This window comes from Paeniglutamicibacter gangotriensis Lz1y, assembly GCF_000348945.1.
In the GTDB taxonomy this organism is placed as follows: Bacteria; Actinomycetota; Actinomycetes; order Actinomycetales; family Micrococcaceae; genus Paeniglutamicibacter; species Paeniglutamicibacter gangotriensis.
The window spans coordinates 285,536-343,206 of sequence record NZ_AOCK01000001.1; the positions used below are offsets into that span (position 1 = coordinate 285,536).

Genomic DNA, 57,671 nt, shown 5'->3' on the forward strand with positions numbered 1-57,671 from the left:
GATTAACGCCCCCATGACCGCGTCATCGACTCCTGCAGGTTTTACGATCGCGAAGGGATCGGCCACGGCCTCCACCTCAGCTGCGCGCCGGGGTGTTTTTGTCGTCCAGGTGCGGGGTTGCGGCGAGCGCTGCCTCGCTGACCTGGACCAGGTTCGTCTCGGCCGCGTGGAGCTCGGCGTCGGGATCGGATGCTGCTGCAGCCGCGGCGTCGGTCTGCTCACGCTCGTGGCGGGTCTGGGTGCCAAGTTCCAAGTTCGGCATGAACACCACGGCCAGGATGGTCAGCAGGCTCAGTGGGGCGGCGACCATGAAGATGTGGGCCACGGCGTCCCCGTAGGAGGACTCGATGATGGTGCGCACCGAATCCGGCAGGCCGTGCACGGCGGGAATGTTCCCCGCTGCCAGTGACGCTGCCAGGTCCTTGCCCTGTTCGCCTAGTGCGGCAATCGCGGCACCCAGCTCCGCGGACCTCGAGCCCAGGATGTCGGCGATCTTGGTGGCCATCAGCGCACCGAGGACCGAGACGCCGATGGTGCCGCCCAGTGAGCGGAAGAAGGCGATGCCGGAGGAGGCCACACCGATTTCGGCCGGGGTCACCGCGTTCTGCACGATCAGTACCAGGTTCTGCATGACCATGCCCAGGCCTGCACCCAGCAGGAACATGTAGGTGGAGACGAGTACGAAGTTGGTGTCGTAGTGGATGGTGCCCAGCAGGTAGAGCCCGGTGAGCTGCAGCACCGAGCCGGTGACCATGATGGCCTTCCACTTGCCGAACTTGGAGATCAATGCGCCGGCGATGGTGGAGATGATCAGCAGACCGGCCATCATCGGGATGGTCATGAGTCCGGACTGGGTGGCGTTGGCGCCGCGGGCCAGCTGCATGTACTGGGCTAGGAACACCGAGGTGCCGAACATCGAGACGCCCACGGAGATCGAGGCGATCACCGAGAGGGTGAAGGTGCGGTTCTTGAACATGCTCAGCGGGATGATCGGTTCGGAGACCTTGAATTCCACGATCACGAAGCCGATCAGGGCGACGATGGCGCCACCGACCATCCAGGCGGAGGTGGCAGAGATCCATTGGAAGTCGTTGCCGGCCAAGGAAACCCAGATCAGCAGCGCCGAGACGCCTGCAGAGAGCAGCACGATGCCCGCGTAGTCAATGGAGACCTTGCGCTTGGACAGTGCCGGCAGGTGCAGGGTCTTCTGGATCAGGAAGATCGCCAGGGCCGCAAAGGGTAGGGCGATGAAGAAGTTCCAGCGCCAGTTGATGGCGTCGGTGATGAATCCGCCGATCAGCGGTCCGCCCACGGTGCCCAGCGCCATCACGGCGCCGAAGAGCCCCATGTACTTGCCACGCTCGCGCGGGGAGATGATGTCGGCCATGACGATCTGGGTCAGGGCGGTGAGCCCGCCGGCGCCCAGGCCCTGGAACACGCGCATGGTGATGAGCATGCTGGTGTCCTGCGAGAAGCCGGCGATGGCCGAGGCGATCACGAAGATGAGCAGCGAGAGCTGCAGCAGCAGCTTGCGGTTGGCCAGATCGGCCAGCTTGCCCCAGATCGGGGTGGAGACGGTGGTGGCCAGCAGGGTCGCGGTGACCACCCAGGTGTACGAGGTCTGGTCGCCGTTCAGGTCCGAGACGATGACCGGAAGCGAGGTGGATACGACGGTGCCGGCGAGGATCGAGACGAACATGCCCATGAGCAGGCCGGTCAGCGATTGCATCACCTGGCGGTGGGTCATGCCCGTGGAAGACAGGCCCGGTTCCGTCTTGGCGGCGGTGGGGGTTTGGGACAAAGCGGGGCTCCAAAACAAGCGGGAAGATGGTTGACTGATATCAACTATATGGAATTGGTTGTGGTAGCGCAACCAATTTCCGTGTGATGTGTAGCGCGGGCAGACGTGCCACGATGCCTCGAATGGCCGGAGGGCACCTGTCGATGGGCGGGCCTGCCACGAGAATGAAGCAGATGCCGGAGGGTAGTGCTGCGACCGGCACTGCCGGGTTGGGCGGGCTTCCTCCATGCCGAGCTGGCCGCGGATCCCTGGCGGTGGCGTTGAGTGACGTTCGGCCGAAGAACCGGAGATCGAGCGGTACCGGCACGGTGTCCGGAACTCACCCGTCGGTGGGCTTCCGCTGAATGGTTGCCGGGCCCAGCGGGTCAGTCTCCCCAGCGCGTGACGACATCCCATATCTGGAAGGCGCCACCGGATGGTTGCCACAGTGCCCACGAAATATAGTCCCCTGTGCACACTGCCGCTCCGGTGAACCGCTTGTTGCTCACGACCTTGAGCGTGGAGTCCTGCGTGTTGTAGATGTAGCGCTCGCCGGTCGGAACCCCGTCGTAGGACAAGGTCCAGGTCGACCTGGACCCGCAGGTTGCGCTGCCGGCGACAGCGGCGTTGTTGGGGATGGGGAAAGAGGCTACGGAGCCGGACGCGCTGTCCACGACGTAATGGTCACCCCCATAGGAAAAGCCGAACACGGTCCCCTCGGAGTCGAATGCCTCGATCTCCAGGCCGGCCGGCGCCGCCGGGGCCACGTGCAAGAGCTCGACGGGTTCTCCCCCGGGAACCAGCACTGAGATGCCCCTTGCCAAAGAGGTGCCGTCCTCGTTCACGGAGGTGTCCAGGAATGCCACGGTTCCGCCGAAATTCGCCGGCGCATTGGCCGCCTGGTGTTCGACGCGCAGGCTTCCGTGCTCCGCCAGATCCGCCGAAACCACCTGGCCCGCCGCAGCGCCCGACTTGGGATCCTCGATCGGGGTCTGCCAGAACGCGCGGGAGGCGGAAATAACGGGGATCGGCGCCCCGAGCGCCATGGGAGTGTCGTCCGATGCTCCAGCATCGGACGAGGTGGCAAGGACCGAGGCTTTCCCGGTGTCCCGCGGGGCGTTATATATCGTCCACCCTCCCGTAAGTGAGGTGCCGTCTTCGATCTCGGCCCAGACCACGTCGCCCTCGGACACTGCCCCGCCGGTGATGTGGGAGTTGGCACCCAACTGGTGTTTGCCCGGAGTGCGGGTGAGCTCGGTGAATCCGCGATCCACGTACGTACCCACGCTTTCGTGTGATGCCAGGGTGCGGGTTTCCCGTGAGATATCCGCCAATTTCCCAAGCGCCCCGAAGAGAGAACCGTCCGGCCCGAGTGCAAAGGCGGCGAAGGCCTTTCCGTCGCTGGCCAGGTGTGAGGTGTCGTAGAGCTGCTTGAAGTCGACATCTCGGCGCGCCGGGGACGCGTCCTCGAGTGCCCGGCCAATGGCAGTGAAATTGCTGCCGTCGGGCCACTTGAGTCCCGGGACATTGACGGCCTGGGCGTCAGTAGGTGTGGCGGTGGCGGAGTGCGGCGCCACTTTGGGATCATCCACGGTTTCGGTGAGCGTGGTGCAGCCGGAAAGCAGCACCACCAAAGCCACACAGGCGGCAACGGCCGTCGGCCCGTTTCTCTGGATCATCGTCGAACACTCTCCTGGCGGCTGGGATCCTGCTCGTCCATCATTGATCCTTGCCGCTGGCAGGGCGTGGATGGGGTTGGCGCGCCGTGTGCGGACTCGGGAAAAAGCTCCTGAGTAGTGCGCTTGAGATCCAGTCAGCTGCTCTGCGGAGATGGGAGGCCCCGTCCCGGAGGTGGAGATGACTTCCTGCTGTTTGACAGCGATTTGTGAGGGGTGGCATAGTCAAGGCATGAGCCTGTCAGACAGCCGGTCAGCCGGACCGCAGCCCATCGTGAGAGTCAGTGCGGCCGAGGCGGTTTTTTCCGCTATTCGTGACGCCATTGAAACGGGGGAACTGCCGGTGGGCGGCAAGCTCAGCCCCGAAACGGTGCTCGCCACGCAATACGCTGTCAGCCGTTCGGTCATCCGCGAGGCCTTGCGCTCCTGCGCGGCCCTGGGGCTCACCGAAACGCACACCGGTAAAGGCACCTTCGTGATTGCCACGCATACCGCCCGAGACCGGGTCCTCGGCACCTTCTCAGCCCGCAGCCTCATGGAAGCCCGCCCGCACATCGAGATCCCCGCGGCGCAATTTGCCGCCACCCGCGCCACCACCGAGCAGCTGAACCAGCTGCGCGGCATCATCGACGCCATGGAAGTCGAAGACGACCCGGAAATGTGGGTCACGCTCGATGCCGGTTTCCACGCACTGATCGCCACGGCCAGCGGCAACGGCGTCTTCGAACGCGTCGTCAACGACATCCGCGAGGCCATGGTCAACCAGTCCGAGACCATCAACCTGATCACCGGCCGCCAGCACCCCTCGCACACCGAACACCGCGAGATCCTCGCGGCCATCGAAGCCGGTGACGGCCCCGCGGCAGGCCACGCCATGGCCGCCCACCTGGCGGCCGTCGATGAAGCACTGACCCAGATCCTTGGAGCCGAGACCGCATGAACCACCCCGCATTTCCCGCCCACGCCCCACTGGCCGTGCAGACCCGCGGCGAGCTGGTCGAAAGCGTCCACTACGGTTCGCTGATCGCCCTGGCCGCCAACGGTGACAAGATGCTCACCCGCGGAGAGCCCGGCGCGGCCATCTACCCGCGCTCGGCCCTGAAGCCGCTCTTCGCCGTGGCCATGCTCCGCGCCGGCCTCGACCTACCAGCAGACCAGCTCGCACTGGCCGCGGCCAGCCACTCCGGTGCGGCCGTGCACCAAGACCTCGCCGCTAAGATCCTCGCCGACGCCGGGCTGGAACCCACCGCGCTGCGAAACTCCACCGACCTGCCCTACGGGCCTGCCGAGCGGAGCGCCTGGATCCACGCCGGCCACGGACCGAGCCAGCTGGCACAGAACTGTTCCGGCAAGCACGCCGCGATGCTGGCCACCTGCGTGATCAATGGTTGGGACACCGAGTCCTACCTGCACCGCGACCACCCGCTGCCCACGCTTATCCGTAAGGTTGTCGCCGAACTCACCGCGGAACAGCCCACCGCCACCAGCACGGACGGATGCGGCACCGAGGTCTTTGCGCTCTCCCTGACAGGCATGGCCCGATCCTTCGCCACACTGACCACCGCCGCCGAAGGCACCGCCGAGGCCCGAGTCGCCGCGGCAATGCGCGCCCACCCGGTGCTGGTCGCCGGAACCGGGCGTGACGTCACGGCGCTGATGGAAGCGGTCCCCGGCCTGCTGGCCAAGGACGGGTTCGAAGGCATCCAACTCATCGCCCTGGCCGACGGTGCTTCTGTGGCACTGAAGATCTCCGATGGGGGAGACCGGGCACGGATGCCCGCGGCGGTCTCGGCACTGCTGGACCTGGGTGTCGACCCCGCAGCCTTGGAGCCCTTCAACAACCTGCCGGTACTCGGCGGCGGCCAACCGGTGGGAATCCTGCACGGATTCCCGGCGGCCTGAGCTCCGCCGCCAGTACCCAGCCCCTCGCGCGAAGCGCCTTCCCGCACGGCACCGCCGTGCCCAAAAGCACCTCTTCAACGCCCCCGCGCCACACCCCCTTGACCCACGCACCGCCCGAGCACAGGAGATCCACCCCGCCATGAACGAAGCCACAGCAACCCTGCCAGAGGTAGCGCCGGCCGCCGTGTGCAACGAGCACGATTTGATCGGCGACAGGGATATTCCCGTGGAGGCATATTGGGGCGTACACACCTTGCGCGCCGTGGAAAACTTCCCAATCACCGGCCAGCCGCTGTCCACCCATACGCACCTGGTCGTGGCCCTGGCCATGGTCAAGCAGGCCGCCGCACGGGCCAACCTGGACCTGGGACTGCTTGATGCCCCGCGAGCCAACGCCATCATCGCTGCCTGCACCGAAATCATTGCCGGCAAGCTGCATGACCAGTTTGTTGTCGACGTGATCCAGGGCGGGGCCGGCACCTCCTCGAATATGAACGCCAACGAGGTCATCGCCAACCGGGCGCTGGAAATCATGGGTCACGCCAAGGGCGAATATGGGTTCCTGCATCCCAACGACCACGTGAACCTGAGCCAGTCCACCAACGACGTGTACCCCACCGCTGTCCGCGTGGCCACGATCTTCGCTGCCACCTCGCTGGTATCGGCCATGGAACACCTCGGTGCAGCCTTCGCCGCCAAGGCCGTCGAGTTCCGTACCGTGGTGAAGATGGGCAGGACGCAGATGCAGGACGCCGTGCCGATGACCCTGGGCCAGGAGTTCAACGCCTATGCCGTCACCCTTGGCGAGGACCGGGCCCGATTGGCCGAGGCCACGCTGCTGGTCCACGAGATCAACCTTGGGGCCACGGCCATCGGCACCGAGCTGAACGCACCGGCGGGTTACTCCGCGCTGGCCTGCTCACACCTGGCGAGAATCTCCGGGCTGAAGCTGGAAACCGCCTTCGACTTGATCGAGGCCACCGCCGACGTGGGCGCCTTTGTGCACCTCTCCGGGGTCCTTAAGCGCGTCGCCATCAAGCTCTCCAAAATCTGCAACGACCTGCGCCTGCTCTCCTCGGGACCGCGCGCCGGCCTGGGCGAGATCAACCTGCCAGCGGTGCAATCGGGTTCCTCGATCATGCCCGGCAAGGTCAATCCGGTGATTCCCGAGGTCGTGAACCAGGTCGCCTACGAGGTCATCGGCAACGACGTGACCATCACGATGGCAGCCGAATCCGGGCAGCTGCAGCTCAACGCGTTCGAACCGATCATCGTGCACAGCCTGACCAAGTCGATGCGTCACCTCGAGGCCGCCTGCATCACGCTGGCGGACAAATGCATCGTGGGCATCACCGCCCACGAGGACAAGCTGCGCGCCCAGGTGGAGAACTCCATCGGTCTGGTCACCGCGCTGACCGTTCAGCTGGGCTACGCGGCCTCGACGAAGATCGCCATGGAAGCGCTGGCCACCGGACGTGGCGTGGCCGAGCTGGTTCTGGAGCACGGACTGCTTTCCGCCTCGCAGCTGCGCGAACTGCTGCGCCCCGAGCGCTTGGCCAATCTCAGGGAGTAAGCGCCCCCGCGTTCCCGAGACATGCAGCCCCGGGAACGCGGATTTGTGTCCCGCTCGGCGCGGGATCCGGGGCCTCCCAGCCCGCTCTATCCACCCCTCACCCCACGTACCCACGAATACTTCCCCCGAGAGGCCCCTGCGCATGAATCGTGAGACCCCACGCCCGGAAGTGCTCCCCGCCCCGACACCACCCTGTCCGACGGACGCCCCAAATCCTCGCTGACCGCCGAGGACGCAGGGATGCACAAGGGACTGAAATCCCGGCAGATCCAGATGATCGCGATCGGCGGAGCCATCGGCACCGGGCTGTTCATGCGCGCCCTGGGCGAACTGGTCATCCACCGCCCCTCTTCGGGATCGTTCGTCTCCTACGCACGAGAATTCTTCGGGGAGAAGTCGGCCTTCGTGACCGGGTGGCTGTACTGGCTGAACTGGGCCATGACCGCGATCGTGGATATCACCGCGATCGCGCTGTATATGAACTTCTTCGCCAAATACGTCCCCTAGATCGGCTCGGTCCCGCAGTGGGTCTGGGCACTTGCCGCGTTGCTGCTGGTGCTGGGCCTGAACCTGGTCTCGGTGAAGGTCTTTGGCGAACTCGAGTTCTGGTTCGCGCTGATCAAGGTCGTCGCGCTGGTCGCGTTCTTGGCCGTGGGCGTCTACTTCGTGATCTTCGGGTCCCCGATCCCCGGGCACGAGGTCGGTTTCTCGCTGATTGCCGACAACGGCGGGTTCTGCCCCAACGGCCTGCTGCCGGTGGTCGTGGTGATGCAGGGCGTGGTCTTCGCCTACGCGTCGATCGAGCTGGTCGGCACCGCCGCGGGTGAAACGCAGAGCCCGGAGAAGGTCATGCCCAAGGCCATCAACACCGTGATCATCCGCATCGCCGTGTTCTACGTGGGTTCATTGGTGCTGCTTTCGCTGCTGCTGCCATACTCCGCCTACAAGGCCGGTGAATCCCCGGTCGTGACGTTTTTCGGGTCCATCGGGGTCTCCGGCATGGACTCGATCATGAACCTGGTGGTGCTCATCGCCGCGATGTCCTCGCTGAATGCCGGACTGTATTCCACCGGACGGATCCTGCGCTCGATGGCATTGGCCGGTTCGGCCCCGCGCTTCGCCGCAAGGCTGAACAAGCAGGCAGTGCCCTACGGAGGCATCGCGTTGACCACCGTGGTCGAGGGTCTGGGCGTGGTGCTCAATGCGCTGGTCCCTGCCGCGGCGTTCGAGATCGTGCTGAACCTGGCGGCGCTGGGCATCGTGGCTTCCTGGGGCGTGATTGTGCTCTGCCAGCTGGCCCTGTACCGCTTGGCCAAGCGCGGGGAATTGCAGCGTCGGGCATTCAGGATGATCGGCGCGCCCTACACCGGCTACCTGACCCTGGCCTTCCTGGTCGCGGTCATCGTGCTGATGGCCTTCGATTCACCGGTGGGGACCTGGACCATGGCATCGATCATCGTCATCATCCCGGCCCTGGTGATCGGCTGGTACGCATCCCGCGCACGCATCAATGACATCGCCGCGGCCCGCGACGCGGCAGATGCCCGCCACGAGCTCTCACTCGTCGCCTCCGCACCTGAAGCGTAAGCCGGAGAACTCATCGGTATTCGCTCGCAGCACCACGTTGAGCGCCCCCCGCAAGCACGTTTTGCGTGGGGCGCGGTCGTTTCTTCGCGATGCCGGCGGCGCCCGACGGATTCGTCCGTGGATCCCGGTGGCCGTAGCGGATACTTTCCCTCGAGGCTCTGCTACCCTCGCAGCATGAGGCACCCATCGAACGCTGCCGTGCCGCATCCGAAGCGACTCGAAGACCATATTGAAGCTAGGGATCCCGGGCGCGTGCAGGGCCCCGGAGGACCCCGGCGACCAGCTGAGGTGAACACTTTGCAGGGCATCGGGCCTGAAGCCACCGCCAGAGCACGCGAACTGGCCGCATCCATCCAGCTGGGCTCCTGGCACTACAGCCTGCGGCTGGAGCGGACCGAAGACCGCAACTCGGTGATGAACAACGTGGTGGGCTTGGTCATTGGGTTGATTGTCGCAACCGCCAGCATCGCTTTTATGCTTCGTGCACACCCCGAAGCCTGGGGGATCGTCTTGGTCGGCCTGGTGTTGAGCGGGGTGGGACTGGGCTTCGTGGCGGTCTGCGGCTACCGGCTGATGTTCAAGGACCGCGAAGGCATTCGCGGAATCCTGCTGGGCCATGTGTTCGACGCAGGGCTCATTTTTGAACGCACCCGGGGCCAGTGCCACGTCGTGCGGCTGGGGGATGGCATGCTGCGCCATGTCTCCTGGGACGATGGTGCCGATGACCGGCAACGGGCCCAACTATGGATCACACTGCCCGACGGGCAGCTGCGTGGGATTGAAACATGGAACAAGGATGAATGCCTGCAGCTCTCGGCGTTGGCCACCCACGTGGGGCTGGGCGCCGAGCCGGAAACTATTGCGCCGCTCCACCCCGGGCAGGTCCCCGAACTGCTCTGACTCCGAAGGGGCGGACCGGGCAAGAGGTGCCTAGATGCCCAACGATTCGCGCAGCCGGGCCACATGTCCGTCCGCCGCCACGTTGTATTCGGCATGCGAGATGACACCGTCACCGTTGATCACCACGGTGCTGCGCAGCGTTCCGGAAAATGTCTTGCCGTTGAACTCCTTGTCCCCGTATGAGCCGTATGCCTTGGCCACGGCGAAGTCGGGGTCCGAAAGCAACGGGAAGTTCAGTTCTTCGGCCTCGGTGAATGAGGTGAGCGCTTCACCCTGGTCCGGGGAGATGCCCAGCACCTCGTAGCCGGCGGCGCGCATCGAGTTCAGGTTGTCGCGGAAGTCGCAGGCTTCGGTGGTGCAGCCGGGAGTGGCGGCCTTTGGGTAGAAATACACCACGACGTTCTTGCCCGCGTAGTCGCTCAGTGAGACCTGTTTGCCCGCTGCGTCGGCGAGGGAGAATTGTGGTGCGTGCTGCCCAACGGCCAGCGGTGTTGATGTTTCAGACACGAGCGACTCCATTCATTTTCATATCCCGATAATTAATTTTCATATTATCGCCCTTCGGTCGGCCCAACAAGGGTTCGGGCAGAGCAAAAAACTTCCAAAACACACTCCTGTCGAGTGGGGAAAGCCTGGTGCCCCCATCGAATGGTGTGGAATTCGGCAAAAAATCACTCTGGGGGAGGATCCAACCGTCGGAGATCGCGGGTAGAGTTTCGAATGCCCGGCTGAAAAGTGCCGCGTTGCAGCCTTGTGGGAGCCATCGGATCACGGTGGAAACGCGGGGCCGGAAAACCATGAGGACACCCGCCAGATGCTCTTAAAGCTCATACTTCGACATTCGAAACCCTATAAGTGGTGGATTGTTGCCGTGCTGTTCTTTCAGCTCGCCACCACCATCGCCACCCTGTACCTGCCCAGTCTCAACGCACGCATTATTGACACCGGCGTGGTCAAGGGCGACACCGACTACATCTGGCGCACCGGTGGCGTCATGCTGGGCGTTGCCTTCGTGCAGGTCATTACTGCCATTGCCGCCGTGTACTTCGGTGCCAAAACCGCCATGGCCATCGGCCGGGACCTGCGCCATGCGGTCTTCGAATCCGTCACAGGGTTTTCCGCGCAAGACGTGAACAAGTTCGGCGCCGCCACCTTGATCACCCGCGGCACCAACGACGTGCAGCAGGTGCAGATGCTGGTGCTGATGGGTCTGAACTTCATGGTTTCGGCCCCCATCATGTGCATCGGCGGCATCATCATGGCGCTGCGCGAGGACGTCGGACTGTCCTGGCTGGTCTGGGTCTCGGTACCCGTGCTGCTGGTGGTGGTCGGCACCCTGGTCATCTTCCTGATGCCGCTCTTCCGCCAGATGCAGGACCGCATCGATGGAATCAACGGGGTGTTGCGCGAGCAAATCACCGGCATCCGCGTGGTGCGTGCCTTCGTGCGCGAACCGCATGAAACCGAACGCTTCGAGGAAGCCAACGCCAAGCTCACCCGCGTGGGTGTGAAGGTCGGCAACCTCTTTGTGCTGATGTTCCCGCTGATCGGCATGATCCTGCACATCGCCACCGCCTCCGTGCTCTGGTTCGGCGGACACCGCGTGGAAACCGGATCGATGCAGATCGGCGCGCTGACAGCATTCCTGCAGTACCTGCTGCAAATCCTCATGGCCGTCATGATGGGCACCTTCATGGCCATGATGATCCCGCGCGCCATCGTCTGCGCCGAGCGCATCGACGAGGTCACCACGATGGTCCCCTCCCTGTCGGACCAGAGCGAACACGTCGCCGAAATGGCCGAGCCCGGAACCGTCGAGTTCCGCAAGGTCACCTTCGGTTACCCAGGTGCCGAGGCCCCGGTGCTCAATAACATCTCCTTCACCGCCAAGCGCGGGGAAACCACCGCCATCATCGGGTCCACCGGCTCGGGCAAGTCCACGCTGCTGAATCTGATTCCGCGGCTCTACGACGCGAGCCAGGGCCAGGTGCTGGTCGGCGGGGCTCCTGTCACCGATTTGACCCGCGCCCAGCTGTCCACCGCCGTGGCCACCGTGCCGCAGCGCCCCTACCTGTTCTCCGGCACCGTCGCCTCCAACCTGCGCTTCGGCGCCGACGCGGCCACCGAAGAAGAACTCTGGGATGCCCTGCGCACCGCCCAGTCCGAGTCCTTCGTCGCCGCGCGCGAGGACGGGCTCGACTCGAAGATCTCCCAAGGCGGTACCAATGTCTCGGGCGGGCAGCGCCAGCGCCTGTGCATCGCCCGGGCCCTCGCCGCCAAACCGGCGATCTACCTCTTCGACGACTCCTTCTCCGCCCTGGACGTGGCCACCGACGCTCGGTTGCGTGCCGCCTTGAAGGAACCGACCCAGGACGCGGCGGTCATCATCGTCGCCCAACGCGTTTCCACGATCATCGCAGCGGACCAGATCCTGGTCCTTGACCACGGGGAGATCGTGGCCCGCGGAACACACGAGGAGCTCCTGGAGTCCTCGGAAACCTATCAAGAAATCGTGACCAGCCAGCTGGCAGTGGAGGAGGTGGCCTAAATGGCGAAACGTACCAAGGAATCATCCACGGCAGTCGTGGACAATCCCGACGGGATCGAGGAAGTCGACGAGTTCGATACCGCCGGCGCCTCCGACGTGTTCGGCGATGCGGCACCCGTGCGCAAGGCCAAACACTTCTGGCCCTCGGCCAAGCGCCTGGTGGGCTTGCTCGCCCCCGAAAAACTCGGCATGTCCATCGTCCTGCTCTTCGTCGCGGCAGGCGTCGTGCTGGCCGTCATCGCCCCCAAGATCCTGGGCAAGGCCATGGACGTGATCTTCGCCGGGGCCATCGGCGGGAACATGCCGGCCAACGTGCCGGTGGATCAGGTCATCGCGCAGCTGCGCGACTCCGGGCAGAACGACCTGGCCGAGATGTTCTCGAAGATGGACCTGGTCCCGGGGGTCGGCATCGACTTCGAGCTGCTGAGCCGCTACATCCTGATCGTGCTGGCCATGTACTTCGTCTCCTCGTTGTTCATGTGGGTGCAGGGCTGGGTGCTGAACCGGCTGGTGATGAAGGTCGTCTACGGGTTGCGCCGCGACGTGGAAACCAAGCTCAACCGGCTGCCGCTGAACTACTTCGACACCCGCCAGCGCGGGGATTTGCTCTCGCGAGTCACCAACGACGTGGATAACATCCAGAACGCGCTGCAGCAGGCGATCAGCCAGCTGGTCCAATCCCTGCTCACCGTGGTGGGCATCGTGATCATGATGTTCATCGTCTCTTGGCAGATGGCGCTGATCGCGCTGATCGCCCTGCCGCTGTCCGCCGTGGCCGCCGGGGTCATCGGCTCCCGCGCCCAGGGCCTGTTCACCGCCCAGTGGAAAAACACCGGTGCGCTCAACGGGCAGATCGAGGAGTCCTTCTCCGGACATGACCTGATGAAGGTCTTCGGGCGCGAAGAGGACATGCTCGAGCACTTCCGCACGAAGAACGAGGAGCTCTACAAGGCCTCCTTCGGTGCCCAGTTTGTCTCCGGGATGATCTTCCCGGTGATGAACTTCGTCTCCTACCTGGCCTACGTCGGCATCGCGGTGGTGGGCGGCCTGCGGGTGGCCTCGGGGCAGATGTCCCTGGGCGATGCGACCGCATTTATCCAGTACTCCCGCGAATTCACGCAGCCGTTGGGGCAGATGGCCGGGATGGCCAATATGCTCCAATCCGGTGTCGCCTCCGCCGAGCGCACCTTCGAGCTGCTGGATGCCGAGGAACAGGATCCGGATCATCCCACCGATAAGCTGCCGGCCCGCACCGACGGCCACGTCGAATTCCGCGACGTCTCCTTCTCCTACTCGGAGGACAAGCCGCTGATTGAGTCGCTGTCCTTCGAGGCGCACCCCGGGCATACCGTGGCCATCGTGGGACCCACCGGCGCGGGCAAAACCACGCTGGTGAACCTGGTCATGCGCTTCTACGAGCTGGACTCCGGGTCCATCACCCTGGACGGGGTCGACGTGACAGCAATTTCGCGTGCGGATCTGCGCTCCAAGGTCGGCATGGTGCTGCAGGACGCCTGGCTCTTTGGCGGCTCCATTATGGAGAACATCCGCTACGGCCGGCTGGATGCCACCGACGATCAAGTCTACGAAGCGGCCAAGGCCACCTTCGTGGACCGGTTCGTCCGGGCCCTGCCCGATGGCTACGAGACGGTCATCGATGAGGAAGGCACCAACGTGTCTGCAGGTGAGAAGCAGCTGATCACCATCGCCCGCGCCTTTGTGGCCAACCCGTCGCTGCTGATCCTCGATGAGGCGACCAGCTCCGTGGATACCCGCACCGAGCTGTTGGTGCAGCACGCCATGGCGGCGCTGCGCAGCGATCGGACCAGCTTCGTGATTGCACACCGCCTGTCCACCATCCGCGACGCCGACACCATCTTGGTGATGGAAGAGGGAAAGATCGTGGAGCAGGGCAACCACAAGGTGCTGTTGGCCGCCCGAGGAGCCTACTACCGGCTGTACCAGTCGCAGTTCGCCGGCCCGGCCGAGGATGTCGATGCCGACCCCGCCACCGGGGGAGCCCCGGTGCTGACGGGCCTCGAGCCCAGTGAGACGGCTCCGGAGGATATCAAGGGTTAGGCCCGAAGCATAGCTACCAAGCAGCTGCACGCAAGGGTGCGGGACCGATGGTCAATTCATTGCATCGGTCCCGCACCCTTGTCGTATTGGGCCCGGGGCGCTGGATCAAGAGCCAGCGGTGGTGCGGCGGGCACCATGGTTTCCTCGGATCTGGCAGTAAGAGTTCACCCTCCTGCCAGATCCGAGGAAAGTGATAGTAAGGAGCGGCCTTGCTATCACTTCGAAACCCGTCAAGGATTACCTGGGAACGTCCGGACCCCGACCGTTTAGCGAGTGCGCGCTCATGCGCAACCAGATATACCAGCGCCGGAACGTTCATGTCTTGGATGGCCTTGGCAGCGTGCGTGTGGCAAGCCGCCCTGACACCGAAGACGCGCGGCATCCCTGTTTTCACACTGGTGGCATCAAAATCGCCGCCTATTCCTATGCGCTAGGCTTGCGCAAGTGACAGTTCGAACCGGCTCCGCCCCGCAGCAAACCCCGCCCCAAACCACGACCGCGACGGCCGGTCGGCAGGACAATAGCAACGGCTCCTCGATGGGGTTCCGGGCCGACATCCAAGGTCTGCGAGCGATCGCGGTGCTGATGGTGATCATCCACCACCTGCGCCCCGGCGCGCTGAGCGGCGGATTCATCGGCGTCGACATGTTCTTCGTGATTTCCGGGTATCTGATCACCGCGCACCTGTTCCGCGAAATGCGCGCCACCGGCACCATCAAACTTGCCACCTTCTGGGCCAGGCGCATCCGGCGGCTGCTGCCGCTGGCCTTCACGGTGCTGCTGGCCGGTGCCGGAGCGGTGTACTTCTTGATCCCCGCCACCGAACACGGCACCATGTTCAAACACATCGCCGCGGCAGGCCTGTACGTGGAGAACTGGGCGCTGGTTGCCGACGCCACCGACTATTCCGCCGCAGGACAAATGGCCACCGTGGTACAGCATTACTGGTCACTGTCCGTGGAGGAACAGTTCTACCTCGCCTGGCCGCTGCTGCTGGTGGGCGCCGGGTTCCTGGCCGGGAAGCTGGTGCCCCGCTTCGGGAAACGCACCAGCATCGGGCGGCACACCTTCGCCGGGATCGGCACCCGCAGGCTCTTCCTGGTCGTCATCGGCGCCATCATGCTCCTGTCCTTTGCCTACGGACTCTGGGTCACCGCCGCCAGCCCGCAAGCTGCCTACTTCGATACCGCAGGCCGCGCCTGGCAGTTTGCCGCCGGCGGCGTGGTCGCGTTGCTCTGCGTCAACCGCGGTATCGGCGGTGCGCCAGGGTTCCTGCTGGGCTGGAGCGGCATCGGACTGCTGATCGCAGGTGCGGTGCTGATCCCCACCGAGACCCGCTTCCCCGGCACCATGGGCCTGGTCCCGGTGCTCGGGACCGCAGCGGTACTGGCGGCGGCCGGCACTTACCGGCCCGGGCTGCGCTTCTTCTCCCACTCCACCTGGCTGTCCATCTGGCCGATGCACAAGGTCGGGGACCTGAGTTACGGCGCCTACCTGTGGCATTGGCCGCTGATCATCGTCGCCCCGTTTGTGCTGCACGCCGAACCCAAGTGGTACCACGAGGCCGGCATCCTGGCGCTGACCTTGGCCCTGGCCTGGGCCTCCCAGCTGCTCATCGAGGACCCACTGCGCTTCGGAGCGTGGCTGAAACCGGTGCGCAACGCGTTCATCTTCGCCCTGGCCGGGATGCTGGTGCTGGCTTCGGTGTCCTGGGCAGGCACCGCCGCCTCGGCGCAAAGCGCCAACCTGCCCCGGATGGATGCGGGTTCCACGTGCTACGGCGCCGGTTCCCTGGAGCACCCGCAAGACTGCCAGCCGGTGGCCTCTCACTTCGCGCCCTGGCCCTCGGCCGTCGCGGTCTCCCAGCAGGTGCGTGCTGCCTTGTACCCGGGCTGCGAAACCGACACGCTGCAGGTGGGCGAGTCCAGCTGCAAGCTGGGAAACAGCACAAACCCCACGCTGCGTGTGGCAGTGGTGGGGGACTCGCACGCCTCGGCCTGGCTGCCGGCGTTGGTAAAAATCGCCACGCAGCGCGACTGGGAAATCACCACCCACATCCGCTCGGGCTGCTCGCCGTCGGTCGCGAAGCTCAAGGGCTCGGATCAGCTCAGTGCCGCCGCCGAACGCCTGTGCACCGAATCGGTGCGGGCGCTGGGCCCAAAGCTCGCAGCCGATCCCGAGCTTGACGCGGTCATCGTCGCGGCGCAGGGCAACAAACGTTCCTGGGTCTCCTCCCCGGGCTACGAGTTCAGCGACCCTGCCACCGAGGGCTTCACCAGCCTGTGGCAGCAGTGGAGCGATGCCGGCAAGAGGGTCGCGGTGATCGATGAGGTGCCGCGGCTGGGCAACAAGAACATCCCCACCTGCGTCGCGTCGAACCCCGAAGACCCGCTGGCCTGCGCGGTGAGCCGCAAGCAGGGCCTGTCGATCAGGCACAACCTGGGTAAGGCACTTCAAAGTGACAGTGCTCCGGCCGGCATCGTGCGGGCGGATCTGACCGATTCGATCTGCTCGGAGGAAACCTGCTTCGCCGTCATCGGCTCGCTGATCACCTACTACGACCAGTCGCACCTCTCCCATGACTTCTCCGCCTCGCTGGCTCCGATGCTGGCCCAGCAACTGGGCCGGGACCCGGCCTTCGCCGCCGGTGACTGAGCGCAACAACCCCGCCACGGTGCGCTGCGTGGAGTCAAGCCGGGGACAGGTGAGAAAGCCAACGCGCGCGCTCACGCGGAACCATCGGCATCGACGCATAAGCTATTGCCCATGCCTGCACCCGTGAAAGCTCCCCGCCTGCCCGTTTTCAAGGAGCCGGTCACCACCGGATCGGGGGACCTGACGGGTCTGGAAGCCGACGGCCGTGCCGAGCGCCTGCTTTTTGTCTCCGACGACGCGGCCGGGGTGGACTTAGAGGACGCGGTCTTCACCGAATGCCACTTCCGTGCGGTGTCTCTGCAGGGGGCACCGATGACGCGGGTGACGTTCGGCGATTGCCTCATCGAAGAGGTCAACGCCCCGGTGCTCGAGGCCCCTGACTCCGGCTGGTGGAACACCGCGGTCATCGGCGGACGCATCGGCTCCGCGGAACTCTACGGTGCCACCTTCCGTTCGGTGCGCTTCGAGAGGGCCAAGCTCGGCTACCTGAACCTGCGCCGGGCGAAGATCAAGGACGTGGAATTTCGTGACGTGCACATCGAGGAACTTGATGTCGGGGGAGCGAACCTGGAACGGGTCACCTTCATCGACTGCACCATCGACACCCTGGCGCTGAACGGGGCCAAGCTTAAGGACGTCGACCTGCGCGGGGCCCGGTTGCGCACCCTCTCGGGGATCTCGGCACTCAAGGGCGCCACGGTGAGCTTCGAGCAGCTCCTGGACCTGGCCCCGATCCTGGCCAACGAACTGGGCCTGCGCGTCGAATAGCACCCGCGGCGTCCGGCGGTACACCGGGCAGCGTTGAGATCGATAAGGTGGAAACCATGCAGCAACCGCACCACCCTTACCCCTGGGCCCCAGCACCTCGCCGCCGGCAACCGGTCTTCGACCCCGGTCCGATGAAGCGCGGGGACGTGGTGGTGCTGGGCATCTACGTGGTGCTATTCATCTTCGGCGCCGCCGGGGCGCTGACCCTGCTGCCCGGGTTCGTCGAGGCGTTCAAGGATGCCGAGTCCGCGCAGTTCGGGGTGAACCTGATCATGTACGTGGTGGTCTTCACCGGCGCGATGATCATGGGCTTCGAGGCGCTGCGCACCTCCTTCGCCACCTTCACCTACTATCCATGGGTCAAATATCTGATGATCCCCGGTGGCTGGCTGGGCTCGCTGATCATCAGCGCGATCGTGCTGGTTTCCTTGGGGGACCCGGTCAAGAGCGAGAATCAGCTGGCCATCGAGGGGATGACCCAGTCGGTACCGTTTCTGACGATGTTTGTGGTCACCGCGATCATGGGCCCGTTCGTGGAGGAATATATCTTCCGCCACCTGCTCATCGGCAAGCTCAGCCGCCGGCTCAATGTGTGGCTCTGCGTGGCGATCTCGGTGGTGCTGTTCACCGGGCTGCACTTTGTGGGGGCAGGCTCCTTCGACGTGACCAGTGCGGTCCCCTATACGATGCTGGGCATCGTGATGTCGGTGGCCTATGTACTCACCGGAAAATCGCTGGCCTACTCCTATGTGTTCCACGTGTTCAACAACGCCGTGGCGCTGAGCCTCAGCTACACGGTGCTGCCGCTGATCCAGCAATAGCAGCGGCAGGGCTCCCGGCGCCACGTCCCGCACCGAGCCCCAGTCGGCGATACCCTATCTACATCACGAAGGAAGCACGAGCACCAGTGAGTACCGATCCCGGCCCGGGGAACCCGTGGCACGGACATCTCCGCGGCAGCACCGGCTACCGCCGGATGATCCTGGCGCTCTTTGCCGCAGGGGTGGCTACCTTCTCCCAGCTCTACTCGGTCCAAGGTGTGCTGCCGGAACTGGCCCGCGACCTGGCGGTCACCGAGGCCGATGCGGCGCTGGCGGTCTCCGCGGCGACCCTGGGCCTGGCGACCTCGGTGCTGTTCTGGTCATTGATGGCCGATCGGATGGGGCGCCTGCGCACGATGACGATCGCCGTGCTGGCAGCGGTGGTGCTGGGCCTGGTGGTCCCGTTCTCCCCGGGATTCGAATGGTTGTTGGTGTTGCGCTTCATCGAGGGCCTGGCCTTGGGTGGGATCCCGGCCGTCGCGCTGGCCTACCTCTCCGAGGAGATCTCCGCGCTGCATTCGGCCGTGGCAGCAGGCACCTACATTTCCGGGACCACGCTGGGCGGGCTGGCCGGGCGGTTGGTCGCCGGGCCGCTGAGCGAGTTTGTTTCCTGGCGGGTGGGCACCTTGGTGGTTTCGGTGCTGGCCGCGATTGCCGCGGGTGTGTTCATCGCCCTGGCTCCGAAGCCGCGCGGTTTCACCCCGGTGCCCTGGCGCAGTCCGCACCGCATCCCCCTGTGGAAAAAGCTGTGGATGAACCTGCGCAAGGGTCCGTTGCTGGTGCTGTACGCGCAGGGTTTTTTGCTTATGGGCGGCTTCGTGGCGGTCTACAACTACCTGGGGTTCCGGCTTGAAGGTCCCCCGTTCCTGATCCCGGCCTCGCTGGCGTCGCTGGTGTTCATCGCCTACCTCTCCGGGACCTGGTCCTCCCGAACATCCGGGGCGATGGTGGCGCGCTTCGGCCGGCTTCCGGTGCTGTTGAGTTCCACCGGGTTGATGGCCGCGGGACTAGTGGTGACATTGGCCGATTTCCTGCCGGCGGTGATTGTTGGGCTGCTGGTGTTCACCGCCGGGTTCTTTGCCGCGCATTCGGTGGCCAGCGGCTGGATCCCGTTGCTGGGTGTCGGCGGCCGGGCGCAGGCTGCCAGCCTGTACAACCTGGCCTACTATTCTGGGTCTTCGCTCTTTGGTTGGGTCATCGGTCTAGCGTTTAATGCCGCGGATTGGCCCGGTCTGGTGCTGGCCGTGGCCGCGCTGCTGGTGGTAGCCGCCGCGCTGGCACTGGCGGGGCTGCGCCAGCGCCGCCCCGCTGGTGATGGATCAGAGTAGCTCCAGGAGCTGCTTTTTATAGGCCTCGAAGGCCGCGACGCCGGTGGCGGTGATGCCCACATAGGTCGCGGGGCTCCTGCCTTCGATGAGTTTCTGTACCGTGATGTACCCGGCGTCTTCGAGCTTGCGCAGGTGCGTGGAGAGGTTCCCTGCGGTCATGCCCAGGATTTCGCGCAACTTCGGGAAGGCAATGGATTCGTGCAACCCCAGGGTATTCAGGGCCGACATGGCCCGCAGCCTGGCGTCGGCGTGGATCACCGGATCAAGCTCTGCCATGGCTACTTCACCGTCCCGGAGGATTCGCGGCGGCGCAGCACGAGCATCGTGATGCCTGCAGCCACGAAGAGGATCGGGCCGCCGATGGCGAAGATCGAAATGAAGGCCGAGGCCCCGGCGATGAGTCCCGCGGCGTTGAGCACGGTGAAACAGACACCCAGCAGGAACATCGAGCGGTCGCCGAAGATCGCCGCACCGGCCATGTACATGATGCCCACCACCAGGATGGCCACGGAGTTGATCAGCCAGCCGGTGACCAGCAGGTGCTCATCGGCCAGCAGCCGGGAGATGACGATGGAGAACAGTGCGACGATCAGGAAGCCGCCCATCCAGCTCATCCCGTAGGCCATGCCGGCGAACGTGGAGTCCCCGCGGATCTGGGAGCTGGAGCGGATGCCGGCCACCGCGGTGTAGGTGATGGCGGCGAGCAGGATCACTGCACCAATGACCAGTGCGGTGCCGTAGGCCAGTGGCAGCCAGCCGAAGGCCGCGCCATGCAGCAGGCCGTAGCCCAGCAGGTAGGCGGCGGCCCAGACGAAGTAGATCACCGCGGTGTTTGGTTCGATGGAGGCGCGGGTGGTGGCCGCGGCCTGGTTCAGCGAGGCCAGGGCAGCTCGGGGGTCGAGTGCCGGTTCTTCGGTGGGTGACTGGTTAGTGTTCCTGGCGGCCGTCCTTCGGTGGATGGTGGCGGTGTGCCGTGTGACAAACCGTGATGCATCTGCAAACAAGTTTGTAACGCAAACCAGTTTGTGTCAAGAGTGTTGGAGAAAAAATCTCCGACACCCGGCGCTACCGGGGCCCCGGTAGTCTGGAGAGGTGAAAGAAACCGCCAAAAACCAGGTCACGGCCCCCGATTCCGCGCGCGGGTTGGGACGCACCATCCTGGCGTTGGCAATTCCCGCCCTCGGCGCGCTCATTGCAGAGCCGCTCTTCCTGCTGGCCGATATGGCCATCATCGGCCACCTAGGCATCAACGAGCTGGCCGGGGCCGGCCTGGGCACCACGGTTCTGCAGACCGCCGTGGGACTGATGGTCTTCCTGGCCTACTCCACCACCCCCGCGGTGGCCCGGGCCATCGGGGCCGGGAACATGGGCCGGGCCATGGCCGCGGGGCGTGACGGGATCTGGCTCGCCGTCGGGCTGGGCATCATTCTGGCGCTGGGCGGCTACTTCGGCGCCGGGGCGCTGGCCGGTGCCATGGGGGCCACCGGGGAGGTCCGTGAGTTCGCGGTGGACTACATTCAATATTCGACCTTCGGCATCCCCGCGATGCTGCTGGTGCTCGCCGCCACCGGGGTGCTGCGCGGCATGCAGGACACCAAAACCCCGCTGTACGTAGCCGGAATCGGCTTCGCCGCGAATATTGCCCTGAACTTCATCCTGGTCTACCCACTGGGGATGTCCGTTGCCGGCGCGGCACTGGGCACCTCGATCGCGCAATGGGGGATGGCGGCGGTGTACCTGTGGATGCTGGTGCCACGGATCCGGGCCGCCGGGCAGTCCCTGGCTCCGCACCCTCGCGGCGTGCTGAGCACCGGGCAGGTTGGCTCCTGGCTGATGCTGCGCACCTTGTCCCTGCGCCTGGCCCTGCTGGCCACGGTCTGGGTCGCCACCGGGCAGGGCGCCCTGACGCTGGCCGCCCACCAGTTGGTGTTCACCATCTTCACGTTCATGGCCTTTGCGCTCGACGCCCTGGCCATCGCCGCGCAGGCGCTGATCGGCAAGGAGCTGGGCGCGGGGAACGCCGGCCAGGTTAACCGGCTCACCCGGACCATGTCGCGTTGGGGTGTGTACTTCGGGCTGGCTACCGGCGCGCTGCTGGCGATCATCGCACCGTTTGTCGGCGCGCTGTTTACCACCGATGAATCGGTGCGTTCGGCCACCATGGTCGGGGTATGGATCCTTGCCGCATCCCAGCCCATCTGCGGACTGGTATTTGTGCTCGACGGGGTGCTGATCGGGGCAGGGGACGCGCGTTACCTGGCCGTGGCGGGCATGCTCAACCTGCTGGCCTACCTGCCGATGCTCTTCATCGTCACGCTCTTCGAGCACAGCGGGGTCTCGGCCGTCAGCTGGATCTGGGTGGCCTTCGGGCTGGGCTTCATGCTGGCTCGCGCCGCAACCTTGTCTTGGCGGGTGCGAAACGACAAATGGATGCTCCTAGGCGCCTAGGTAGAGCCGCTAGGCCCAGAGGCTGCCGGGATCGGTGAACTGCTGGGCCATGGCCGTGCGGATCGAACGCAGGTGCGTGGCCATGGCATCGTTCGCCGACCGAGCATCGCCCGCCGCGATGGCAGCATAGATCGCTTCGTGTTCCTTGAGCTCGGTGGGAACGCCCATGTAGGACTGCAGCCCCGGGAGCACGTGGTGGGCGCGTGCCGTCTCATCGAAGCAGCGGTGCAGCGATTCGGCGAGCCTGGTGTTGCGTGAGGCGTCCGCGATTCCTTGATGGAACCGTTGGGCAGCGTCCATGGCGGCCAGTGGATCGCGCTCGGAGAGCTCCGCTTGGGTGTCCAGGAGCCCGCGCAGGTCGCCCAGGAGTTGCTGTGGCAGGAATCCGGCGGCGGCCGCGGCCGCGTGCGGTTCGAGCAGCATGCGCAGATCAAGAGTTTCCTGCACGTCATTCAGGCTCATGGTGCGCACCAGATAGCCCTTCTTCGGCAGCACCGTGAGCAATCCCTGGCTGGTCAGCAGGCGCAGCGCCTCACGGATCGGGGTCTTGGATACGGAGTATTCCTGCGCCAAGCGCGGCTCGACGACGATGCTGCCCGGGGCGAGCTGCCCGGTGAGTATGGCCTCGCGCAGCTTCACGACCATGCGATCGGTGAGCGATCCACTCATCGTCATACTCCTCGGTGCGGGTATCCGTCGGCGTCATATTGGCCTTGGTGTGTTCTCAGCCCTTGTAAAAGATACTACCTGCCTGTTAGAAATATCTTTCAGGTATTTTTTCATGTAGGTGAACGCAGGAGTCTCGACGATGACCAACCAACCCGGGCTGCGCGCCGAGGAACGGCCCGCCGAGGCCCAGCGTCTCACCCCGGCCGGGCGCCGCGCACTTTTCGCCGCGGTGCTGGGGACCGTGATCGAGTGGTACGACTACGCCCTCTTCGGGGCTGCGGCAGGATTGGTCATCGCCCCGCTCTTCTTCTCCGAATCAGTGGCCTCCGCCGCCTCCCTGATGGCGTTCGCGACCTTCGCGGTCGGCTTCGTGGCACGACCGCTGGGCGGGGTCATCGTCGGACATATCGGCGATAAATACGGTCGCCGACCGGCCATGATGCTCACCATTATCCTGATGGGCGTGGCCACCGTGGGCGTGGGGCTGCTGCCCACCAGTGCCGCGATCGGCGCCGCAGCGCCGCTATTACTTGTCATCCTGCGGTTGCTGCAGGGCTTTGGTGCCGGTGCCGAGCTGGCCGGGGCCATGACCCTGGTGGCCGAGTTCGCCCCGCCGAAACGGCGCGGCTTCTACACCTCATTGGTGCTTTCCACCCCGCCGGCCGGCATCGCCCTGGCCACCTTCGCGTTCTTCGCCGTCTCCGCCCTGGGCACCGAGGTGCTGCTGGGCTGGGCTTGGCGTCTCCCGTTCCTGGTCTCGGCGGTGCTCTTCGTGCTAGCGCTGTACATCCGTAACCGGCTCGAAGAGACCCCCGAGTACTCCGCGGCCATCGCCACGGCAGCGGCCGAACGCACCAAGACCCGCGCCCCGCTGCGCGACGTATTGGCCAGGGACTGGCGCCAGGTGCTGATCGGGTTCTTTTCGATCACCGGTCACAACGCCATGAACTACATTCTGGCCGTGTACGCGCTGAGTCTGATGACCTCCCCACTGGTGGGCCTGGCCAAGCCCGACGCCCTGCTGGCCGTCACCCTGGGCTCACTGGTCTCCGTCGCACTGACCCCGGTGGGTGGATGGCTCTCGGACAGATTCGGGGCGCCGAAGGTGCTGCTCGCCGGATCTCTCATGGGCGCGGCCCTGGCCTACCCGATATTCGGGCTGCTGACCGCCGGTAGCTTCGCTTTGGCCTTCACCGCGATCGCGCTGGGCTACGGGCTGGTCATCCCTGCCACCAGTGGCGCGCAGGGAGCATTCCTCACCAACCTCTTCCCGCCGCAGCGTCGGCTCAGCGGCATCGGGGTGGCCCGCGAAACCAACGGTGCCTTGGTGGCTGGCCTCAGCCCGCTGATTGCCGCAGCACTGGTCACCGCCGCCGATGGCAAGACCCATCTGGCCGCTGGCTACCTGCTGGCCTGCTGCCTCTCCTCGGCGATTGCCGTGCTGCTCTCGATGCGCGTTCCCTCCAACACCTGAGCCGGCCTCCGCGTCGAACCCCCTCTCCACCTCATGACCCACAGAAAGCCGGAACATCACCCATGAAACGTCGCCTGCCGCAGATTTCCGAACTCCGCTCGCTGATGAAGTTCGAGGCCCCATCCCTGGACCGGCGCGCAGCGCGCCTGGCCAAGGCCGCCGACGTTTGGGACCTGCGGGCCATCGCCAAGCGGCGCACCCCCACCCCGGCCTTCGACTACGTGGACGGCGCCGCGCAGCGCGAACTCACGACCCGTCGCGCCCGCGAGGTCTTCGACTCGGTGGAGCTGATCCCGCGGATCCTGCACGGCACCGCCGAACCGGACCTCAGCACCGCCATCGCCGGGGAAGCCTCCGCATTGCCCTTCGGCATCGCCCCGACCGGGTTCACCCGCTTTATGCACGCCGAGGGGGAGACCGGGGCCGTGCGCGCAGCGGCCGCCGCCGGCATCCCGTTCTCGCTGTCCACCATGGGCACCCGGTCCTTGGAGGAAGTAGCAGCAGCGGCCCCGGAGTCCCGGCGCTGGTTCCAGCTCTACCTGTGGAAGGACCGCGAGAAATCCCGTGCACTGCTGCAGCGCGCCGCAGCAGCGGGCTATGACACCTTGTTGGTCACCGTCGACACCCCGGTGGCCGGACAGCGCCTGCGCGATGTGCGCAACGGCATGGTCATCCCGCCCAAACTGAACTTCAAGACGGTGCTGGACGCCTCCTACCGCCCCGAATGGTGGTTCAACTTCCTGACCACCGATTCGCTGAAGTTCGCTTCGCTGTCCAACAGCGCCACAGATCTGCCCACGCTGATCAACTCGATGTTCGACCCGACGCTCTCCTTCGCGGACTTGGAGTGGATCCGCTCCATCTGGGACGGGCAGCTCTTTGTCAAGGGCGTGCTCACCGCCCAGGACGCGCGCAAGTCCATCGATGCAGGGGCCGACGGTCTGGTGGTCTCCAACCACGGCGGACGCCAGTTGGACCGCGCACCGGTCTCCTTCGAAGCGCTCGCCGAGGTGCGTGCCGAGGTGGGCGATCAGGTTGAGCTGATCATGGACTCGGGCATCATGTCCGGGGCGGACATTGTCGCCGCGCTCTGTGCCGGTGCGGACTTCGTTCTGATCGGACGGGCCTACCTCTACGGCCTGATGGCCGGAGGCGAGCAGGGCGTGGAGCGGGTCATCGAGCTGTTGGCCGAAGAAATCAGGGTCAACATGCAGTTGATGGGTGCCGCGACGATCGCGGACCTGGGCCCGGAACTGATCCGCCGGCGGCCCGGGGGCGAATAGGGGCGCATGGCTCGGTGCCGGTAGACTGGCGGGCGTGCCTGCAGTAAAAATCCCCGCAACCATTGCCGCCGAAGTAGCAGCCCCCGTCATGGGGCGCGCCGCGACCGCCGCAGGTTTCGCGCTCTTGTCCATTTTCTGGCCCTCCGCAACCAATCAGGTGCTGGCCTACTCGCTGGCTGCCTTCATGGTGATCAGCTCCAAATTCATCTGGGACTACGCCAGTGCTCCCAGTGCCCCGAAATCGGTGCGCGGACCGTACGCAGTGGCCGCAGTGGCGATGATCATCGCCGGGCTGGTGATGGCATTCCGGCCCGAGACGCTGGTAGTTGCGATCGCCGCGGCAGCCGCGTGGATCCTTGCCGGGCTGCTGGAAATCCTGGTGTTCGTGAAGCACCGCAACGCATTTGCCCCCTACCGTGACCAGCTGGTCACCGGGTTCGTGTCGTTGGGCGTCGGAGGATCGCTGTTGCTGGGACTCGATCTGGACGCTCACGGTCTGTTGGGCTTGGCCGGTGGAGGAGCGATCATCCTGGCGGTGTTCGAACTGATTTCCGCGTTCGGGCTGCGTCATGCGGCCAAGGAACCCGAGCCCGGGCTTTGGAGTTAGACTAGATGTTGAACCAAAAACTTGTAGGAGGGCCTTCCGTGGGCAACAACCCAGCCGAGCAGAAAAAATCTTGGCAGCAGAGCATCAAGGCGCCGCTGTCCTTCTCCTTGGTCATGGCCATTATCGCCGGAGTCATCGCGACGATTTCCGCAACCGGCGGGTCCGAAAACCCGCTGCGGATCGACATCGGCCTCATCGCCTTCGGCGTAGCATTTGTCGCCTGCCTGCTGGTCATCTCCGTGATGACCATGGCCGGCAAGGAAAATCCAGAGGAAATGGGCACTGGATCGGGCATCAACCGCGCCTCTGCCACTCCGGATGAGAAGCCAGAGACCAAGAAATAAGGGAGACGGACATCCTCCGTTCCTGTTGAACGTCGCCGCCCGGGTTTGCCCGGGCGGCGACGTTGTTTAACGACGCGATCGGGATCCTGCGTGGGTTCCAAGGACCAGGAAGAATCATGGCAGCCGAACAAGCGACTCCGGGAGGGAAACTGGCCGGGTGGTTGGTGGTCGGCGGGCTTCTGGTCGGTGTGCTGGTGTTTGTGGCATTGCCGTTCATTGCGGGCGTGGGCCTGAGCGTCATGATCCATGGGGCAGGAGCGATCAGGGATGGCGCACTGCCCTGGATCGTGCCGATCTGTGTGCTGGCATTGATCAGCGTCATGATGATGGACTCGCTGGCCGAGGCGATCATCCAGCGGCTGGTACCGGGAAACAAGATGGCCGCGCAGCTGCTTGGCTTCGCGGCAGCTCTAGGGGGCATCACGCTGGCCTACGGGCGTTTCTTTGTCGACATCCTGCCCGCGCTGACCGGGGCATTCATCTCAGCCTTGGGGCTGTTGGTCTTCATTCCCATGATCAAGCGCTCGGAGCGGACCTTCCGGACCAGAGGTTAGTTCCTCCCGCTCCCCGGTGCGGGCCGGGCGGCGGGAGCTCTTCACTCGTCCGGGCCGGCCGGGCAGCGCCTAACTAGAGTGCCGGTTCGGCGCCGTCGCGTCCGCCCCAGCGGTCCAGGAACTCGTCGTGCCCCAAATCCTCCAAATCGGAGCGCACCATGGCCACCAGAGATTCGGCCTCCTCGATGCTGCCGGCGTTGATGCGCAGCACCTCGGCGTCGTTGTCGATCCGGTGGACCACTACGGCTGCTCCAACGGCATCGGATCCGTCTCCACCGAAGAAGGCGTCCACCAGGCCCGCGGCCCAGCGGGTGGCGGCGCGCATCGGGCCGTCATTGGATTTTTCCAGGTCGACTTCGTATTCCTCGGATGCATGTTGCTGCGGGATTTCTTCGCTGTTCACGGGGTCCTCCTCCGATCGGCGGGCCGAATGCCTTTTCGTCCCTTTGGCTCCAGTGTATGTTCAGAGACCCGATTTTTGCTGGGATTTACGTTGCCGATATGCGCGCACGTGCTCGCGGTTGGCGCAGTTGCCGGTGTCGCAGTAGCGCTTGGACCGGTTACGTGACAGATCCAGCAAGACCGCCTCGCAGTCGCTGGCGGCGCAAGTCCTGAGCCTGCTCAACTCCGCTGAACGCAGCACATCGACCAGGGCCATCGCGGCTTCCACGGCCATGCGTTCGCTGAGTGGGGCCTCGGGGGTGGTCGCGTGGATGTGATAGTTCCAGCCGTCGTGCCTGATCAGCTGGGGTAGGGCGCGCGCTGTGCGCAGGATGTTGTTGACGGCCTCGACGGCTTGGTCCTCGTCGAGCACCCAGATTTCGCCCAGTTGGGAGCGCAACTGGCGGACCGAACGAAGCTCCGCGTCGTTGCGCGTACGTGAACCGGTGAACCCTTGCTCATTGAGGAACTCCTCGAGGTCTGCAGAGGTGAGCAACGCGTCCGTCTCGGCGATGGCGGTGTTGATGAGCGCCACGACGGTGCCCAACGAGGCTTCCGTGTCAGGGGCAAAGATCAATGTGACTCCTGTGTGGCTACGGGGATTGACGGATGAACCGGGCAAGATCTAGTGTCATGAGCATACCGAACTTTACTCCTGACAGTCGATTTGGCATCCATGGCCACTCCTACGTCGGATTCCGCCAAGACCCACCAGGGAGCGTTACCCCGTGCCACGCGAAGAGATCACCACGCACCGGCTTCAGCCTGAGCCAGTGGCAACAAGCCCGCGCGCCCCGCGACTGGGCGGCGTCGGAGTCGCGCTGTTCTCCTCCGCCGTCTTCGGCGTCTCCGGTTCCTTCGCCAAGGCATTGCTGGAGGCCGGGTGGAGTCCTGCCGCGGCGGTGACCCTGCGCATGGCCGGGGCTGCCCTGGTTTTGCTGGTTCCCACGCTGCTGGTGATGCGCGGCAAGTGGCCGCTGATCGCTTCCAATTGGAAGTCGATCCTGCTCTTTGGGCTCTTCGGGGTTGGCGCCTGCCAGTTCTTCTACTTCTTGGCCGTCGAACGCCTCGATGTCGGGGTCGCGCTGCTTTTGGAGTACCTAGCACCGGTGCTCATCGTGCTTTTTCTCTGGATCAGGTTCCGCAAGAGCCCCAAGGCCATGACCATCGGTGGCGCCTTGCTCTCGCTGGCCGGCCTGGTGCTGGTGCTTGACCTGGCCGGGGACACCAAGGTGGACCCGATCGGAGTGCTCTGGGGCCTGGGCGCAGCGGTGGGCCTGGTGGTCTATTTCTTCGTCAGCGCGCGAGTTGATGGCGCGCTGCCGCCGATCGTGTTGGCCTCCGGGGGATTGCTGGTGGGGGCCGGAACCATGGGGTTGCTGGCGCTTTGCGGCCTGGTGCAGATGAAGATGACCTTTGTCCCGGTGCGGTTGGCGCAGTGGGAAACCCAGTGGTGGGTGGCACTGGGCGGGTTGGTGATTTTCTCCACCGTGCTGGCCTACGTCTCCGGGATCATGGCCGCCCGCGCGCTCGGCTCGAAACTGGCGTCGTTCATTTCGTTGACAGAGGTGCTTTTTGCCGTGTTGTGGGCGTGGCTCTTGCTGGGCCAGCTGCCCGCGGGGATCCAATTGCTAGGAGGCGTGCTGATTGTTGGCGGCGTGCTGTTGGTACGCGCCGATGAGATGCGTAGCCCGTAGCGCGGGGAATGCGCCCCGGAAACGGACAAAACGGTGTGCCGCCCCGTGGTTGGTGAAACCACGGGACGGCGCACCGTTCAGACCCTAATGTCGGGCGAGCTACTTGCGCCCGAAGGTGCGCAGACGCAGCGAGTTGGCAACCACCAGCACCGAGCTGGCGGCCATTGCCGCACCGGCGAGCATCGGGTTCAGGAAACCCAAGGCAGCAATCGGGATGCCGGCGGTGTTGTAGGCGAAAGCCCAGAACAGGTTCGTCTTGATGGTGCGCAGCGTCTTGCGGGAGAGCTCGATCGATTGGACGACCTGCGCCAGGTCGTTGCCCATGATGGTCAGGTCGGCCGCCTCGATGGCGACGTCGGTGCCCGATCCCATGGCGATGCCCAGGTCGGCCTGTGCCAGTGCCGGTGCGTCGTTCACGCCGTCACCGACCATGGCAACGACCCGGCCTTCGCTCTGCAGCTTGCGTACTGCCTGGGCCTTGCCCTCAGGGAACACGTCGGCAAAGACGTCTTCGGAGGCGATACCGACCTTCTGCGCCACCTGTTTGGCCACCGCAGCGTTGTCGCCGGTGAGCAGCACCGGGCGCAGTCCAAGCTCCCGGAGCCGGGCAATGGCCGAGGCAGAGGATTCCTTGATGGTGTCGGTCAGGTTGACCAGTCCGGCGAAGACGCCGTCGATACCCACCATGATGGAGGTAGCGCCGGTGGCCTGCGCCGCACTCAAATTCTCACGGTTCGACTTGGTAAGTTCGATGCCGTTCTCCTTGAGCCAGCTTTCCCGGCCCGCCACCACCGATTGTCCATCGACCGTGGCGCGCACGCCGCCGCCGGGTGCAGAGCCGAAGTCCGTCGACTCTGCCAGTGGATCCGTGGCGCGTGCCGCGGCCACAATGGCGTGGGCGATGGGGTGCTCGGAACCGGATTCCACGGCGCCGGCCAGGGCCAGCACCATCTCGGAGGTGAACCCGGTTGCCGGTGAAACGGAGGTCACCGCGAGATTTCCTTCGGTCACGGTTCCGGTTTTATCAAGCAGCACGGTATCGATCTTGCGGGTGTCCTCAAGGACCTGCGGCCCGCGGATCAGAATGCCCAGCTGGGCCCCGCGCCCGGTTCCGACCAAGAGCCCGATCGGCGTCGCCAACCCCAAAGCACATGGGCAGGCGATGACCAGCACGGCCACGGCGGCGGTGAACGCCGAGTGCAGGTCGCCGGAGAGAACCATCCAGAGCACGAAGGTCAGTGCGGCGATCAACAGCACGATCGGCACGAAAACCGACGAGATCTTGTCCGCGAGCCGGGCGATCGGTGCCTTGCCGGTCTGCGCCTCGGACACCAGCCTGCCCATTTGCGCCAGCGTAGTATCCGTTCCGACGCGGGTGGCACGCACCAGCAGTCGACCGGAGGCGTTGATGGTGGCGCCGATGACGGTGTCGTCCGGGCCCACCTCCACGGGCACCGATTCACCGGTGACCAGGGCGGTATCTACGGCCGAGTGACCCGTGACGACAAAGCCGTCGGTAGCGATCTTCTCCCCGGGGCGCACCACGAACTCGTCGCCGGGCACCAGCTCGGCTGCGGGGATCTTCACTTCGATACCGTCGCGCAGCACCACGGCTTCCTTCGCACCCAGGTCCAGCAGCGTCTTCAGCGCGTCGCCGGCCTTCGACTTGGAGCGGGCCTCCAGCCAGCGGCCCAGCAGCAGGAACGTGGCAACCACTCCGGCGGTCTCGAAGTACAGCGCGTGTTCGCTCATCGCCATGCCGGTATGCGCGGTGATGTTCGGGTCCAGCAGCAGCTGCCAAAGAGAGAAGAAGTAAGCGGCCAGCACACCGATGGATACCAAGGTGTCCATGGTCGAGGCCAGGTGCCGTGCATTGATGGCGGCGGCACGGTGGAAGGGCCAAGCCGACCAGAAAGTTACGGGCGTAGCCAACACCAGGGCCACCCACCCCCAGTGCGGGAACTGTGCCCCGGGAATCATCGAGATGACGAACAACGGAGTCGTAAATATCGCGGCGATGACCAGTCGTTTCTTCAGGTCGCTGCCGGCCGGTTGCGCGGCATGGTTCATGCCTCGCACCTTGCGCTCCGAAGCGGGCTGCTCCGGCGCTGACGGTGCCGTGCCCGCGGGGGAGGTCTCCGGTGCGGCGGGTGCAGCTGGCGCATACCTATCGACCTTCAGTGCCGCCTGGTATCCGGCGGATTCGACGGTGGCAATGATCTGCTCATCGCTCACGCTTGTCGGGACGGTGATTCGCGCCGATTCGAGCGGCAGGTTGACCAGCGCCTCGACGCCGTCGATCTTGCCGAGTTTGCGTTCGACCCTGCCCACGCACGAAGCGCACGTCATGCCCTGGATATCCAGTTCAATGATGCGTTGGTTAGTGGGGAAGGCGGTGTCGTTGCTCATGGGTCCGTTCCTGGGTGGGCCGCTGCTGGCGAAAGCGCCCTGCGGCGTCGAGTTGGCGGGCTTAGGCGTCGGCGGGGACGACGGTGTAGCCGGCCTCCGCGACCGCTTGGGTGAGGATCGCAGGATCCACCGGCGCGCTGGTGGTGACGGTGGCCGTGGAAGTTCCTCCGGCGGAGAGAATGACCTCGACGTCGGTAACGCCGTCGACTTCACGAAGCTCCTCGGTCACGGAGGAAACGCAGTGTCCGCAGGTCATGCCGTCGATCTTCAGGGTGGTCTGGTTCTGGGTCATGGTGTCCTCCGGTCGCATGGTGATGGTGAGTCCTGAATTATCGGTGTCGCCGCAGCCGCAGCCGCCGCAACCGCAGCTTGATGTTTCGCTCATGGTGGTTCTCCTGGGGGTCGGGATCAGTGGGTAGGGGATCAGTGCGGAGTTCAGTGCCGCGGTCTCAGCGAAGCAGTCGGCCGATGGCCGTGGTGACCTCTGCGACCTTCTCGTTCACATGGCTGCGGTCACCGGTTTCGATGGATTGCGTTGCGGCGTTGACCACACAATGTGCGACGTGGTCTTCGACAAGGCCGAGACTGACCTTGTGCAGGGCCGCGTTGATCGCCGAGATCTGGGTGAGGATGTCGATGCAGTACTTTTCCTCGTCGACCATCTTGCTCACCCCGCGAACCTGCCCCTCAATGCGGCTCAATCGTTTCAGCAGGGCATTTTTGTTGGCTGTATATCCGTGATCAACGTGGGTATCCACGGCGGCGGCAATGTTCTCCATGACACCAATAATACCCCTGAGGGGTATCTTGTCAACTACCCCCTGGGGGTATGCGCTGGGATTGGCCCTCAAGTCTTCGTTGCTATGCTGTCCCGGTGACACAGAACCAGCTTTCGCTCCGCACCATCACCTCCACCGAACACAATTCGTTTCTCGACGGCCGCCCGGGAGTCAGTTTCCTGCAGCGCCCCGAGTGGGCCCGCGTCAAGGGTGGTTGGGGATCCGAATCGCTGGGCTGGTTCAATGACGATGAACTTGTGGGAGCCGCACTGGTCCTGCACCGCGCGGCCCCGGTCATCGGCCACACCTTGGCCTACCTGCCAGACGGACCCGTCGTGGACTGGGCAGACAACGGCACCGATGCCGTCCTAAAGCCGATGATTGAGCACTTCCGCAAGCGCAAGGTCTTCCTGGTTCGCATGGGACCGGGGCTGATGCGCAACACCTGGCCTGCCGCCGACGCACGCAAGGCGCTTTCCGGCGGTGAGCACAAGCTCATGCCTGAACTCGAGGTCTCGAGCCATGACGCCAGGGCCGAGGAGCTAGCGGCCGAGCTCGCCTCAGCGGGCTGGACCAAGCAGGAAGTTAACGAGGACTTTGCCGCGGGCCAGCCGGAGTTCGTGGCACGCATCCCACTGATCGATGCACAAGGCAACGCGCTGGAACTGGACGGAGTGCTGGCGCAATTCGCGCAGACCGCGCGCAGCGAAACGCGCAAGGGCGCCCGCGGACCACTGGAGATCCAGATCGGCACGGCCGATGACATGGAGCGTTTCCACGAACTGTACCGAGAAACCGCGGACCGCAACGAGTTCTCCGGTCGGCCAGCCAGCTACTTCAGCACCATGATGAACGAACTCAACACCGCGGTCCCGGGGTCCTGCACCCTGTATTTCGCGGTGCACGAGGGCGTCGACCTGGCCACGGCCATCCGCGTCCGCAGCGGCAACCTGGCCTGGTACCTCTACGGTGCCTCCAGCTCCGCCGAACGCAAGCTCTTCGCGCCCAAGGCGCTGGTGCACCGAATGATTACCGACTCGTTGGCCGAGGGATGCATTTACCTGGACCAGGGCGGGGTCTCTGCCACGCTGGACAAGGCCCATCACCTCTCCGGACTGACCCACTTCAAAACCTCCATGGGCTGTGACATCGTGCAGACCCTGGGCGAATGGGACCTTCCGTTGAATAAACCGTTGGCATGGGGCTTCAACAAATACATGGCCATGCGGGACCGCGGTTAAGAGCCTGCCGCCATCCGGCCCGTGCGATAGGTTTGAACCCATGAGTATTTCCGATTCACAGCCCTTCGTTCCCGTCATCCTCGGAGGGGACATTGGCACCTACTCGCTGGCCCGAGAATTCCACGAAGCCTACGGAATCACCAGCGTGGGGGTTCCAGCCGGCGGCAACGGCGTCATCGATAACTCGGTGGCACTTGAGCTACGCCCGGCCGGCAGCATCTTGGACGAGGACCGCGTTGTTGCGCACCTGCTGGCCCTCGGCAAGGAACTGACGAACGACGGCGCAAACCCGAGGCCATTGCTGCTCTGCGGATCCCTCGACCTGCACGTCATGCTGATCACCCGGCGCCGCGCGGAACTTGAGGTGTACTTCACGATTCCCTACGTGCCGCTCGAAATGATGGAACAAGCGGCCCTCAAAGAGAACTTCTACGCACTATGCACGCGTTTAGGCATCCCGCACCCGTTCACCGTCTCCTACGATCCGGCCACGGCCCCTGAACTGCTTCCAGCTGACTTACCGTTCCCGCTGATCGGGAAGCCTTCGGATTCCTCCACCTGGATTACTGCAAAGTTTGCCGGCAAACAGAAGATCCACACCATCAATTCCCACGCCGAATTGATGGATCTGCTGGGCAGGATCCAGGCCAGCGGCTACGCCGAGCCTTATATTCTGCAGGAACTCATCCCCGGTGGGGACAGCAACATGCGCCTATGCACCTACTTCTCTTCGCAGGACGGAACCGTGCAGTTCGCCGGCTACGGGGAGGTCGTGGTGGAGGAGCACTCGCCACTGGTGCTGGGCAACTCCGCGGCCATCGTCACCGCTGTGGACTCGGAGGTCATCGATCACGGACGCCGTCTGCTGGAGGAACTGGGCTGGACAGGTTTCTCGATGTTCGATGCGAAGCTCGACCCACGCGACGGTGTCATCAAGTTCTTCGAACTGAACCCCCGGCTGGGCCGAAATCATTACTACCTCACCGCTGCGGGTGCCAACGCCGCACGCTTCTACGTGCGTGAATACCTGGGTGCCGAATTCGACTCCACGGACCTTGAACCGGGCATCGTGCGTACCGATGGACACGGCGTGAAGGTGCTGGCCGTCGAGCACCTCTATACGGTGCTCCCGCACCACTTGCTGCGCCGCTTCTTGGACTCGGAGGTCGGGGCGAAGGCTGCGGCCCTGCTCAAGGCAGGCAAAGTCTCCAACCCGTTGCGTTACAGTGCAGAAAAGCACCCGAAGCGGAAGCTCTTCGTGCTGTTGAACTCCGTGAACCACTACCGAAAGTACAAGGCCTTCCCTCCGCGAACGCCCTAATGGCCGTGGGATCCCGTAGTGCCTCATGTCAATGTGCTCGCCAAATGAGTACCGCGTGCCTCATCAAAAATGCTCGCGAAATCCCGTCAGGCAATCCTGGTTTGTGACCGGGTCTTCAGGGCCGCCAGCCGGATGAGTTCCCCCTGGATATTGTTGATCTCCTTGGTCATTTTTGCCAGGTCAGTGGCCACGTAGGTTTCCGTCATTCTCTGGCGTTCGGGCGGCAGCATGATCCCGGTGTCCTTCACTCGGTCCGCCGGGGTGCGCGGGGCGTCGTAGTCGCGGGTGTGTCGCCCGGTGGCAGTGAGCCTGTATCCGATGGCTTTCTTGGTCGGCAGGAACAGGTTCTTGCGCAGGTTCACCAGCGGCCACAAACGGTTCAGCAGGGCCAGCTCGGTCGGGGTGTCGTAGCGGTAGTTGAACGCGCTGCGCCGCACGATATCCCCATTTTTCTGCTCCACGAACGGGTTGTCGTTTGAGTGGTGGGGACGGGATCTGGTCATCCGAATATTGTGTTCCTTGGCCCACGTGGTTACGGCATAATTGAGGAATTCTGATCCGTTGTCGACGTGCGCTCTGTCGATCGGAAAGGGGAATTCTGAGCGGATCTCCTCCAGCGCCAGAACAATCCATTTGGCGGCCTTGTTCTTCACCGAACGGTTCACCGTCCACCCGGTGAAGGTGTCGGTGACGGTGAGCGTGAAAGCGTATTCGCCCTTGGCGGTGAGACCGCAGTGGGCGACGGTATCGATGGCCACCAGCCCGGGTTGTCGGTCGATCACCGGGATGCGAGTCATGATGGGAATCGCCTGCCGGTACTGGTTTTTGGTGGAGTGAGTGGTGGAGATTCCATCCGGTTGCAACTGGGCTTTATAGGGCTTTAGGAGCCGGTCGATCGTCGCGGGGCTGATGGCCAGCAGCTGCTCACGCACCAGTGGTCCGTAGCGGCCGCGTACCGGGCCGAAGGACCCCCTCCCGGCATGGGATTCCATGTTGTCCAGGGTCGACGCCATGGCAGCGGCTAGGTATTTGCCGCATGGCCGGTCCGCGATCAGCCAGACCCGTTGTAGGACCTTCAGGGTGTCGTAGCCGTAGGAGGGTGAGCGGGGTTTGTGTTTCACTGCGGAAGCCGGCCCGCGTCGCTTGAGGGCGTTATTTAGTTGCCGTCGGGCGTTGGCCCGGGACCAACCGATCTCGGCTTGGAGCCGGTCCAGGATCACGCCCCTAGCCTTCTTTGAAGCCCGCGAGTATGCGGTTGCTTCTTTCTTGGTGATCTCCCGACGCGCAGACATCGTCAACCCATAATCCATCCCTCCAGCACACCAAGGTGCCCGGTAGTACACCAGAGATTTCGCGAGCATTTCTCAAATGAGGCACGCACCTCGTTTGGCGAGCACTTTAGATGAGTCAACACGGATCCTAGTGATCGATGCGTGCTGGGCGTAGAGTGTGGCTACCGGACCACGCAGGAGGACAAATGAGCGACTACAAGGTATACACGGATGCCGAGCGCGCGTCGTATCTATCCCCTGCTTGTGAGCGTTGCGGGCAACGCCGGCATATTGTGTGGGAAGACCGCGGCGAGGACAAAGCCCACTGGTTGCCGCGCGATGCCGGATGCACTAACGAGGCTTGCACGGCCTGACTATTCGCCGTCTCGGGAACGACGCCGCGTTGCCTGTTGCGCGACTATTGTGTTGCCCCGGCCATGGCGAAATACCGCGCCCGCAGTGTGGTTCCAGCAGCGCGCCGCTCGAGTGGCTGCGACTGGACTCAGGTGCCCGGCGTGACCGACATATCCATCCAGCCGACTTCCCATTCGTGCCCGTCCGGATCTAGGAATGCAACCGAGTACATGCCTGGGAACTCTTCGGCGGCCTCGCGATAGATGGTCCCGCCGCTTGCCAAGGCACGTTTGGAAAACTCATCGACTTCTTCGCGGGTTTCCCCGCTGATGGCATTGAGGACCTCTCGTGGGCCGGCGCCATATGCAGGCTCGTCGCCGTTGCGAAGGAACGATGAATAGAACGTCTCGGTGAGCACCATGACCCAGATGGTTTCGGTAATCTTCCAGGAGCTGGCGACTTCGTTGGAAAAATCCTTGTTCTTTTCGAAGCCGAGCCCGGAGTAGAAGGTATCCGAGGCTGCGAGGTCTTTGGTGGGCAGATTGACGTAAAGCATGCGGGCCATGGGGACTGTCCTTCTACTTGAGTGGAGCCTGAGCGGCTGCGGGAGGGCTTCCCGAACCTATGATCCGTGGCTATCCGTACGGAGGCAATAGGAAAATCAGCAAAAAATCGAAGAGGTTCCAACTTCCTTCGGTGTTCTTCGCACGTAGCTACCTTGGCGTTGTTGAGGGGAACCTCGGGCGCCGAGATTCGGACGCGGGAACTGGCGGGACGGGTGCGTTGTGGGGTTCAACCGGGAGGATTTCTCCCCTAAGCTGGGAGTCGGATCGTGAACGGCGTCACTTGGGGCGCCGTCAGGGCTCCCATGCGTGGGAATTCCTGATCTCTGTGGAAGGCGAAAGATGGCACTGATGTCTCCGGCCTCACTGGCCCTGCAGCGCCGTGCGTTGGCGGCACACGAGTCGTTGGACACCGGCGCAGGGGCCGAAGGAGCCTGGCAGCTGAGGGACGTGGTCCGCGAATCCTGGCTGCGCTCGCTGGAATACAAGGACGCGTCCGCGTCCAACGCCGACACGGTGCTCAGCGACCAGGACCTGCGTGTTCTGCGCATGGCGTCGCCTTTGCGCCTGGTACTTCCGGTCTTTGACAGCCTGCTTCTGGAGCCAACGCGAGATGCCAAACTCATTTTGGCCATCGGGGACCCCAGTGGTCGCCTTCTTTGGGTCAAGGGCGAGAGTCAGGTGCTGCGGGAAGCTGAGTCTATGGCATTTGTCCCAGGGGCGGATTGGTCTGAGCGTACCGTCGGCACCTCTGCTCCGGGCACTGCATTGGTCACCGGTGGCGGCGTGCAAGTGGCAGGTGCAGAACACTTCGACCCCATCGCCCACCGTTGGAGTTGCACGGCAGTGCCTATCCATGCGCCCGACACCGGGGAAATACTGGGCGTCATTGACATCACCGGCGGAGCCGATGCCGTCGCCGCCCATTCACTGGCACTGTTGAAAGCTGCCGTTGCTGCGGCCGAATCCGAGTTGAGGTGGCACCAAGAACACTTCGAACCGACGCGTAGGAGCATTGCGGTGTCTGCCGCCCGGAGCGCCCCGAAACTTGAGACATTTGAAGAGACTGAGCTTCTGGTGACCCGGGGTAGCGGCGCCGAGTTGCGTCGTGGCGAACGTCGCGTAGAGCTCAGTGCTCGGCACGCAGAACTGCTGGTGCTCCTGAGCTGGCACCGGCACGGGCTCAGTGGCGAGCAGCTCGTGGAACTGCTGCACCTCAATCCGGATGCGGCCGATCTGGGTACGTTGCGGGCGGAGCTGGTCCGTTTGCGGAAGGTGATTTCAGACTTTGACGAATCATTGGTTCCTCGATCGCGTCCCTACCGGCTGGAGAAGGTTCCACGCTGCGATGCCTGGGAAGTCATCAAGGCCATTGAAAGCGGCGATCTGGATGGCGCGCTCAACAACTACTTAGGCCCGGTGCTGCCACGCTCCGTGGCTCCCGGAATCGGGGAGATCCGCGACGAAGTGTTCGCGGTCCTGCGCCAGGCCATGTTGCAGGATGGCAGCGACGGACAGCTGATCCGGTTCCTTGAACTACCCGAGGTGCAGGACGACGAAGAGGTGCTGGGCACCGCGTTGCAGGTGTTGCCTGCCCGTTCCCCGCACCGTGCACTGGTCGTGGCGGCTCTGGAGCGGATCGAATCCCGCCGTTAGTCGGTGAAGAGGGGTGGGGTGTAGCCGGAAGTACGCAATTCCGGATGCCAATGAAGATTCCGTTCCGGCTCTCCCCGAGGCTGACCCGCCTGCCCGATCACAAACGGGATCCCATTGATCATTTTCAGCGTGATCAACCCGGCATGCACCATCGCATGATGATGAGCACAACAACTAGAACCATTATTAACACTAGTCAGACCACCTTCCAGCCACGGCTTCACATGATGAGCCTCATTAGTGGACGCCGGCCGTCGACAACCCGGAACCACACAACCACGATCACGAATCGCGATGGCCTTGCGCTGAGCCGAGGAGAAACTCCTGGCCTCCCGGCCCAGATCCAAAATCTCCCCCGCACCACCGAGCACCACCGGAAGTAAATCTCCGGTGCAGGCCAAGCGGCGGATGTTCGCCGCCGAAATCGGGAGCCCGTGATCGGTGATCCCCGCGTCTTCGCATTGACCCAACAGGGCCTGATAACCGATCAACACCCCGATCCGCACCCGCATGCCTCCGGATTCGGGGACACCGGTACCATTCAACGTCCCGCTGACTGCCGCGATCACCCCATCTAAGAGCAATTGCGGGCTAGTGCGTGGATCTCGGGTATCCGACCATGTTGCGGTCGCGCCAGCATGGTTGGTGGTTGCGCCGTTGACGGTGGTGGCAGGAACCCCACCGACCCATTCGCTGCGCGGCACATCGGCCGGATCGGTACCCGGAGCCACCGCCCACGCAGGGGCCGGAGCCCCGACGAAGGAACCCCCAGCATCCCCAGCCTGACCAGCCTCACAGGTAGTCCCGTTCCCGTTACTGTTGCTTTTACTGCTGGTGGTGGAGGCAGACGTTGGTGGAAGCTTCGTGGAACGAGGATTGGTCCAGGCCTCACCGAAAGCTTGGAGCGTTTCCGAATCGATCGGGTCGCAGCGCATCAGATACTCATCAAATCCGTCGCGGTGACCTCGGAAGAACATGCCGCGTTTGGCGATGATCTGCTCATCGGTCAGCGGTGCCCCGTTTTCGGCCAGAAACGTGCCCCAGTCGGTCAGGGCCTTGCGAGAATCTTTAGGCTCCCGGGTCTGGGCCTCATGGGCTAGGTCTTCTTCGATGACCGCTGAGAGCTTCGAGGCATCCGGGCGGTCGGCAAGACGCGGACCCATCGCTTCTAATCCTCCGGCCAACGAAGCCAGCGTTCCCACATCCGCCGTTCCATCGGCTGCGGCCTTCGCCAACACCGGGAACAGTGGCGCCATCGGATCAGGAGTGTCGGTATCAGTGCCGGTGTCGGCTGCGAGAACCTGAGTGGGTGTGGGGGCTGGGGCGACCAGTAACCGGGAGCCATTGAGCCGGCGGCGGGCCTCGGTCGCGGAAATATGCAGGTGCCCCTGCATCCACGAGGCAGTATTGCGGTGGGGACTCATCCCCGAACACATACGCTCCACCGGAACCCTGGCGGTGCCGTCGGCCAGGGATTGCGGGTCAGCGGCCAGGGCGTCAATGTCCGTGGCGGTTTGTGGATCCAGCCGGTGTATCTGGTTCGCGTCGGCAACAAATACGGTCTGCAGCTGGCGGTAGGCAATCGCCCGGTTTCCCTGCTCGAGCAGGCCCAAAACCACTGCGGAGGAAGCAGCATCTAGGTCCAAGGATTCTAGGTCAGCACCGGCGGCACGCAGCTGAAGCACCGCGGTGGCAAGATGCCGGACCGCGGTGTCGGTGGCGGCCTGCCTCGTGGGGCGGGCCGTGAAGCTGGGTGTGTCCATGAGCCCATGATGCGCCGATCGGTACCCGTCGTGCGGCCCGAATGAGCAAATGTGGGGGGAAGTGAAACCACGAAAAGGCCCCGATGGGCCCCCTTGGTGGGATGAGAATCAGGAAGTCTTACCTGTTCTCGGGCGGGTATTCCGATGGCTCTTGGTACGAAGTTGATGGTGTTCCGAGGAATGCAACGTTGCCGCAACGTGCCTGTGAGTAGGCTCACACTAAGTAGCAAGTTCACCACCCTCAATAGTTTCCAAGGAGTCGTCATGACGGTTTACGCCAACCCCAACACCGAAGGTTCGCTCGTCAACTTCAAGTCCCGTTATGAGCACTACATCGGTGGTCAGTGGGTGGCTCCGGTCAAGGGCCAGTACTTCGAGAACATCACCCCGATCACGGGCAAGGGCTTCTGTGAGGTCGGCCGCGGCACCGCCGAGGACATCGAAGCAGCACTAGACGCAGCAGAGGCTGCGGCCGGGCCGTGGGGCAAGACCAGCCCCGCCGAACGTGCGGTGATCCTGAACAAGATCGCCGATCGCATGGAAGAGAACTTGGAGATGCTGGCCGTCGCCGAGACCTGGGACAACGGCAAGGCGGTCCGCGAGACCATCAACGCCGACATGCCGCTGGCCATCGACCACTTCCGCTACTTCGCCGGAGCCATTCGCGCCCAAGAAGGCGGCCTGTCGCAGATCGACGAGCACACCACCGCGTACCACTTCCATGAGCCGCTCGGCGTGGTTGGCCAGATCATCCCCTGGAATTTCCCGATCCTGATGGCGGTCTGGAAGCTGGCCCCGGCGCTGGCAGCGGGCAACGCCATCGTGCTCAAACCGGCCGAGCAGACCCCGGTCTCGATCCTAGTGCTGATGGAATTGATCGGCGACCTGCTCCCGGCCGGCGTGCTGAACGTCGTCAATGGCTTCGGGGTGGAGGCAGGCAAGCCGCTGGCCTCAAACAAGCGCATCCGCAAGATCGCGTTCACCGGAGAGACCACCACCGGCCGGCTGATCATGCAGTACGCCTCGGAAAACCTGATCCCGGTCACCCTGGAGCTCGGCGGCAAATCGCCGAACATTTTCTTCGAGGACGTCGCCGATAAGGATGACGCGTTCTACGACAAGGCCAAGGAAGGCTTCACGATGTTCGCGCTGAACCAGGGCGAAGTCTGCACCTGCCCCTCGCGCGCACTGATCCAGGAATCCATCTACGATTCCTTCATGCCCGAGGTCATCAAGCGCACCGAGGCCATCAAGCTGGGCAACCCGCTGGACACCGACACCATGATGGGCGCCCAGGCCTCCAATGACCAGCTGGAAAAGATCCTTTCCTACCTGGACATCGGCAAGGCCGAGGGCGCCAAGGTGCTCACCGGCGGCGGGCGTGCGGAACTTGGCGGGGACCTTGAAGGCGGCTACTACGTGCAGCCGACCATCTTCGAGGGCCACAACAAGATGCGCATCTTCCAGGAGGAGATCTTCGGCCCCGTCGTCTCGGTTGCGAAGTTCTCCGGCTACGACGATGCGATCGAGATCGCCAACGACACCCTGTACGGGCTGGGCTCGGGAGTGTGGAGCCGCAACGGCAACACCGCCTACCGCGCCGGTCGCGACATCCAAGCCGGACGCGTCTGGGTCAACCAATACCACGCCTACCCGGCGCACTCGGCCTTCGGCGGCTACAAGTCCTCGGGCATCGGACGTGAGAACCACCTGATGATGCTCGATCACTACCAGCAGACCAAGAACCTGCTCGTCTCCTACTCGGAGGACAAGCTCGGCTTCTTCTAAACCGGTTACGCCCGGACCGGGGCCGGCGGCAGCGACGCCGCCTTCCCCGGCCCGGACGGCCACCACGGCACCCACTGCAAACCCTTTGCAGCGATGAGCCATGCAACGACCCCCTGCAGCACTCTTTCCACCCCTTCCGCGGCGGCGCGGGATCGGGGTCTGGCACCGGCGACGGTGCATCCCCCTGTGCCCGCGTCACCGCACCAAGCAAAGGAAACAACCATGAGCACCATGCGCGCAGCCATCGTCAAGAAATTCGGCGACGAACTCACCCTCGAGACAGTCCAGATTCCCGAGCCCGGCCCGGGCCAGGCTCTGGTGAAGGTCATCGCCTCCGGGGTTTGCCACACCGACCTGCATGCCGCCCAGGGCGACTGGCCGGTCAAGCCGAATCTTCCGTTGATCCCCGGCCACGAGGGTGTGGGATACGTGGAGAAGATCGGCGCGGGAGTCACCGAGGTCAAGGTCGGCGACCTGGTCGGCAACGCCTGGCTGGCCAATGCCTGTGGCAATTGCGAATATTGCCGCACCGGATGGGAGACCCTGTGCGAGTCCCAGGAGAACGGCGGCTATTCCACCAACGGCTCCTTCGGCGAGTACATGCTGGTGGAAGCGAAGTTCGCCGCCCACATCCCCGAGGGCGCGGATCCGTTTGAGATCGCCCCGGTGCTCTGCGCAGGCGTCACCGTCTACAAGGGCCTGAAGCAGTCAGAGGTGCGCCCCGGCCAGTGGGTCGTCATCTCCGGCATCGGCGGGCTGGGCCACATCGCCGTGCAGTACGCGGTGGCGATGGGCATGCGCGTGATTGCCGTGGATGTGGCAGAGGAAAAGCTGGCCCTGGCCCGCAGCCACGGCGCGGAAATCACCGTCAACGCCTTTGCCGAGGATCCGGCCGAGGCCATCCAGAAGGCCGTTGGCGGCGCACACGGCGTGCTGGTCACCGCGGTGCACCCCGCGGCGTTCGGCCAGGCCATCTCGATGACGCGTCGCGGCGGGACCATCGTTTTCAACGGCCTGCCGCCGGGTGAATTCCCCGCCCCGATCTTCGACATCGTGCTCAAGGGCCTGACCATCCGCGGTTCGATCGTCGGCACCCGGCAGGACATGATCGAGGCGCTGGAATTCTATGCGGCAGGCAAGATCAAGCCGACGTTCCACACCCGCCCGCTCGAGGATGTCAACGCAGTGCTCGACGAGATGGTCCACGCCAAGATCGACGGCCGGGTGGTCATCGACTACGCGAAGTAGCACTCCGGCGCGCACCTGAGGCGTCAAGACCTCCCCGCCTCCCCTGGAACCAGGAGGCAGGGCTAGCAACACCGGTTCTGCACCTTCCGCCCGGACGCGTACCGCCAAGACGCTTCCGGGCGGTGGTGTCTGTGCAGCAGTACCCAAAGAGCAGAGGGAGTAACACCATGGACAGCGTCATTGAATCGAAGCCGAAGATCCCGGGGGAGGAGTTCTCCCGGGTGGCACTCACGCCGGAGGCCAGCGATTTGCTGCGCCTGCTCTGGGGGCAGCACGGGCCGCTGATGTTCCACCAGTCTGGTGGCTGCTGCGATGGCTCCTCGCCGATGTGTTTCCCGGCCGGGGAATTTAAGACCGGGGATGCCGATGTGCTGCTGGGGACCTTCGAGCTTCCCGATGCCGACGGCGGCACCCTGGGGGAGTTGGACTTCTGGATGAGCCGTGAGCAATTTGAGTACTGGAAGCACACCAAGCTCACAGTCGATGTGGTGCCGGGGCGCGGATCGGGATTCTCCGTTGAAGCGCCCGAAGGAAAGCGCTTCCTGATCCGTAGCGAGATCATTGCGTTCCCCGGGCAGTAAACCTCGTTAGTGGTCCTGTTGGAGCCCCGAAAGTGGCTCTTTGGGGCTCGGTTCGCATGTTTGTGGGCCGTAGGCGGGGTGTAACATGCCGATGCGAGAGTGACCAGCATCACAATCAGCTCACGTAATATAACAAAACGGTAACGGTATCTAGGGGTGTCTTTAGGCCCCTGCTGACCCCGACGCATCCCTAGTAGCCCTTGGGATCCCCCCGTGCGCGACACCCTACCCGTCGGGACCCGAATCCTGTCAAATCCGCAGTACCCGGGGTTGTATTCTCCTGTCATATGACTACGTTGGAATGGATGGTTGAAGAACTCGAAAACACAATGTCCGAGGCAACATTCCGCCAACCAGCAGTAACCGATGGCAAAACCCTGTGGCAGATGGCCACAGATAGCCAAGTGCTGGATGTAAACACGTCGTACGCGTACCTTTTGTGGTGCCGCGACTTCGCTCAGACGTCGATTATCGCCGAGATCGATGGCGTCACGGCCGGTTTCATCACCGGTTACCTGCGCCCCGACGCCCCAGGAACACTCATGGTGTGGCAAGTCGCTGTGGGAGCTGACTTCCAGCAGCGAGGCCTAGCCGCGTCGATGCTCGACGAGCTGGCTACACGCTGCGGCGTCGAAGAAGTCGAGACCACTGTCACGGATGACAACGCGCCCTCCAACCGGCTTTTCACGCGCTTCGCCGAACGGCACGAAGCCCAGATGACCCGCACCGCGCTGTTCACCCCGGAGATGTACCCGGACGCTCACGACACCGAATTCCTGTACAGGATCGGCCCGCTGAACCGCGGCAGCAATATCTCGATGCCAGAGCTGGCAACAGCAGGCAGCCGCTAACAGTGCCACCGCGTGCAATCGCAGCATCGATTGCCGCCCCCCAAAACCCATAAACCTCCGCGGCTGGTGCCTTCCCCGGTTCCGCCGCAGCTTAGTCATACCTATTGAAGGGAAAGACCATGAGCAATATTTTTGAAACTCTTGAGTCCGAAGTCCGCACTTATTCACGTAGCTGGCCCGTCGTGTTCACCCACGCCAGCGGCGCCACACAGACCGATGAGAACGGACGCGAGTACCTCGACTTCTTCTCCGGCGCCGGCGCGCTGAACTACGGGCACAACAACCCGGTATTGACCGCACCACTGCTGGAGTACCTGGCCAGCGGAGCCGTCGTGCACTCGCTTGACATGATGACCCCGGCCAAGCGCGAATTCCTAGAGACGTTCCAGGAACTGATCCTCAAGCCGCGCCACCTTGACTACAAGGTCATGTTCCCCGGCCCGACAGGAACCAATACCGTGGAGGCCGCACTGAAGCTGGCCCGCAAGGTCACCGGGCGTCAGCACATCCTTTCGTTCACCAACGCGTTCCACGGCATGACCTTGGGTGCGCTGTCGGTGACCGGCAACTCGCTTAAGCGCAAGGGCGCCGGCATCCCGCTGACCAACAGCTCAAAGATTCCGTACGACGACTACTTCGATGGCACCACCGCCGACTTCATGTGGCTGGAGCGCATCCTGGACGACTCGGGCTCCGGCGTGGACAAGCCGGCCGCAGTCATCGTGGAAACGGTGCAGGGCGAAGGCGGACTGCGTGCAGCCCGTACCGAGTGGCTCCGTAGCCTCTCGGCACTGCTCAAGCGCCACGAAATCTTGCTGATTGTCGACGACGTCCAGGCCGGTTGCGGCCGTACGGGCACCTTCTTCAGCTTCGAAGAAGCCGGCATTGAGCCGGACATCGTGTGCGTGTCCAAGTCGATCTCCGGCTACGGACTGCCGATGGCCCTGACGCTCTTCCACCCGGAACTCGATGTCTGGGAGCCGGGCGAGCACAACGGAACCTTCCGCGGAAACAACCCGGCCTTCGTCACGGCCACCGCGGCACTGCGCGCCTACTGGGCGGATGACAAGTTCGAGAAGCAGCTGGCCGGCACCATCGCCACCCTGCACACCGGACTTGAAAAGATCGCCGGTAGCGTCGAGGGCGCGGGCGTCCGCGGCCGCGGCCTGCTGGCCGGAGTCATCTTCAAGGATCTGGAGATCGCCTCGAAGGTTGCCGCAGAGGCCTTCGCCAACGGCCTGCTGGTGGAAACCTCAGGTCCCGAGGACGAAGTCGTGAAGATCATGCCGCCGCTGAACGTCACCGATGAGCAGCTGGCCCGCGGCCTGGAAATTCTTGCTGCTGCGGTACGCACCGCCGTCGAGTCCTCGACGCTGGCCCACGCGTAGCCTGCAGCACCACCCAACACACCCCACTACTTTCCGGAGGACACCACATGCTGGTTACTAACCTGAACGACCTGAACGATACCGACCGCGACATCAAGTCGGAGACCTGGCGCAGCCGCCGCATGGTGCTGGCAGGCGAAGGCGTCGGCTTCTCCTTCCACGACACCGTGATCTACGCCGGAACCACTTCGACGTTCCACTACGCCAACCACATCGAGGCCGTGTACTGCGTCCAGGGTGAAGGCACGCTGACCAACGAAGTAACCGGCGAAGTGCACGATCTGCGCGACGGCACCATGTACCTGCTGGATGGCAACGAGAAGCACACCGTGCGCGCCACCACAGAGCTGCGTATGGCCTGCGTCTTCAACCCGCCGGTGACCGGCCGCGAGATCCACGACGAAAACGGCGTTTACCCGCTGATCGTGGAGGACACCGCTAAGGTTTCCTAACCCATAAACGGGGGCCTAGCCCCCCAAGATTTGCCTGCACCCCCTACACAGGGGTTTAGGTTCTACGAAGTGCCGGCACCCACAAAGGGCCGGCACTTTGTCGTTTGCGCGACATGGCGCAGCGAAGTTGCAACCGAGGAGGAAACGAGAATGACGGAGACCTTGCGTCGCCACCACGATACGTATCCAACACGAACAGGGCGCCACGACACGGTGCTTGACCGCCCGGGCCCGGTGGTCCGGGGAAGTGCTGCCGACGGACCGATCGACGCACAAACCCTGCAGGGTTTCGAGTCCAAGGGCTACCTGTCCGTTGAGAGGCTGGTCGGGCCAGAAGAGCTTGATCTCTTGCGGGCCGAACTGGCCAGGATGTCCCAAGACCCGGGCGTGCGGGCCGACGAGCGGACAGTCATCGAGGCGAAGTCCCGGCAGGTGCGCTCGATCTTCGATGTGCACCGCACCAGCGAAATCTTCAAAAAGATCGCCAACGACCCGCGCGTGGTCCAGAGAGCCCGGCAGATTCTGGGCTCGGAGGTGTACATCCACCAGTCGCGGGTGAACTTCAAGCCGGGCTTCGAGGGCAAGGAATTCTCCTGGCACTCGGACTTCGAGACCTGGCATGCTGAGGATGGCATGCCCTCCCCGCGGGCGGTGAGCATCTCGATCTCGCTGACGGATAACTATTCGTTTAATGGGCCGCTGATGATCATGCCCGGATCGCACCATCGGTACGTCTCCTGCGGTGGCGAAACCCCAGAGGACAACTACAAGTCATCGCTGATCATGCAGGGCGCCGGAACCCCTGACAAGCAGACGCTGACCCGCTTCGCCGACGACTACGGGATCGACGTGCTTGAGGGCAAGGCCGGAGGGGCGGTGATGTTCGATTCGAACGCCATGCACGCCTCGAACGGGAATGTGAGCCCGTACCCGCGCTCGAACATCTTCATCGTGTTCAACAGCGTGGAAAACACCTTGGTGGAACCGTTCGGGGCCGCCGAACCGCGCCCCGACTACATCGGCGTGCGGGACTTCACCCCGGCCGGTTAGGCCAGGTACCGCGGTGTCAGGGCCGTTCCCAGGACTCGATGTCCCCGGGGACGGCCCTGAACGCAGGGTGCAGCTGAAGCGGGTCCGCCGCGGCAAGCACCGCCTCACGCTCTGGATCGCGTACCGCCAGTTTGCGCAGCAGGTGCCCGCGTTCGTACTCGAGCTGGCCGGTAGTCACCGGCAGTAAGTCGAGCGGATCCTGTGCCAGCGGGACCACGATCAGGGCGCGGTTGAAGTTGTAGCCGCGCGCATCGGCTTCCCGGGCAACACCCTCCAAATAGTTTCCCACCGCCGCCAGCGGATCCGAGGTAGCGCGGAAGCGTTGAAGCTGCGGGTGATTCCGGTAGCCGGAAGTCTGCCCAGCCAGCACCTTCTGTGCCAGCAGGCTCTCGCGCCAGCAGGCGAGCAGCCCCTTGGTGTCCAGATATCGGGGGTGCAGACTCCACAGGCGCATTCACTCATCCTAGTGACGCACACGCACCGCAGTTGTGCATCCGCCCCGGGCGGCGTAAACAACTGCGAACTTCGGACATGGCTCTGGTGCAATGGAGCCATGAATGATGACATGATGCCGGACCCGGACCGGGCAGTTGCCGTGGCGATGGAACTGCGCTGGTCGGACCAGGATGCTCTGGGACATGTGAACAACGCCCGGATCATCACCCTCATGGAAGAGGCACGGATCCGCTGGATGCGCGGCGGGGAATCCAACAAGCGCTTCGGCTTCGGGACCGTGGTGGCTTCGCTGCAGGTCGACTACCTGCGCCCGCTGCACTACGGGCCGGACTTTTTGATCCGGCTCGGCACGGTGCGCATCGGCACCAAGTCCTTCACCGTCCGCCTCGTGGGGATGCAGCACGGAGTGAAGGTCTTTGACGGCACCACGGTGATGGTGCCGTTGGCCGAAGACGGGGTTTCCTCCCGCGCCCTGGACCAGGACGAACGCAGCTGGCTGGAAGACTCGGTGGTCTCGGCCAAGGCTTGAGTACAGCTCGGTCCAGCATTGTCCGGCGGTCGAACAGCCCGCGTATGCTTTTCGACCCGGTCCAGGCGAGGTTGGCGGTATCGTGCGTTCGATCTTTTTAGGATCGTGCAAGGCTACGTGATCTTTGCCTGCCGCCATCTCGCGTTGAGTGGATCCACGGAATTGGTGCTCAGAGGAAACCCGATTGGTTAAACCCGTGGGCTTACGGAGGTAATCACGTCGTGTTCTATGCGGAGTTTCCCCTGATGGTGTGTTCCACCAGATTGGTTCCCAAACCCAATGGGCCCGATTGCGTGCCTCCCACCGGTCGATAAGCATCGCCGCGGGATTATCTGAGGCATGCAGTTCTGCGATGCGTTTGGCTGTGCGCTTGCGGTCTTGGCCGCGGAGCCCCGCGAGACGATGGCGATGCGGCACCCGCGAAAAGCCCAGCCGCGAATGTTCGCACAGCGGCCGGTGCAAGTCACTGCGGAATTCGAGGTCCTCGATATGCCAGTCGCTCCCGACCTCGTAGGCTTTGAGATTTCGTTGCTGAATCAGGGTGGGTACGTGTCGCTCGGTCACGCCGAGCGCTTTGTTTGCTTCCGGATCCTTCATGACACAGGTATACCAATGGCGTATTGGCGGCGATCGAAGCTTACGTCCTCGTGTAGTGCAAACCGGGTCGCGTTCCGGCTTGTTCGATACACTGTCACCGAGATCCGACCGCAAACTAGGGGAGGGAAAATACGCTCGATGGCCAATGCAGCACCAAGAAAAGCACGCGATTCCTCGACCGCTCCGGTAACCGCCGATTCGGTGACCTGGAGGAGCCTCGAAGTGTTGGGGGCCTTCGACGCCGAACATCCGCAGTTGTCACTCAGTGAGATTGCCCGCAGGACAGGGTTGCCACTCGCAACGGCGCACCGGCTGTCCGGGGAACTCCTGCGCTGGGGCGCGTTAGGCAAAGATCAGAACAAGTTCGTCATCGGGCAACGGCTGTGGCAAATCGGTCGGCTGGCACCGGTGCAACAGGACATCGCTGAGCTGGCTTCCCCCTACATGCAGGACGTCTTGTTCGTGACACAAAACGTTGTCAACCTCTTTATCCTCGACCGTGAAGCGGTACTGCTGCTCGAGCGCATTTCGGGCACGCGCGCCGGCTCGCCCTTCCGCCGCGTAGGCTCGCATCTGAGCTTGCATGCCAGTGCAGCAGGAAAAATCATGCTCGCCCACATTGGCATGGATTTGTTGCCGGAGGCGACCAAGCTGAAGGCCGTCACCGACCACACCATCGTGGACAGGCAGGATCTGGAAACCGAGATCAGACGAGTGCGCCAGCAGGGTTTTGCCACAACCAGCCAGGAAAGCGGACTGGATAACTACGGGCTTGCGGTTCCCATCCAGTTGCCGACCGGCCGCGTGGTGGCGGCGCTCGGCGTGGTGTCGCAGGGGCAAGCTCCATCGATCGGCAGTGTGGTTCCGGTGCTGCGCATTGCGGCTCGCGGCATCGCCCGCAGCCTGGCCCGTTCCGAAATGATCTGAGCGGAAACTACGCTTTCCATTGGTTGGAAGGGATCGCAGACTCTGTGTTGTGCCCCACCTAATATCAATGGTGTGGCCCGGCTCAACCTGATCGGGTCAGCAAGTTTCAAGGAGTTATTGGCATGACGCAGCTATCTGAGCGACTCGACGTTGTTGTCGCGGATGTCGACCACGTGGCCGATCGCGTGGTTTCCCTCGTGCTTAGCCGTATCGACGGCGAAGAGTTCCCTTCGTGGGAACCCGGTGCACACATCGACGTCTATCTCGGCGACGGGTTCACTCGCCAGTACTCCCTGTGCTCTTCCCGCGAGGATCGAGACATCCTGCGCATAGGGGTGCTTCACGTGCCAGATTCGCGCGGTGGCTCCCAGCGGGTGCACGAAAATCTGGTCATGGGTGCGCCTCTGGCCATCTCAGCGCCGCGCAACAATTTTCCGCTCGTAGAATCGCGGAAATACCTGTTCATTGCTGGCGGCATCGGCATCACCCCGATCATCCCCATGTTGGAAGAAGCCGAGGCCAAGGGCAGGGACTGGCGGTTGGTCTACGGCGGGCGATCGCGCGACACGATGGCCTTCGGCCAGGCGCTCGAAGACAAATATGGTTCAAACAAAGTGAACCTCTATGCCGAGGACGAAGTGGGACGCTTGGACCTACAGGAAATCTTGGGCATGCCTAGGGCACATATGCTCGTTTACGCCTGCGGCCCCGGGGGCATGCTCAGCGCCATCGAGGACTTTTGCATGGGTTGGCCCCCTGGAGCCCTGCATCTGGAACGCTTCACTGCCGACACTCTCGGTGCCGGATCCGTCAGTGAACCCTTCGAAGTCGAATTGGCGCGCTCCGGGCGCACCGTCAAGGTGGAAACCACGGAGACGATTCTCGACGCCGTCGAAAAAGTCGGGGTGCGCATCCTGTCCTCCTGCCGGGCCGGATTGTGCGGCACCTGTGAAACCCGGGTCATCTCCGGGACACCCGATCACCGGGACGCGGTACTGACCCAAGCGGACAAAGACGCCAACGACGTCATGCTTCCATGCGTCTCCCGTTCCGCCGCCGGATGCGGCCGACTCATCCTCGACCTCTAGCACGCAAGGAGCCCATCTTCCATGAGCACTCCCACCATTGAACCTGCAGTCTTCTCCGGGGATCCGTACAGCGAGAAGCACCTGCTGGATCCATACCCCTTCCTGGCATCGCTGCAGGAGGCAGGACCTGTGTCCTGGCTGGAATCCCAGCAGACCTATGCCGTAGTCGGCTACGCGGAAGTCTACGAAGTCCTCACCGATTTCGAGACCTATGTGTCCTCCGGCGGTTTGGGTCCGCGTGATATCCGCAAGGATGATGGCTGGCGCCCGCCGAGCATCCTAGAATCCGATCCGCCGATCCACACGTTGATGCGTCGTGCGCTGACCGGTGTCATCAATCCCGGCACGGTGCGCGCGCTTCGTGGAGACTTCACGGCTCCCGCGGTCACGCTCGTCGACGAGCTGTCTCGTCGCCCGGGCTTCGACGCGATCAAGGACCTGGCGGAAAAGTACCCGATCCAGGTGTTCCCGGACGCTGTGGGCATCCCGATGGAAGGACGCGAGCACCTGCTGCCCTACGGCAACATGGTTTTCAACGCCTTCGGTCCCGAAAACTATATCTATCACCAGGCCTTCGCCGAGGGCGATGAGCACGCACGCGTGGTCATGAACGCCTGCAAGCGCGAGTCGCTGACCGACGACGGCTTCGGCGCGGGCATCTGGGCCAAGGTTGAAGAAGGCTTGATCACCGAGGACCAGGCCGCGTTGCTGGTCCGGGCACTGCTCTCGGCCGGGGTTGACACCACCATCTTCGGGATCGGCAACACCCTGGCAGTGCTTGCCCGTCACCCGGCAGCCTGGGCGCGCCTGCGCAAGGAACCGTCGCTGGCCAAGTTCGCGATCGACGAGGCGTTGCGCTTGGAATCCCCGTTCCAGAAGTTTCACCGCACCACCACCGTTGACACGGTGCTGGGTGGGGTCGATATCCCGGCAGGCTCCAAGGTCCAGCTCTTCATTGGGGCAGCCAACCGGGATCCGAAGAAATGGGGTGCGGATGCCAACGAGTTCTCGCTGGAACGCTCCTCGTCCGGCCACGTTGCCTTCGGTATGGGCCTGCACCAGTGCGTCGGGCAGCCGATCGCACGCCTTGAAATGGAAATTGTCCTGCAACAAATGCTGGAAAAGATTCACACCCTGGAACTGGATGGCGAACCAACGCCGATCCTGCACAATGTCTTGCGGGGCTTCGAATCAATGCCGGTACGCATCACCACCGGAAGCTGACCATTCGGCTTCGGTCCATACCTACCCCTCACTTCAGTCTCGGAGTTACGCCATGACACTCGATTCACGACCGCGCCCAAAAACTGCGCAGGATGACCCGGCGCAGTGGACCCCTGCGAAGCGCAAGCGCTACGGCTGGCTGATCACCATTGCGCTGCTGGTGCTGATGATGATCAGCTGGGCAGACAAGGCGATCCTGGGCATCGTGGCCGTCCCATTGATGCGGGATTTGAACATCACCCCGCAGCAGTTCGGCCTCCTGGGATCCGCGGTGTTCATGCTCTTCGGCGTGGCCCAGTTCGTGGCGGCTCCGATCGCCAACAAGGTTAAGTCCAAGTGGATCTTGCTGGTGTTGTGCCTGATCTGGTCTGTTGCCCAGGTGCCGATCTTCGTCTTCGCTTCATTGCCGGCACTGTGGGCCAGCAGGTTGATCCTAGGTGCAGGCGAGGGACCGCTGGCTCCGGTGACCATGCACGCGGTGTACAAGTGGTTCCCCGCCAAACGCTCGGCCACCCCTGCCGCGGTCGCATCGGCCGGCGTTACCCTCGGCGTGGTGGCCTTCGCCCCGGTGCTGGCGTGGATCAACGCCGAGTTCGGCTGGAAGTCGACGTTCATCTTCCTCGCCGTCATCGGTGTGATTTGGTCGTTGATCTGGCTGGCCATCGGCAAGGAGGGCCCCTATACCTCGATGCAGGCCGAGCGGGACATTGAAGGGCAACGCGACGAGCCGCTGGATTCTGCGCTGGTGCAGGCCTCAGACACCCCCGTGCGGTACCTGCGTTCGTTCATGACGCCCAGCTGGATTCTTGCCGTGCTCTGCTCGTTCCTAGGGTATTGGACCTTCACTGTCGCCACCACGTGGCTGCCTGCCTACTACGAACAGTCCATGGGCATGAGCACCCAACAGGCCGGTTCGTTGATCGCGCTGCCGGCCATCTGGGGCTTCGTCGCCACCATCGGGTTGAGCTGGTTGACAGAGTTCCTGGTCAACCGGGGTGCGTCGACGCGCAAGGCCCGCGGAGTGGTCCTGGGCGCCGCGGCTACGGCATCCGGTTTGCTGGTGGTGCTGGGAACACTGGTGCAGAACGATGTGCTCGCGGTGGTGTGCTTTATGTTCGGTTTCGGCACGGCCCCGGCGCTCTTCGCGGTGACCTACCTAGTGGCAGCCGAGATGACCACCATCCAGCAGCGCGGAGCGGTCCTGCAGATCACCAACGCCTTCTTGACCGCCGGCGGACTGGTGGCCCCAATGTTCGTCGGGTTCATGGTGGGTGCAGCCACGACCCCGGACAGCGGCTACCTCGCAGCCTTCTCGATCACTGGCGGCGCGCTCGCTGTGTGCGGTGTGCTGTCGATGCTCTTTATCAACCAGCAGCGAGACAGGGCCAAGCTCGGCTTAGACATCAAAACCGTGGTCTGAGTACTCTGACAATAAGGTGCCGCGGGGCTTCCCGCGGCACCACCTGCCTTCGTTCGCACCCCGGTCACCCGGGAGGCGAACGAAGGCATTTGTTGTCTTAGCCGGTGCGGTTCCCTTGGACCGGCCGCTACGGGGAGCCGACGTCGAACCGCGGAGGGAAAAGCCACCTCCCGATCGGCTGCAAATCTACCGAGGGATTGGGCATGTCTCTCCCACTGACGGATCTGGAACAAAACCCGGGCCGGAGCGGATCGCATTCACCGGCACGCGTCGCTTTCCTCGGGATCTCGGGGTGGGGTGCACTGCGGTACCCCAGTCGGGGTGGTCCGGTGCAACGTCATTGGAGACCAGCCGCCGAAGATCTGAGGCCGCTGTGGGCGCGCGGCCCGGACCACTTGGGCAACGTATGACTCGCTCGTGACCGGGCCACCCCGCAAGAAGGCCCCCCGTCGGTTTCTCCCCAGGGGAGAAACCGACGGAGGGCCTCGGTGTACGGTGCCGGCCTGCGGGCTTGTCCGCTGGCTAGACGAGGGCCTCCACGGTCGCGGGGGCACGGCCCACGGCGAAGCGCCGGCCGCTGGTCGCCACGGTGATATCGCCGGTGTAGGTTGAAGCCGCTGCGCTCTTCCACTCTTCGGGGGTGGAGACGCCGGCGAAGTGCGACAGGACCAATGACCGGGCACCGGCTAGGGTGGCGATGCGTCCCGCGCCCTCGGCGGAGGTGTGCGAGAGGCGCTGGTGGTCCAAGAACGCCGGGCTGAAGTTGCCGCGCTTGAAGAAGTCCAGATTGACGGCCTCGTGAACTAATATATCGGTGTCACGCGCCAAGTTCGCAAGAGCCTCGCACTCGGCAGTATCTCCGGAGAAGGTGACGGATCCGTAGGCGGTGTCAAAGCGAAAAGCCAGCGCAGGGAAGATGGGTGGGTGCTTGACCAGCACCGCGGTGACCTTGACCAGCTCGTCTTGGTAAACGGTGAAAATCTCAGTACTGCCCGGGGCCGGTACCTCAATCTCACGCGCCTTCACCATCTCCCTGAGTACCGGTCGAGCCTCATCGGTGGCACGAATATCGGCATCATAGGAATAGGCGGCCAGCGTGTGTTCGACCATGGCAGCGGTGCCGGAGAGCGAGGACCCTCGCGGGTGGGTCGGATCCTGGCCCGGGCCCAGGATCTCGATGGGTGCGGTGAAGCCGTCCACCGGTGCCCCCCAGTTCCACAGTAGGAAGGCCGGAAGCTCGACGACATGGTCCGAATGCAGGTGGGTGACGAAGCCGGCACGGAAGTTTTTTCCGCGCAATCCGGCCTCGTGGACGGCACGCGTAGCGCCGAGCCCGAAGTCGATCATGTAGAAGGTGTCTTCCACACGCAGGGCGCTGGCGATGCCGTCCTCGGTACCCCGGATGGCGGGGCCTGCGGCGGTGCCGAGGGTGATGAGTTCAAACGGAGAATCCACGTCCGGGTGCCTTTCGGTGGTGATGCTACGCATGGGTGCGGGCATTGATGGTGCGGGTTTCGAGGTATTCGTCCAGGCCGTAGCGGCCTCGTTCGCGGCCCACCCCGGAAGCCTTCCATCCGCCGAAGGGAGCGTCGAGCTCCACCACGGTGTGCTGGTTGACCCACACGGTGCCGACTTCCAAGGTGGAGGCCAGTGTGTAGGCGCGGTCCTCATCCGGGGTCCAGAGCGACGCTCCGAGCCCGAATTCCTGCCCGTTGAGCATTTCGATCAGGGCATGCTCGTCGTTGTAGGAAACGATCGGCAGAGCGTTGCCGAACTGCTCCTCGTCGACCAGGGTCATGCCGTCGCTGGCGTCGGCGATGACGGTGGGCGCTAGGAAATGGCCGGGAAGCTCGGTGCCGCGGTCGTTGCCGTGCGCGATCCTGGCGCCGGCGCCGGTGGCCTGGGTGATCATGGAGCGCACGGTCTCCAGCTGGGCCGCATTGTGCATCGGTCCCATGGTGGTGGATTCGTCAATCCCGTGTCCCAGAACGTGGGTGGCGGCTTCTGCACTAATTGCCTCGGTGAGTTCGGAAGCCAATGCCTGCGGGACATAAACGCGTTTGACTGCCATGCAAACCTGACCGGCGTTGCGGAAAGCGCTGGCCACGATGCCACGGGCGGTGGTGCGGATATCCGCGTCGGGCAGGACGATCGCCGGGTCATTGCCGCCCAGTTCTAGGGTGACTCGCTTGACGCCCTGCAGTGCCTGGGTTGCCACGGAGATGCCGACATCGGTGGAGCCGGTGAAGGAGATCTTGCGGACCCCGGGAAGCGAGCTCAGCGCGACGTTGACGGTGCGCCGCGAGCTAGTGCGGACCTGTGCCACATGCGGTGGTAGCACCTCATTGAGTAACCCGATGAGCGCGATGGTGGACAGCGGGGTGCTGGGGGAGGGCTTGGTGATCACGGTGCAGCCGGCGGCCAGCGCCGGGGCCAACTTCACCGCGAGCAGGGAGACGGGGAAGTTCCATGGAGTGATGGTGCCGACCAGGCCCACGGGCCGGTGGTGCACCTGCAGGTGCCGTCCGGCGCGCTCGGGCAGCAACTCCGTCTCATCCCAGGCCAGAGTCGCGTAGTAGTCGAAGAGGTCGGCCGCAACCAGGAACTCTGCCCTGGCCTCGCGCAGAGGCTTGCCCTGTTCGCGGCTGAGCAAGGTTCCCAGTTCGGTGGCGCGGGCACGGATGAGCCCGGCAGCTTGCTTGAGGTTCTCGTTACGTGCGGCGCGGTCCGCGCTCCAGGCCCGTGCGGCCTCGGTGGCGGAGGCGATGGCCCTCACCACGTCAGCTTCGGTGTGCTGAGGCGCCGAACCGACAAGTTCGAGGGTCGCGGGATCGAAAACGTCGTAGGTTGGTGTGGTCATCGGGCTGGCCTTTCAAAAAGCGAATTCACAGGTGATGCGAATCCAAGCATTCCCGAACCAGCGACTGGACCCAATAATGTTTCCATTGGATGAAAGCCATCTGGTTCCGCCGACCGGGTAGTCACCAGACTAGAATCTGGCGGGCAGCGCGGTTTGCTGTCTGCCAGTGCCGAACCAATAACTCTTATTCAAGCTTGCCGAGGGACACACCATGAACCAGCCCAACCTACCCGTCGTTGTCACAGGTGCGGCCTCCGGAATCGGAGCTGCCACCGTGGCACTACTACGCGCCCAGGGAACCTCCGTGATCGGTGTCGACAGGTCCATCCCAGATTCTTTTGATGGCGAGTTTGTACAGGGAGACCTTGGCACGGCCATGGGCGTCGCCCAGGCTGCCGAGGCAATCGGCGCGCTGGCCCCCGCTGGTATTGCGGGCCTGGCCAACATTGCCGGAGTACCAGGAACTGCACCATGGCGCACTGTGCTGAACGTCAACGTCTTTGGTGTGCGCGATCTGACGCGTGCGCTTGTGCCGCGCTTGGAGAGGGGCTCCGCCGTTGTGAACTTGGCCTCCTCGGTTGCCTGGGATTGGCACGGGCAGGCCGCGGAACTCGGTGCGTTTGCGCTGGCCGCGGATCGAGAGACAGCGCTGGCCGCCGTGGCCGCATCCATCGAGGCCTCGGGAGAGTCTTACCTTTTCTCTAAACAGTGCGTGATGCTG

The 57,671-nt window shown here is 63.9% G+C and carries 51 protein-coding genes and 1 pseudogene (2 of these 52 running past the window's edge); 34 read left to right on the forward strand and 18 right to left on the reverse strand.

Going from position 1 to position 57,671, the window contains the following annotated elements; translation table 11 throughout:
- The 3 genes from ADIAG_RS01330 to ADIAG_RS01340 all read right to left on the reverse strand — a co-directional run.
- On the reverse strand, positions 1–66 hold the 5' portion of the coding sequence (locus ADIAG_RS01330) for a MarR family winged helix-turn-helix transcriptional regulator (RefSeq protein ID WP_007269484.1). The gene continues 414 nt to the left of window position 1, outside the view; 66 of the gene's 480 nt are visible here — the first part of the coding sequence; its start codon is at positions 64–66; its stop codon lies off the left edge, out of view.
- Between the two features lie 10 nt (positions 67–76).
- Entirely contained in the window at positions 77–1,747 is a 1,671-nt protein-coding gene (locus ADIAG_RS01335) for an MDR family MFS transporter (RefSeq protein ID WP_043472901.1), read from the reverse strand.
- A 419-nt stretch (positions 1,748–2,166) separates the two neighbouring features.
- Positions 2,167–3,459: a hypothetical protein gene (locus tag ADIAG_RS01340; RefSeq protein ID WP_007269486.1), complete on the reverse strand. Its 1,293-nt coding sequence runs from the start codon at positions 3,457–3,459 to the stop codon at positions 2,167–2,169.
- A gap of 229 nt (positions 3,460–3,688) precedes the next feature.
- On the opposite strand from ADIAG_RS01340, the gene ADIAG_RS01345 reads away from it, so the two are divergent.
- The 5 genes and pseudogenes from ADIAG_RS01345 to ADIAG_RS01365 all read left to right on the forward strand — a co-directional run bounded on the left by ADIAG_RS01345 (position 3,689) and on the right by ADIAG_RS01365 (position 9,418).
- Entirely contained in the window at positions 3,689–4,396 is a 708-nt protein-coding gene (locus ADIAG_RS01345; RefSeq protein WP_043472588.1) for a FadR/GntR family transcriptional regulator, read from the forward strand.
- Positions 4,393–5,358, forward strand: coding sequence for an asparaginase (locus ADIAG_RS01350; protein WP_007269488.1), 966 nt, complete (start codon positions 4,393–4,395; stop codon positions 5,356–5,358). The genes ADIAG_RS01345 and ADIAG_RS01350 overlap by 4 nt, the downstream gene beginning before the upstream one ends.
- A gap of 139 nt (positions 5,359–5,497) precedes the next feature.
- Positions 5,498–6,931, forward strand: coding sequence for an aspartate ammonia-lyase (locus tag ADIAG_RS01355; protein ID WP_007269489.1), 1,434 nt, complete (start codon positions 5,498–5,500; stop codon positions 6,929–6,931).
- A 192-nt stretch (positions 6,932–7,123) separates the two neighbouring features.
- A pseudogene (locus tag ADIAG_RS01360) lies at positions 7,124–8,518 on the forward strand (amino acid permease).
- Between the two features lie 288 nt (positions 8,519–8,806).
- Positions 8,807–9,418 carry a hypothetical protein gene (locus tag ADIAG_RS01365; protein WP_043472591.1) on the forward strand — a complete coding sequence of 204 codons (612 nt, stop codon included), beginning with the start codon at positions 8,807–8,809 and terminating at the stop codon, positions 9,416–9,418.
- A gap of 30 nt (positions 9,419–9,448) precedes the next feature.
- Here ADIAG_RS01365 and bcp read toward each other — a convergent pair whose 3' ends face one another.
- Positions 9,449–9,937 carry a thioredoxin-dependent thiol peroxidase gene (gene bcp, locus ADIAG_RS01370; RefSeq protein ID WP_007269493.1) on the reverse strand — a complete coding sequence of 163 codons (489 nt, stop codon included), beginning with the start codon at positions 9,935–9,937 and terminating at the stop codon, positions 9,449–9,451.
- A gap of 295 nt (positions 9,938–10,232) precedes the next feature.
- On the opposite strand from bcp, the gene ADIAG_RS01375 reads away from it, so the two are divergent.
- From ADIAG_RS01375 to ADIAG_RS01400, 6 genes are all read left to right on the forward strand, one after another.
- The gene (locus ADIAG_RS01375) at positions 10,233–11,966 is read left to right on the forward strand and encodes an ABC transporter ATP-binding protein (protein ID WP_007269494.1); all 1,734 of its coding nucleotides are present in this window, start codon (positions 10,233–10,235) and stop codon (positions 11,964–11,966) included.
- Positions 11,967–14,045 (forward strand): ABC transporter ATP-binding protein, encoded by a 2,079-nt coding sequence (locus ADIAG_RS01380; RefSeq protein WP_007269495.1) that lies wholly within the window; start codon positions 11,967–11,969, stop codon positions 14,043–14,045.
- 444 nt (positions 14,046–14,489) lie between these two features.
- A complete protein-coding gene (locus ADIAG_RS01385; RefSeq protein WP_007269497.1) occupies positions 14,490–16,700 on the forward strand; it encodes an acyltransferase family protein in 2,211 nt (736 codons plus the stop codon).
- A 123-nt stretch (positions 16,701–16,823) separates the two neighbouring features.
- Positions 16,824–17,468 carry a pentapeptide repeat-containing protein gene (locus ADIAG_RS01390; protein WP_043472911.1) on the forward strand — a complete coding sequence of 215 codons (645 nt, stop codon included), beginning with the start codon at positions 16,824–16,826 and terminating at the stop codon, positions 17,466–17,468.
- A gap of 56 nt (positions 17,469–17,524) precedes the next feature.
- A complete protein-coding gene (locus ADIAG_RS01395; protein ID WP_007269499.1) occupies positions 17,525–18,289 on the forward strand; it encodes a CPBP family intramembrane glutamic endopeptidase in 765 nt (254 codons plus the stop codon).
- Positions 18,290–18,375: 86 nt separating this feature from the next.
- The gene (locus ADIAG_RS01400; RefSeq protein WP_007269500.1) at positions 18,376–19,617 is read left to right on the forward strand and encodes an MFS transporter; all 1,242 of its coding nucleotides are present in this window, start codon (positions 18,376–18,378) and stop codon (positions 19,615–19,617) included.
- Here the strand turns inward: ADIAG_RS01400 and ADIAG_RS01405 are convergent.
- Both ADIAG_RS01405 and ADIAG_RS01410 read right to left on the reverse strand, forming a co-directional pair.
- On the reverse strand, positions 19,609–19,893 hold the full coding sequence (locus ADIAG_RS01405) for a transcriptional regulator (RefSeq protein ID WP_007269501.1): 285 nt from the start codon (positions 19,891–19,893) through the stop codon (positions 19,609–19,611). The two genes, ADIAG_RS01400 and ADIAG_RS01405, sit on opposite strands and share 9 nt — an antisense overlap.
- Before the next feature lie 2 nt (positions 19,894–19,895).
- A complete protein-coding gene (locus tag ADIAG_RS01410) occupies positions 19,896–20,621 on the reverse strand; it encodes a hypothetical protein (protein WP_007269502.1) in 726 nt (241 codons plus the stop codon).
- An 88-nt stretch (positions 20,622–20,709) separates the two neighbouring features.
- On the opposite strand from ADIAG_RS01410, the gene ADIAG_RS01415 reads away from it, so the two are divergent.
- Positions 20,710–22,065, forward strand: a complete 1,356-nt coding sequence (locus tag ADIAG_RS01415; protein WP_007269503.1) for an MATE family efflux transporter — start codon at positions 20,710–20,712, stop codon at positions 22,063–22,065.
- A 9-nt stretch (positions 22,066–22,074) separates the two neighbouring features.
- Here the strand turns inward: ADIAG_RS01415 and ADIAG_RS01420 are convergent, their stop codons facing one another.
- Entirely contained in the window at positions 22,075–22,734 is a 660-nt protein-coding gene (locus tag ADIAG_RS01420) for a GntR family transcriptional regulator (protein WP_007269504.1), read from the reverse strand.
- Between the two features lie 139 nt (positions 22,735–22,873).
- On the opposite strand from ADIAG_RS01420, the gene ADIAG_RS01425 reads away from it, so the two are divergent.
- The 5 genes from ADIAG_RS01425 (at position 22,874) to ADIAG_RS01445 (ending at position 26,996) form a co-directional block, all read left to right on the forward strand.
- Positions 22,874–24,208: an MFS transporter gene (locus ADIAG_RS01425; protein WP_007269505.1), complete on the forward strand. Its 1,335-nt coding sequence runs from the start codon at positions 22,874–22,876 to the stop codon at positions 24,206–24,208.
- 62 nt (positions 24,209–24,270) lie between these two features.
- Complete coding sequence (locus ADIAG_RS01430; RefSeq protein WP_007269506.1) at positions 24,271–25,491, forward strand: alpha-hydroxy acid oxidase; 1,221 nt, start codon at positions 24,271–24,273, stop codon at positions 25,489–25,491.
- Positions 25,492–25,525: 34 nt separating this feature from the next.
- A complete protein-coding gene (locus ADIAG_RS19760) occupies positions 25,526–26,098 on the forward strand; it encodes a DUF308 domain-containing protein (protein WP_051059777.1) in 573 nt (190 codons plus the stop codon).
- A gap of 38 nt (positions 26,099–26,136) precedes the next feature.
- Positions 26,137–26,442 carry a hypothetical protein gene (locus ADIAG_RS01440; protein WP_007269508.1) on the forward strand — a complete coding sequence of 102 codons (306 nt, stop codon included), beginning with the start codon at positions 26,137–26,139 and terminating at the stop codon, positions 26,440–26,442.
- Positions 26,443–26,558: 116 nt separating this feature from the next.
- Positions 26,559–26,996 carry a hypothetical protein gene (locus ADIAG_RS01445; protein ID WP_007269509.1) on the forward strand — a complete coding sequence of 146 codons (438 nt, stop codon included), beginning with the start codon at positions 26,559–26,561 and terminating at the stop codon, positions 26,994–26,996.
- Positions 26,997–27,069: 73 nt separating this feature from the next.
- On the opposite strand, the gene ADIAG_RS01450 is transcribed toward ADIAG_RS01445, so the two are convergent.
- The gene (locus tag ADIAG_RS01450; protein ID WP_007269510.1) at positions 27,070–27,399 is read right to left on the reverse strand and encodes a hypothetical protein; all 330 of its coding nucleotides are present in this window, start codon (positions 27,397–27,399) and stop codon (positions 27,070–27,072) included.
- Between the two features lie 60 nt (positions 27,400–27,459).
- Positions 27,460–28,014, reverse strand: coding sequence for a CGNR zinc finger domain-containing protein (locus ADIAG_RS01455; RefSeq protein WP_007269511.1), 555 nt, complete (start codon positions 28,012–28,014; stop codon positions 27,460–27,462).
- 151 nt (positions 28,015–28,165) lie between these two features.
- On the opposite strand from ADIAG_RS01455, the gene ADIAG_RS01460 reads away from it, so the two are divergent.
- Complete coding sequence (locus ADIAG_RS01460; RefSeq protein ID WP_007269512.1) at positions 28,166–29,134, forward strand: EamA family transporter; 969 nt, start codon at positions 28,166–28,168, stop codon at positions 29,132–29,134.
- Between the two features lie 99 nt (positions 29,135–29,233).
- Here ADIAG_RS01460 and ADIAG_RS01465 read toward each other — a convergent pair whose 3' ends face one another.
- The 3 genes from ADIAG_RS01465 to ADIAG_RS01475 all read right to left on the reverse strand — a co-directional run bounded on the left by ADIAG_RS01465 (position 29,234) and on the right by ADIAG_RS01475 (position 32,322).
- Positions 29,234–31,543, reverse strand: a complete 2,310-nt coding sequence (locus ADIAG_RS01465; protein ID WP_007269513.1) for a heavy metal translocating P-type ATPase — start codon at positions 31,541–31,543, stop codon at positions 29,234–29,236.
- A gap of 61 nt (positions 31,544–31,604) precedes the next feature.
- A complete protein-coding gene (locus ADIAG_RS01470) occupies positions 31,605–31,928 on the reverse strand; it encodes a heavy-metal-associated domain-containing protein (protein ID WP_007269514.1) in 324 nt (107 codons plus the stop codon).
- Positions 31,929–31,992: 64 nt separating this feature from the next.
- On the reverse strand, positions 31,993–32,322 hold the full coding sequence (locus tag ADIAG_RS01475; RefSeq protein ID WP_007269515.1) for a metal-sensitive transcriptional regulator: 330 nt from the start codon (positions 32,320–32,322) through the stop codon (positions 31,993–31,995).
- 95 nt (positions 32,323–32,417) lie between these two features.
- Here ADIAG_RS01475 and ADIAG_RS01480 point away from each other — a divergent pair, with 95 nt between their 5' ends.
- Together ADIAG_RS01480 and ADIAG_RS01485 are read left to right on the forward strand one after the other, a co-directional pair.
- The gene (locus ADIAG_RS01480; RefSeq protein ID WP_043472598.1) at positions 32,418–33,563 is read left to right on the forward strand and encodes a lipid II:glycine glycyltransferase FemX; all 1,146 of its coding nucleotides are present in this window, start codon (positions 32,418–32,420) and stop codon (positions 33,561–33,563) included.
- Between the two features lie 40 nt (positions 33,564–33,603).
- Entirely contained in the window at positions 33,604–34,884 is a 1,281-nt protein-coding gene (locus ADIAG_RS01485; protein ID WP_007269517.1) for a carboxylate--amine ligase, read from the forward strand.
- A gap of 86 nt (positions 34,885–34,970) precedes the next feature.
- Here the strand turns inward: ADIAG_RS01485 and ADIAG_RS01490 are convergent, their stop codons facing one another.
- On the reverse strand, positions 34,971–36,176 hold the full coding sequence (locus tag ADIAG_RS01490) for a DDE-type integrase/transposase/recombinase (protein WP_043472601.1): 1,206 nt from the start codon (positions 36,174–36,176) through the stop codon (positions 34,971–34,973).
- A gap of 481 nt (positions 36,177–36,657) precedes the next feature.
- Positions 36,658–37,074 carry a VOC family protein gene (locus ADIAG_RS01495; protein ID WP_007269520.1) on the reverse strand — a complete coding sequence of 139 codons (417 nt, stop codon included), beginning with the start codon at positions 37,072–37,074 and terminating at the stop codon, positions 36,658–36,660.
- Positions 37,075–37,414: 340 nt separating this feature from the next.
- Here ADIAG_RS01495 and ADIAG_RS01500 point away from each other — a divergent pair, with 340 nt between their 5' ends.
- A complete protein-coding gene (locus tag ADIAG_RS01500) occupies positions 37,415–38,728 on the forward strand; it encodes a helix-turn-helix domain-containing protein (RefSeq protein ID WP_007269521.1) in 1,314 nt (437 codons plus the stop codon).
- Here ADIAG_RS01500 and ADIAG_RS01505 read toward each other — a convergent pair.
- Positions 38,725–40,491 (reverse strand): HNH endonuclease signature motif containing protein, encoded by a 1,767-nt coding sequence (locus tag ADIAG_RS01505; RefSeq protein WP_007269522.1) that lies wholly within the window; start codon positions 40,489–40,491, stop codon positions 38,725–38,727. The two genes, ADIAG_RS01500 and ADIAG_RS01505, sit on opposite strands and share 4 nt — an antisense overlap.
- A 264-nt stretch (positions 40,492–40,755) precedes the next feature.
- Here ADIAG_RS01505 and adh point away from each other — a divergent pair, with 264 nt between their 5' ends.
- The 7 genes from adh to thpD all read left to right on the forward strand — a co-directional run bounded on the left by adh (position 40,756) and on the right by thpD (position 47,849).
- On the forward strand, positions 40,756–42,279 hold the full coding sequence (gene adh, locus ADIAG_RS01510; protein ID WP_007269523.1) for an aldehyde dehydrogenase: 1,524 nt from the start codon (positions 40,756–40,758) through the stop codon (positions 42,277–42,279).
- A gap of 222 nt (positions 42,280–42,501) precedes the next feature.
- Entirely contained in the window at positions 42,502–43,527 is a 1,026-nt protein-coding gene (adhP, locus tag ADIAG_RS01515; RefSeq protein ID WP_007269524.1) for an alcohol dehydrogenase AdhP, read from the forward strand.
- A gap of 167 nt (positions 43,528–43,694) precedes the next feature.
- Positions 43,695–44,108 (forward strand): DUF779 domain-containing protein, encoded by a 414-nt coding sequence (locus ADIAG_RS01520; protein ID WP_007269525.1) that lies wholly within the window; start codon positions 43,695–43,697, stop codon positions 44,106–44,108.
- 329 nt (positions 44,109–44,437) lie between these two features.
- The gene (ectA, locus tag ADIAG_RS01525) at positions 44,438–44,959 is read left to right on the forward strand and encodes a diaminobutyrate acetyltransferase (protein WP_200859340.1); all 522 of its coding nucleotides are present in this window, start codon (positions 44,438–44,440) and stop codon (positions 44,957–44,959) included.
- 119 nt (positions 44,960–45,078) lie between these two features.
- Positions 45,079–46,347: a diaminobutyrate--2-oxoglutarate transaminase gene (gene ectB, locus ADIAG_RS01530; RefSeq protein ID WP_007269527.1), complete on the forward strand. Its 1,269-nt coding sequence runs from the start codon at positions 45,079–45,081 to the stop codon at positions 46,345–46,347.
- Between the two features lie 47 nt (positions 46,348–46,394).
- Positions 46,395–46,799 (forward strand): ectoine synthase, encoded by a 405-nt coding sequence (locus tag ADIAG_RS01535; protein ID WP_007269528.1) that lies wholly within the window; start codon positions 46,395–46,397, stop codon positions 46,797–46,799.
- Between the two features lie 150 nt (positions 46,800–46,949).
- On the forward strand, positions 46,950–47,849 hold the full coding sequence (gene thpD, locus ADIAG_RS01540; RefSeq protein ID WP_007269529.1) for an ectoine hydroxylase: 900 nt from the start codon (positions 46,950–46,952) through the stop codon (positions 47,847–47,849).
- A gap of 16 nt (positions 47,850–47,865) precedes the next feature.
- Here thpD and ADIAG_RS01545 read toward each other — a convergent pair whose 3' ends face one another.
- Positions 47,866–48,303 (reverse strand): pyrimidine dimer DNA glycosylase/endonuclease V, encoded by a 438-nt coding sequence (locus tag ADIAG_RS01545; RefSeq protein WP_007269530.1) that lies wholly within the window; start codon positions 48,301–48,303, stop codon positions 47,866–47,868.
- A 99-nt stretch (positions 48,304–48,402) separates the two neighbouring features.
- Between ADIAG_RS01545 and ADIAG_RS01550 the strand changes: the two genes are divergently transcribed.
- The 5 genes from ADIAG_RS01550 (at position 48,403) to ADIAG_RS01570 (ending at position 54,090) form a co-directional block, all read left to right on the forward strand.
- Positions 48,403–48,834: an acyl-CoA thioesterase gene (locus tag ADIAG_RS01550; protein WP_152426005.1), complete on the forward strand. Its 432-nt coding sequence runs from the start codon at positions 48,403–48,405 to the stop codon at positions 48,832–48,834.
- 735 nt (positions 48,835–49,569) lie between these two features.
- Positions 49,570–50,358 (forward strand): IclR family transcriptional regulator, encoded by a 789-nt coding sequence (locus tag ADIAG_RS01555; RefSeq protein WP_007269532.1) that lies wholly within the window; start codon positions 49,570–49,572, stop codon positions 50,356–50,358.
- Positions 50,359–50,480: 122 nt separating this feature from the next.
- Positions 50,481–51,446, forward strand: a complete 966-nt coding sequence (locus ADIAG_RS01560; protein WP_007269533.1) for a PDR/VanB family oxidoreductase — start codon at positions 50,481–50,483, stop codon at positions 51,444–51,446.
- A gap of 21 nt (positions 51,447–51,467) precedes the next feature.
- Positions 51,468–52,670, forward strand: coding sequence for a cytochrome P450 (locus tag ADIAG_RS01565; RefSeq protein WP_007269534.1), 1,203 nt, complete (start codon positions 51,468–51,470; stop codon positions 52,668–52,670).
- Between the two features lie 52 nt (positions 52,671–52,722).
- Entirely contained in the window at positions 52,723–54,090 is a 1,368-nt protein-coding gene (locus ADIAG_RS01570; protein ID WP_007269535.1) for an MFS transporter, read from the forward strand.
- 522 nt (positions 54,091–54,612) lie between these two features.
- Here ADIAG_RS01570 and ADIAG_RS01575 read toward each other — a convergent pair.
- Both ADIAG_RS01575 and ADIAG_RS01580 read right to left on the reverse strand, forming a co-directional pair.
- Positions 54,613–55,545: an MBL fold metallo-hydrolase gene (locus ADIAG_RS01575; protein WP_235045801.1), complete on the reverse strand. Its 933-nt coding sequence runs from the start codon at positions 55,543–55,545 to the stop codon at positions 54,613–54,615.
- Positions 55,546–55,570: 25 nt separating this feature from the next.
- Positions 55,571–56,950, reverse strand: coding sequence for an aldehyde dehydrogenase family protein (locus ADIAG_RS01580; RefSeq protein WP_007269537.1), 1,380 nt, complete (start codon positions 56,948–56,950; stop codon positions 55,571–55,573).
- Positions 56,951–57,161: 211 nt separating this feature from the next.
- Between ADIAG_RS01580 and ADIAG_RS01585 the strand changes: the two genes are divergently transcribed.
- Positions 57,162–57,671, forward strand: the 5' portion of a protein-coding gene (locus tag ADIAG_RS01585) for an SDR family oxidoreductase (protein WP_007269538.1). 285 nt of this gene lie beyond the right edge of the window; only the first 510 of its 795 coding nucleotides appear in the window; its start codon is at positions 57,162–57,164; its stop codon lies off the right edge, out of view.

Excerpts from the sequence above, each read along its gene's own strand:
- ADIAG_RS01335 (WP_043472901.1), bottom strand. The coding sequence starts at position 1,747 with ATGACCCACCGCCAGGTGATGCAATCGCTGACCGGCCTGCTCATGGGC.
- ADIAG_RS01340 (WP_007269486.1), bottom strand. The coding sequence starts at position 3,459 with ATGATCCAGAGAAACGGGCCGACGGCCGTTGCCGCCTGTGTGGCTTTG.
- ADIAG_RS01345 (WP_043472588.1), top strand. The coding sequence starts at position 3,689 with ATGAGCCTGTCAGACAGCCGGTCAGCCGGACCGCAGCCCATCGTGAGA.
- ADIAG_RS01350 (WP_007269488.1), top strand. The coding sequence starts at position 4,393 with ATGAACCACCCCGCATTTCCCGCCCACGCCCCACTGGCCGTGCAGACC.
- ADIAG_RS01355 (WP_007269489.1), top strand. The coding sequence starts at position 5,498 with ATGAACGAAGCCACAGCAACCCTGCCAGAGGTAGCGCCGGCCGCCGTG.
- bcp (WP_007269493.1), bottom strand. The coding sequence starts at position 9,937 with ATGGAGTCGCTCGTGTCTGAAACATCAACACCGCTGGCCGTTGGGCAG.
- ADIAG_RS01375 (WP_007269494.1), top strand. The coding sequence starts at position 10,233 with ATGCTCTTAAAGCTCATACTTCGACATTCGAAACCCTATAAGTGGTGG.
- ADIAG_RS01380 (WP_007269495.1), top strand. The coding sequence starts at position 11,967 with ATGGCGAAACGTACCAAGGAATCATCCACGGCAGTCGTGGACAATCCC.
- ADIAG_RS01395 (WP_007269499.1), top strand. The coding sequence starts at position 17,525 with ATGCAGCAACCGCACCACCCTTACCCCTGGGCCCCAGCACCTCGCCGC.
- ADIAG_RS01405 (WP_007269501.1), bottom strand. The coding sequence starts at position 19,893 with ATGGCAGAGCTTGATCCGGTGATCCACGCCGACGCCAGGCTGCGGGCC.
- ADIAG_RS01420 (WP_007269504.1), bottom strand. The coding sequence starts at position 22,734 with ATGAGTGGATCGCTCACCGATCGCATGGTCGTGAAGCTGCGCGAGGCC.
- ADIAG_RS01425 (WP_007269505.1), top strand. The coding sequence starts at position 22,874 with ATGACCAACCAACCCGGGCTGCGCGCCGAGGAACGGCCCGCCGAGGCC.
- ADIAG_RS01430 (WP_007269506.1), top strand. The coding sequence starts at position 24,271 with ATGAAACGTCGCCTGCCGCAGATTTCCGAACTCCGCTCGCTGATGAAG.
- ADIAG_RS01445 (WP_007269509.1), top strand. The coding sequence starts at position 26,559 with ATGGCAGCCGAACAAGCGACTCCGGGAGGGAAACTGGCCGGGTGGTTG.
- ADIAG_RS01465 (WP_007269513.1), bottom strand. The coding sequence starts at position 31,543 with ATGAGCAACGACACCGCCTTCCCCACTAACCAACGCATCATTGAACTG.
- ADIAG_RS01470 (WP_007269514.1), bottom strand. The coding sequence starts at position 31,928 with ATGAGCGAAACATCAAGCTGCGGTTGCGGCGGCTGCGGCTGCGGCGAC.
- ADIAG_RS01475 (WP_007269515.1), bottom strand. The coding sequence starts at position 32,322 with ATGGAGAACATTGCCGCCGCCGTGGATACCCACGTTGATCACGGATAT.
- ADIAG_RS01485 (WP_007269517.1), top strand. The coding sequence starts at position 33,604 with ATGAGTATTTCCGATTCACAGCCCTTCGTTCCCGTCATCCTCGGAGGG.
- ADIAG_RS01490 (WP_043472601.1), bottom strand. The coding sequence starts at position 36,176 with ATGTCTGCGCGTCGGGAGATCACCAAGAAAGAAGCAACCGCATACTCG.
- ADIAG_RS01495 (WP_007269520.1), bottom strand. The coding sequence starts at position 37,074 with ATGGCCCGCATGCTTTACGTCAATCTGCCCACCAAAGACCTCGCAGCC.
- ADIAG_RS01500 (WP_007269521.1), top strand. The coding sequence starts at position 37,415 with ATGGCACTGATGTCTCCGGCCTCACTGGCCCTGCAGCGCCGTGCGTTG.
- ADIAG_RS01505 (WP_007269522.1), bottom strand. The coding sequence starts at position 40,491 with ATGGACACACCCAGCTTCACGGCCCGCCCCACGAGGCAGGCCGCCACC.
- adh (WP_007269523.1), top strand. The coding sequence starts at position 40,756 with ATGACGGTTTACGCCAACCCCAACACCGAAGGTTCGCTCGTCAACTTC.
- adhP (WP_007269524.1), top strand. The coding sequence starts at position 42,502 with ATGAGCACCATGCGCGCAGCCATCGTCAAGAAATTCGGCGACGAACTC.
- ADIAG_RS01520 (WP_007269525.1), top strand. The coding sequence starts at position 43,695 with ATGGACAGCGTCATTGAATCGAAGCCGAAGATCCCGGGGGAGGAGTTC.
- ectA (WP_200859340.1), top strand. The coding sequence starts at position 44,438 with ATGTCCGAGGCAACATTCCGCCAACCAGCAGTAACCGATGGCAAAACC.
- ectB (WP_007269527.1), top strand. The coding sequence starts at position 45,079 with ATGAGCAATATTTTTGAAACTCTTGAGTCCGAAGTCCGCACTTATTCA.
- ADIAG_RS01535 (WP_007269528.1), top strand. The coding sequence starts at position 46,395 with ATGCTGGTTACTAACCTGAACGACCTGAACGATACCGACCGCGACATC.
- thpD (WP_007269529.1), top strand. The coding sequence starts at position 46,950 with ATGACGGAGACCTTGCGTCGCCACCACGATACGTATCCAACACGAACA.
- ADIAG_RS01545 (WP_007269530.1), bottom strand. The coding sequence starts at position 48,303 with ATGCGCCTGTGGAGTCTGCACCCCCGATATCTGGACACCAAGGGGCTG.
- ADIAG_RS01550 (WP_152426005.1), top strand. The coding sequence starts at position 48,403 with ATGAATGATGACATGATGCCGGACCCGGACCGGGCAGTTGCCGTGGCG.
- ADIAG_RS01555 (WP_007269532.1), top strand. The coding sequence starts at position 49,570 with ATGGCCAATGCAGCACCAAGAAAAGCACGCGATTCCTCGACCGCTCCG.
- ADIAG_RS01560 (WP_007269533.1), top strand. The coding sequence starts at position 50,481 with ATGACGCAGCTATCTGAGCGACTCGACGTTGTTGTCGCGGATGTCGAC.
- ADIAG_RS01565 (WP_007269534.1), top strand. The coding sequence starts at position 51,468 with ATGAGCACTCCCACCATTGAACCTGCAGTCTTCTCCGGGGATCCGTAC.
- ADIAG_RS01570 (WP_007269535.1), top strand. The coding sequence starts at position 52,723 with ATGACACTCGATTCACGACCGCGCCCAAAAACTGCGCAGGATGACCCG.
- ADIAG_RS01580 (WP_007269537.1), bottom strand. The coding sequence starts at position 56,950 with ATGACCACACCAACCTACGACGTTTTCGATCCCGCGACCCTCGAACTT.